At 42.9% G+C, this 57,671-nt stretch carries 51 protein-coding genes, 5 pseudogenes and 1 riboswitch (1 of these 57 running past the window's edge); of the genes and pseudogenes, 32 read left to right on the top strand and 24 right to left on the bottom strand.

The genetic code is table 11. The annotated features are described in order from the left end of the window. Nucleotides 1-70, bottom strand: the 5' portion of a protein-coding gene (rluA, locus tag A3CS_RS0107425; RefSeq protein ID WP_019518371.1) for a bifunctional tRNA pseudouridine(32) synthase/23S rRNA pseudouridine(746) synthase RluA. The gene continues 590 nt to the left of window position 1, outside the view; only the first 70 of its 660 coding nucleotides appear in the window; the start codon lies at nt 68-70; its stop codon lies off the left edge, out of view. Between the two features lie 380 nt (nt 71-450). On the opposite strand from rluA, the gene pnuC reads away from it, so the two are divergent. After that, a complete protein-coding gene (gene pnuC / locus A3CS_RS0107420) occupies nt 451-1,140 on the top strand; it encodes a nicotinamide riboside transporter PnuC (RefSeq protein WP_005548127.1) in 690 nt (229 codons plus the stop codon). 74 nt (nt 1,141-1,214) lie between these two features. On the opposite strand, the gene A3CS_RS0107415 is transcribed toward pnuC, so the two are convergent. Next, nucleotides 1,215-1,922: a tRNA1(Val) (adenine(37)-N6)-methyltransferase gene (locus tag A3CS_RS0107415; RefSeq protein ID WP_005572000.1), complete on the bottom strand. Its 708-nt coding sequence runs from the start codon at nt 1,920-1,922 to the stop codon at nt 1,215-1,217. 89 nt (nt 1,923-2,011) lie between these two features. Here A3CS_RS0107415 and srmB point away from each other — a divergent pair, with 89 nt between their 5' ends. The 5 genes and pseudogenes from srmB (at nt 2,012) to A3CS_RS0107390 (ending at nt 7,730) form a co-directional block, all read left to right on the top strand. Continuing rightward, on the top strand, nt 2,012-3,343 hold the full coding sequence (gene srmB, locus A3CS_RS0107410; protein WP_005572001.1) for an ATP-dependent RNA helicase SrmB: 1,332 nt from the start codon (nt 2,012-2,014) through the stop codon (nt 3,341-3,343). Nucleotides 3,344-3,813: 470 nt separating this feature from the next. Then, nucleotides 3,814-5,115 (top strand): ATP-binding protein, encoded by a 1,302-nt coding sequence (locus tag A3CS_RS0107405; protein ID WP_019518370.1) that lies wholly within the window; start codon nt 3,814-3,816, stop codon nt 5,113-5,115. Nucleotides 5,116-5,173: 58 nt separating this feature from the next. Next, a pseudogene (locus A3CS_RS01000000111030) lies at nt 5,174-6,573 on the top strand (SIR2 family protein). A gap of 2 nt (nt 6,574-6,575) precedes the next feature. Next, the gene (locus A3CS_RS0107395) at nt 6,576-7,058 is read left to right on the top strand and encodes a TIR domain-containing protein (RefSeq protein ID WP_005548138.1); all 483 of its coding nucleotides are present in this window, start codon (nt 6,576-6,578) and stop codon (nt 7,056-7,058) included. A gap of 27 nt (nt 7,059-7,085) precedes the next feature. Further along, nucleotides 7,086-7,730 carry a TIR domain-containing protein gene (locus A3CS_RS0107390; RefSeq protein WP_005548140.1) on the top strand — a complete coding sequence of 215 codons (645 nt, stop codon included), beginning with the start codon at nt 7,086-7,088 and terminating at the stop codon, nt 7,728-7,730. 87 nt (nt 7,731-7,817) lie between these two features. Here A3CS_RS0107390 and pdxH read toward each other — a convergent pair whose 3' ends face one another. Next, nucleotides 7,818-8,450, bottom strand: coding sequence for a pyridoxamine 5'-phosphate oxidase (gene pdxH / locus A3CS_RS0107385; RefSeq protein ID WP_005548142.1), 633 nt, complete (start codon nt 8,448-8,450; stop codon nt 7,818-7,820). Between the two features lie 170 nt (nt 8,451-8,620). On the opposite strand from pdxH, the gene uhpC reads away from it, so the two are divergent. Further along, on the top strand, nt 8,621-9,946 hold the full coding sequence (gene uhpC, locus A3CS_RS0107380; protein WP_019518369.1) for an MFS transporter family glucose-6-phosphate receptor UhpC: 1,326 nt from the start codon (nt 8,621-8,623) through the stop codon (nt 9,944-9,946). 117 nt (nt 9,947-10,063) lie between these two features. Here uhpC and A3CS_RS0107375 read toward each other — a convergent pair whose 3' ends face one another. From A3CS_RS0107375 to rsmD, 11 genes are all read right to left on the bottom strand, one after another. Then, nucleotides 10,064-10,357, bottom strand: a complete 294-nt coding sequence (locus A3CS_RS0107375) for a hypothetical protein (RefSeq protein WP_005541810.1) — start codon at nt 10,355-10,357, stop codon at nt 10,064-10,066. A 2-nt stretch (nt 10,358-10,359) separates the two neighbouring features. Continuing rightward, nucleotides 10,360-11,595, bottom strand: coding sequence for a poly-beta-1,6-N-acetyl-D-glucosamine synthase (gene pgaC, locus A3CS_RS0107370; protein WP_005548147.1), 1,236 nt, complete (start codon nt 11,593-11,595; stop codon nt 10,360-10,362). Between the two features lie 8 nt (nt 11,596-11,603). After that, entirely contained in the window at nt 11,604-13,520 is a 1,917-nt protein-coding gene (gene pgaB, locus A3CS_RS0107365) for a poly-beta-1,6-N-acetyl-D-glucosamine N-deacetylase PgaB (protein ID WP_005548149.1), read from the bottom strand. Between the two features lie 15 nt (nt 13,521-13,535). Then, nucleotides 13,536-15,923 carry a poly-beta-1,6 N-acetyl-D-glucosamine export porin PgaA gene (gene pgaA / locus A3CS_RS0107360; RefSeq protein WP_012820813.1) on the bottom strand — a complete coding sequence of 796 codons (2,388 nt, stop codon included), beginning with the start codon at nt 15,921-15,923 and terminating at the stop codon, nt 13,536-13,538. A gap of 302 nt (nt 15,924-16,225) precedes the next feature. Further along, nucleotides 16,226-16,945 (bottom strand): purine-nucleoside phosphorylase, encoded by a 720-nt coding sequence (gene deoD / locus A3CS_RS0107355; protein WP_005548156.1) that lies wholly within the window; start codon nt 16,943-16,945, stop codon nt 16,226-16,228. 125 nt (nt 16,946-17,070) lie between these two features. After that, nucleotides 17,071-18,321, bottom strand: coding sequence for a NupC/NupG family nucleoside CNT transporter (locus A3CS_RS0107350; RefSeq protein ID WP_005548158.1), 1,251 nt, complete (start codon nt 18,319-18,321; stop codon nt 17,071-17,073). 291 nt (nt 18,322-18,612) lie between these two features. Next, nucleotides 18,613-19,788 (bottom strand): Cof-type HAD-IIB family hydrolase, encoded by a 1,176-nt coding sequence (locus tag A3CS_RS0107345; protein WP_005548159.1) that lies wholly within the window; start codon nt 19,786-19,788, stop codon nt 18,613-18,615. Nucleotides 19,789-19,897: 109 nt separating this feature from the next. Continuing rightward, nucleotides 19,898-20,734 carry a PTS mannose transporter subunit IID gene (manZ, locus tag A3CS_RS0107340; RefSeq protein WP_005548161.1) on the bottom strand — a complete coding sequence of 279 codons (837 nt, stop codon included), beginning with the start codon at nt 20,732-20,734 and terminating at the stop codon, nt 19,898-19,900. Between the two features lie 13 nt (nt 20,735-20,747). After that, nucleotides 20,748-21,545 carry a PTS mannose/fructose/sorbose transporter subunit IIC gene (locus tag A3CS_RS0107335; RefSeq protein ID WP_005548163.1) on the bottom strand — a complete coding sequence of 266 codons (798 nt, stop codon included), beginning with the start codon at nt 21,543-21,545 and terminating at the stop codon, nt 20,748-20,750. 17 nt (nt 21,546-21,562) lie between these two features. After that, nucleotides 21,563-22,528 carry a mannose/fructose/sorbose PTS transporter subunit IIB gene (locus A3CS_RS1000000111595; protein WP_005548165.1) on the bottom strand — a complete coding sequence of 322 codons (966 nt, stop codon included), beginning with the start codon at nt 22,526-22,528 and terminating at the stop codon, nt 21,563-21,565. Nucleotides 22,529-22,814: 286 nt separating this feature from the next. After that, the gene (rsmD, locus tag A3CS_RS0107325; RefSeq protein WP_005548167.1) at nt 22,815-23,399 is read right to left on the bottom strand and encodes a 16S rRNA (guanine(966)-N(2))-methyltransferase RsmD; all 585 of its coding nucleotides are present in this window, start codon (nt 23,397-23,399) and stop codon (nt 22,815-22,817) included. A gap of 87 nt (nt 23,400-23,486) precedes the next feature. On the opposite strand from rsmD, the gene ftsY reads away from it, so the two are divergent. Next, nucleotides 23,487-24,848, top strand: a complete 1,362-nt coding sequence (gene ftsY, locus A3CS_RS0107320) for a signal recognition particle-docking protein FtsY (protein ID WP_005548170.1) — start codon at nt 23,487-23,489, stop codon at nt 24,846-24,848. A gap of 174 nt (nt 24,849-25,022) precedes the next feature. After that, on the top strand, nt 25,023-26,027 hold the full coding sequence (gene trpS, locus A3CS_RS0107315) for a tryptophan--tRNA ligase (protein ID WP_019518368.1): 1,005 nt from the start codon (nt 25,023-25,025) through the stop codon (nt 26,025-26,027). A gap of 86 nt (nt 26,028-26,113) precedes the next feature. Here the strand turns inward: trpS and ribB are convergent, their stop codons facing one another. The 3 genes from ribB to ppa all read right to left on the bottom strand — a co-directional run bounded on the left by ribB (nt 26,114) and on the right by ppa (nt 28,814). Next, entirely contained in the window at nt 26,114-26,758 is a 645-nt protein-coding gene (gene ribB / locus A3CS_RS0107310; protein ID WP_005548174.1) for a 3,4-dihydroxy-2-butanone-4-phosphate synthase, read from the bottom strand. A gap of 92 nt (nt 26,759-26,850) precedes the next feature. Beyond that, nucleotides 26,851-27,034: riboswitch (FMN riboswitch) on the bottom strand. Between the two features lie 403 nt (nt 27,035-27,437). Then, complete coding sequence (locus tag A3CS_RS0107305) at nt 27,438-28,211, bottom strand: M48 family metallopeptidase (RefSeq protein WP_005548176.1); 774 nt, start codon at nt 28,209-28,211, stop codon at nt 27,438-27,440. 75 nt (nt 28,212-28,286) lie between these two features. Next, nucleotides 28,287-28,814 (bottom strand): inorganic diphosphatase, encoded by a 528-nt coding sequence (ppa, locus tag A3CS_RS0107300; RefSeq protein ID WP_005548178.1) that lies wholly within the window; start codon nt 28,812-28,814, stop codon nt 28,287-28,289. A 161-nt stretch (nt 28,815-28,975) separates the two neighbouring features. Here ppa and mtr point away from each other — a divergent pair, with 161 nt between their 5' ends. After that, nucleotides 28,976-30,220, top strand: a complete 1,245-nt coding sequence (gene mtr, locus A3CS_RS0107295; protein ID WP_005548180.1) for a tryptophan permease — start codon at nt 28,976-28,978, stop codon at nt 30,218-30,220. Nucleotides 30,221-30,498: 278 nt separating this feature from the next. After that, nucleotides 30,499-30,816, top strand: a pseudogene (locus A3CS_RS01000000111025) (DUF4298 domain-containing protein). A gap of 381 nt (nt 30,817-31,197) precedes the next feature. On the opposite strand, the gene aphA reads toward A3CS_RS01000000111025, so the two are convergent. Next, nucleotides 31,198-31,905, bottom strand: a complete 708-nt coding sequence (gene aphA, locus A3CS_RS0107285) for an acid phosphatase AphA (protein WP_019518367.1) — start codon at nt 31,903-31,905, stop codon at nt 31,198-31,200. A 214-nt stretch (nt 31,906-32,119) separates the two neighbouring features. Here aphA and hslV point away from each other — a divergent pair, with 214 nt between their 5' ends. The 5 genes from hslV to A3CS_RS0107260 all read left to right on the top strand — a co-directional run bounded on the left by hslV (nt 32,120) and on the right by A3CS_RS0107260 (nt 37,002). After that, nucleotides 32,120-32,647 (top strand): ATP-dependent protease subunit HslV, encoded by a 528-nt coding sequence (gene hslV, locus A3CS_RS0107280; protein ID WP_005548189.1) that lies wholly within the window; start codon nt 32,120-32,122, stop codon nt 32,645-32,647. A 20-nt stretch (nt 32,648-32,667) separates the two neighbouring features. Further along, entirely contained in the window at nt 32,668-33,999 is a 1,332-nt protein-coding gene (hslU, locus tag A3CS_RS0107275) for an HslU--HslV peptidase ATPase subunit (RefSeq protein ID WP_005538655.1), read from the top strand. Nucleotides 34,000-34,064: 65 nt separating this feature from the next. Continuing rightward, nucleotides 34,065-35,648 carry a nickel ABC transporter substrate-binding protein gene (gene nikA / locus A3CS_RS0107270; protein ID WP_019518366.1) on the top strand — a complete coding sequence of 528 codons (1,584 nt, stop codon included), beginning with the start codon at nt 34,065-34,067 and terminating at the stop codon, nt 35,646-35,648. Between the two features lie 98 nt (nt 35,649-35,746). Further along, nucleotides 35,747-36,490: an MlaA family lipoprotein gene (locus A3CS_RS0107265; protein WP_032996149.1), complete on the top strand. Its 744-nt coding sequence runs from the start codon at nt 35,747-35,749 to the stop codon at nt 36,488-36,490. A 17-nt stretch (nt 36,491-36,507) separates the two neighbouring features. Beyond that, nucleotides 36,508-37,002, top strand: coding sequence for a YfbU family protein (locus A3CS_RS0107260; RefSeq protein ID WP_005548195.1), 495 nt, complete (start codon nt 36,508-36,510; stop codon nt 37,000-37,002). Between the two features lie 84 nt (nt 37,003-37,086). On the opposite strand, the gene A3CS_RS0107255 is transcribed toward A3CS_RS0107260, so the two are convergent. Next, nucleotides 37,087-37,770 carry a 2,3-diphosphoglycerate-dependent phosphoglycerate mutase gene (locus A3CS_RS0107255; protein ID WP_005567036.1) on the bottom strand — a complete coding sequence of 228 codons (684 nt, stop codon included), beginning with the start codon at nt 37,768-37,770 and terminating at the stop codon, nt 37,087-37,089. A 305-nt stretch (nt 37,771-38,075) separates the two neighbouring features. On the opposite strand from A3CS_RS0107255, the gene A3CS_RS0107250 reads away from it, so the two are divergent. The 3 genes from A3CS_RS0107250 (at nt 38,076) to A3CS_RS0107240 (ending at nt 42,026) form a co-directional block, all read left to right on the top strand. Beyond that, nucleotides 38,076-39,734, top strand: coding sequence for a phospho-sugar mutase (locus tag A3CS_RS0107250; protein WP_019518365.1), 1,659 nt, complete (start codon nt 38,076-38,078; stop codon nt 39,732-39,734). Nucleotides 39,735-39,942: 208 nt separating this feature from the next. Then, nucleotides 39,943-41,202, top strand: coding sequence for a murein hydrolase activator EnvC (envC, locus tag A3CS_RS0107245; protein WP_026161188.1), 1,260 nt, complete (start codon nt 39,943-39,945; stop codon nt 41,200-41,202). Between the two features lie 5 nt (nt 41,203-41,207). Next, nucleotides 41,208-42,026 carry a divergent polysaccharide deacetylase family protein gene (locus A3CS_RS0107240; protein WP_005548203.1) on the top strand — a complete coding sequence of 273 codons (819 nt, stop codon included), beginning with the start codon at nt 41,208-41,210 and terminating at the stop codon, nt 42,024-42,026. Between the two features lie 11 nt (nt 42,027-42,037). On the opposite strand, the pseudogene A3CS_RS01000000111020 reads toward A3CS_RS0107240, so the two are convergent. Then, nucleotides 42,038-42,715, bottom strand: a pseudogene (locus A3CS_RS01000000111020) (ATP-binding protein); the annotation flags it as partial. 162 nt (nt 42,716-42,877) lie between these two features. Here A3CS_RS01000000111020 and A3CS_RS0107230 point away from each other — a divergent pair. The 6 genes from A3CS_RS0107230 to A3CS_RS0107205 all read left to right on the top strand — a co-directional run bounded on the left by A3CS_RS0107230 (nt 42,878) and on the right by A3CS_RS0107205 (nt 49,175). Beyond that, complete coding sequence (locus A3CS_RS0107230) at nt 42,878-43,540, top strand: heteromeric transposase endonuclease subunit TnsA (protein ID WP_005559213.1); 663 nt, start codon at nt 42,878-42,880, stop codon at nt 43,538-43,540. Next, nucleotides 43,533-45,452 carry a Mu transposase C-terminal domain-containing protein gene (locus A3CS_RS0107225; RefSeq protein WP_019518362.1) on the top strand — a complete coding sequence of 640 codons (1,920 nt, stop codon included), beginning with the start codon at nt 43,533-43,535 and terminating at the stop codon, nt 45,450-45,452. The genes A3CS_RS0107230 and A3CS_RS0107225 overlap by 8 nt, the downstream gene beginning before the upstream one ends. Beyond that, entirely contained in the window at nt 45,452-46,345 is an 894-nt protein-coding gene (locus A3CS_RS0107220; protein ID WP_005541478.1) for a TniB family NTP-binding protein, read from the top strand. The genes A3CS_RS0107225 and A3CS_RS0107220 overlap by 1 nt, the downstream gene beginning before the upstream one ends. Next, nucleotides 46,303-47,421 carry a TniQ family protein gene (locus A3CS_RS0107215; RefSeq protein ID WP_005548211.1) on the top strand — a complete coding sequence of 373 codons (1,119 nt, stop codon included), beginning with the start codon at nt 46,303-46,305 and terminating at the stop codon, nt 47,419-47,421. Before A3CS_RS0107220 ends, A3CS_RS0107215 begins: the two co-directional genes overlap by 43 nt. Then, nucleotides 47,382-48,833: a hypothetical protein gene (locus A3CS_RS0107210; protein ID WP_005567030.1), complete on the top strand. Its 1,452-nt coding sequence runs from the start codon at nt 47,382-47,384 to the stop codon at nt 48,831-48,833. Before A3CS_RS0107215 ends, A3CS_RS0107210 begins: the two co-directional genes overlap by 40 nt. 123 nt (nt 48,834-48,956) lie before the next feature. Next, entirely contained in the window at nt 48,957-49,175 is a 219-nt protein-coding gene (locus A3CS_RS0107205; protein WP_019518360.1) for a hypothetical protein, read from the top strand. Between the two features lie 135 nt (nt 49,176-49,310). On the opposite strand, the gene A3CS_RS0107200 is transcribed toward A3CS_RS0107205, so the two are convergent. Beyond that, entirely contained in the window at nt 49,311-49,619 is a 309-nt protein-coding gene (locus A3CS_RS0107200; protein ID WP_019518359.1) for a helix-turn-helix domain-containing protein, read from the bottom strand. 41 nt (nt 49,620-49,660) lie between these two features. Between A3CS_RS0107200 and A3CS_RS0107195 the strand changes: the two genes are divergently transcribed. The 3 genes and pseudogenes from A3CS_RS0107195 to A3CS_RS01000000111015 all read left to right on the top strand — a co-directional run bounded on the left by A3CS_RS0107195 (nt 49,661) and on the right by A3CS_RS01000000111015 (nt 52,878). Beyond that, entirely contained in the window at nt 49,661-51,241 is a 1,581-nt protein-coding gene (locus A3CS_RS0107195) for a recombinase family protein (RefSeq protein ID WP_005559219.1), read from the top strand. Next, nucleotides 51,183-52,031: a plasmid partitioning protein RepB C-terminal domain-containing protein gene (locus tag A3CS_RS0107190; protein ID WP_005571821.1), complete on the top strand. Its 849-nt coding sequence runs from the start codon at nt 51,183-51,185 to the stop codon at nt 52,029-52,031. The genes A3CS_RS0107195 and A3CS_RS0107190 overlap by 59 nt, the downstream gene beginning before the upstream one ends. Continuing rightward, a pseudogene (locus A3CS_RS01000000111015) lies at nt 52,024-52,878 on the top strand (ParB/RepB/Spo0J family partition protein). Before A3CS_RS0107190 ends, A3CS_RS01000000111015 begins: the two are co-directional and overlap by 8 nt. A gap of 118 nt (nt 52,879-52,996) precedes the next feature. Here the strand turns inward: A3CS_RS01000000111015 and A3CS_RS01000000111010 are convergent. From A3CS_RS01000000111010 to A3CS_RS01000000111005, 3 genes and pseudogenes are all read right to left on the bottom strand, one after another. Next, complete coding sequence (locus A3CS_RS01000000111010) at nt 52,997-53,281, bottom strand: hypothetical protein (protein WP_019518356.1); 285 nt, start codon at nt 53,279-53,281, stop codon at nt 52,997-52,999. A gap of 418 nt (nt 53,282-53,699) precedes the next feature. Continuing rightward, on the bottom strand, nt 53,700-54,215 hold the full coding sequence (locus A3CS_RS0107170; RefSeq protein ID WP_005559226.1) for an Imm15 family immunity protein: 516 nt from the start codon (nt 54,213-54,215) through the stop codon (nt 53,700-53,702). 3 nt (nt 54,216-54,218) lie between these two features. Beyond that, nucleotides 54,219-54,752, bottom strand: a pseudogene (locus A3CS_RS01000000111005) (type VI secretion system tip protein TssI/VgrG); the annotation flags it as partial. A gap of 23 nt (nt 54,753-54,775) precedes the next feature. Between A3CS_RS01000000111005 and A3CS_RS0107160 the strand changes: the two are divergent. From A3CS_RS0107160 to A3CS_RS1000000111885, 4 genes are all read left to right on the top strand, one after another. After that, nucleotides 54,776-55,009 carry a TrbC/VirB2 family protein gene (locus A3CS_RS0107160; RefSeq protein ID WP_019518353.1) on the top strand — a complete coding sequence of 78 codons (234 nt, stop codon included), beginning with the start codon at nt 54,776-54,778 and terminating at the stop codon, nt 55,007-55,009. A 12-nt stretch (nt 55,010-55,021) separates the two neighbouring features. Continuing rightward, nucleotides 55,022-56,743, top strand: coding sequence for a VirB4 family type IV secretion/conjugal transfer ATPase (locus A3CS_RS0107155; RefSeq protein ID WP_019518352.1), 1,722 nt, complete (start codon nt 55,022-55,024; stop codon nt 56,741-56,743). Between the two features lie 10 nt (nt 56,744-56,753). Further along, nucleotides 56,754-57,482: a type IV secretion system protein gene (locus A3CS_RS0107150; protein ID WP_019518190.1), complete on the top strand. Its 729-nt coding sequence runs from the start codon at nt 56,754-56,756 to the stop codon at nt 57,480-57,482. Between the two features lie 13 nt (nt 57,483-57,495). Then, nucleotides 57,496-57,671, top strand: a 176-nt coding sequence (locus A3CS_RS1000000111885; RefSeq protein ID WP_019518191.1) for an EexN family lipoprotein, incomplete at its 3' end; no start/stop codon positions are given.

Raw genomic sequence — 57,671 nt, 5'->3', positions numbered from 1 at the left:
CGATGTAATCATCTCGATACACCAAATCCAGCCAAGGTTCCTGCGGTGGGTTATATTCAATCAGAGCCATATTTATTCCTTATTGGTGACGATCACGCACAGGCAATCGAATTGCCTAGCCTATTGTAACAGCGATAAGGCCTACTCACGTTACGCTTGCAGGGTGCTGATTTCTTCGGCGCGAATGTTGTTTTATGCCGCCGGAAAATCAGTTGTCGATTTTCAATCAGGATAATCCTAGGCGCAAAAGTCGTGATGTTCTCTCTGTTCGTCAAAAATGCGCTATTTTAGCGGTGTTATCAAGAAAAATAAACTTTTCACGGATATTTTGTGACTACACGAATTGATCTGAATTTTGTGATCCGCCCCACAAAAACGTAGCACATCCTTTACATTCTAAAAAATACTTTCTAAGATGACCGCACTTTATACGTCATAAGCGAGGTTATTATGAACCCAGAGCAACTCCTACAAAAAGCCAAACAGGAACTCTTTTCCGGCTGGAAACCCTTTGAGGTTTTCTGGTTATTACTTTTCATCGCGGCGCAAATTATTGCATTTGTGTTGGATCCGCAATCGCCTCTCGCCATGATTTCCGGCATTGCCGGCGTAATTTGCGTGGTGTTCGTCAGTAAAGGAAAAATCAGTAACTATTTGTTCGGCCTTATCTTTGCTTACACTTATTTCTATGTCGCGTGGAAGGCGAATTTCATCGGCGAAATGAACACCGTGCTATACGTTTACCTTCCGGCGCAATTTATCGGCTATTTCACGTGGAAAGCCCATATGCAACAAGAAAAAAGCGGTAGCGAAAGTGTGATTGCTAAATCGCTGACTTTGCAGGGCTGGATTGTGCTCGCTGCTACTGTTAGTGTCGGCACGCTATTATTCGTGCAGGCACTAAAAGCCGCAGGCGGGAGTTCTACCGGCTTAGACGGCTTAACCACCATCATCACCGTCGCTGCACAGTTATTGATGATTTTGCGTTACCGCGAACAATGGCTGTTGTGGATTTTGCTGAACATTATCTCCATTTTGTTATGGGCAGAAACACCGGCAATATACCTCATGTACAGCGCCTATTTGCTTAACTCTTTGTATGGTTATTATAACTGGACGAAGTTGGCAAAACAGGGCTGATAAGATAAATTCATCGAAAAAAATGACCGCACTTTGGCTACTCCATAAAAGTGCGGTCGTCTTTTTCAGCGTTTTCAAAACTTCAAATAAAATTCCCGCGTCAACGCCACAAAATCATCATGGTAGCGATGATGCGCATCATAAATAATCAGTCGGCTATGTTGCAGAGGTTGTGGTTGCATGGCGAAGGTTAATAACATCCGCTGCGGCATTTTTCCCTGTTTGGTCGTCACATCACAACGCTCAACGCAATAAAGTGCGGTGGTTTTTAACAGCGTTTCGCCCGCCTCCAAAGGCAATACAAAACTGATCTTACCTTTCGACGCCAAGCAAGACGCGGCGGTTTCCAACCAATGCAAATGGCTTTGGGAAGCCAAATAACGGGCGGTATTGCGCGCCTCATTACGGCAATCCACGCCTGTTTGAAAATAGGGTGGGTTGGCGACAATCAAGTCAAAAGCGTGCTTACTTTGCGCACAGAAAGTTTCTATATTCTGTTGATACACCTGAATTTTATCTTTCCAAGGCGATGCCGATACGTTTTCCTGCGCCTGTTGTGCGGCGGCAGGATCGATTTCCACGGCGCAAATTCGACTTTCCGCCGAACTCCGCTGCGCCAACATCAAGGCGATCAGCCCACTACCGCAGCCCAAATCCAAAATCTGTTTTGCCTGCGTCACATTCGCCCAAGCGCCTAATAAAATGCCGTCCGTGCCCACTTTCATGGCGCAACGATCATGATTTACGCGAAATTGCTTAAATTGAAATCCCATATTGTTCATCAAAAAACATCACTAAAAACAACCGTACTTTAATAGCAAAGTGCGGTATAATTCGGCGCAATTTTAATGCTAATGAACGAAAAATACCAATGACAAACCTCATCCAATTTGCAGATTTTGATCTCGCGCCCGAATTACTCAACGCCCTTCAGAAAAAAGGTTATCAGCGCCCCACCGCGATCCAGCAGGAAACCATTCCGGCGGCGATGGAAGGCGGTGACGTATTGGGTTCCGCGCCCACCGGCACCGGTAAAACGGCGGCGTTTCTGTTGCCGGCGATTCAGCATTTGCTGGATTACCCACGTCGTAAACCGGGTGCGCCGCGCGTGTTGGTGTTAACGCCGACCCGTGAACTTGCCATGCAGGTAGCGGAACAGGCGAAGGAGCTTGCCTGCTTCACCAAACTCAGTATCGCGACTATTACGGGCGGTGTGGCGTATCAAAATCACGGGGAAATTTTCAATAAAAATCAAGATATTGTAGTTGCCACGCCGGGACGGTTGTTGCAATACATTAAAGAAGAAAATTTTGATTGCCGCACGGTGGAGATTCTTATTTTCGATGAAGCGGACAGAATGTTGCAAATGGGGTTCGGGCAGGATGCGGAAAAAATTGCGGCGGAAACCCGCTGGCGCAAGCAAACCTTGTTGTTCTCCGCAACTCTTGAAGGCGATTTGCTGGAGGATTTTGCCGCACGTACTTTAAACGAACCGGTGAAAATTGAGGCGGAACCGAGCCGCCGTGAACGCAAGAAAATTCAGCAATGGTATTACCACGCCGACAGCCATGAGCATAAATTCAAATTGCTGGCACGCTTCATTGAACAGGAGCAGGTGAGCAAAGGCATTGTGTTCGTGCGTCGCCGCGAAGAAGTGCGCGAACTGGCGGAAAATTTGCGTAAGCGTGGTATTCGCAGCGCCTATCTGGAAGGCGAAATGGCACAAACCCAGCGCAATAATGCCATCGACAAGCTGAAAAACGGCGTGGTAAAAGTGCTGGTTTCCACGGATGTCTCCGCACGTGGCATTGATATTGATGATGTCAGCCACATTATGAATTTCGATTTACCATACAGCGCCGACACGTATTTGCACCGCATCGGGCGCACCGCACGCGCCGGCAAAAAAGGCACCGCGGTGTCTTTTGTGGAAGCTCACGATTACCGCCTGCTCGGCAAAATCAAACGTTATACCGGCGAAATCTTAAAAGCACGCGTCATTGAGGGCTTGGAACCACGCACCAAAGCACCGAAAGACGGCGAAATCAAAACCGTCAGCAAGAAACAAAAAGCGAAGAAACTCGAAAAACGTGAAGCGCGGAAAAAAGCGGATAAGAAAGTCAAACAGCGCCATCAAGATCGTAAAAACATTGGTAAGCGCCGCAAACCGAGCGCTTCAACCACGGCAGCAGCCGTTAAATAATCATGTCAGCCGAGTGGCATTAAGTTGCAGGAACGCTCGTCCTATTATCAAGATGCGCAACACTACAACCTCGCAGGCAACTTCGCCGCTGTTCTGGCAGAGGTCACCGATACGTGGTAGAACGCTAATTGGCACATTTTGAGCAAGTCAACATAGAATTGGCAAACGCCATTCGCGCAAAACTCGCCTAATTCAAATTTAACTCAAGGACCGGCCGCACTTTTGTCTCAAAAGTGCGGTCACAAAAAATTCCGTTTTTTGAACGTTGGCTATGCCAACGGCCCCGAAGGGGTGAATAAATCACTTCAGTGATTTATGAATATTTTTTTAGATGAATTTCACTTTCCTTAGAAAAAATGTGTAAAATTACATTTTTTCGTTGGAAAAAGTGTATCTAATTGACATTTTTTCCTTAGAAAAAATGTAAAGTCTGCGTTAGAATAGCGAGAAATCCAATAAGAGGATCAACGATGAAACGCTATATTTTAGACTTATTACAAAAGTGGAAAACCAAGCCCAATCGTAAGCCATTAATTATTCAAGGTGCTCGACAAGTGGGCAAAACCTGGGCAATAAAACATTTTGGCGAACAGGCTTTTGAACAAGTCGCCTACATTAACTTCGATAATAATCCGCGCATGAAAACCCTCTTCGCAGGCGATTACAATATCGATCGTTTAATCCTCGGGTTAAAAATCGAAAGTGGCGTGGATATTCAAGCGGACAACTCGCTAATCATTTTTGATGAAATCCAAGAAGTGCCACAAGCCCTCTCCTCCCTCAAATATTTTTATGAAAACGCACCGCACTTTTACATTGTCACCGCCGGCTCGTTGCTTGGCGTTTCGCTCCACCATCAAGCCTCTTTTCCTGTGGGGAAAGTGGACTTTCAGCCTATTTACCCCATGGGTTTTCGTGAATTTCTACTTGCCATGAGCAAGCCGGATCTCGTGCAATTACTGGAAATGCAGGATTGGGCATTAATTAGCGCAATGAAATCCACATACATTGACTTACTGCGCCAATATTATTTTGTGGGCGGTATGCCGGAAGCGGTCAAAACCTTTGTGGAAACGCAGAATTTGAATGAGGTTCGGCAAATCCAACGCAATTTGTTGATGGCATACGAACAGGATTTTTCCAAACACATTAGCGACGGGCAAACGGTGCAGCGGGTACGTGCATTATGGAACAGCATTCCGGAACAGCTGGCAAAAGAAAACAAAAAATTCGTCTATTCCCAACTGCAAAAAGGAGCGCGCAGTAAAGATTATGAAATCGCCCTGCAATGGTTAAAAGACAGCGGCTTAGTCCATGTCGTGCCACGTATTAAAAAGCCGCATTTACCGCTGAGCGCCTATCAAGACAACGCCTTTAAATTATTCAGCCTTGATGTGGGCTTGCTCGGCGCACAAAGCTATTTAGACTCGACAGTGCTTTTGGAAGGCAACCGCCTATTCACCGAATTCAAAGGCGCACTGACGGAACAATATGTCCTGCAACAACTTTTGGTGCTGCAAGACAATCCCGTTTTCTACTGGGCAACGGAAAAAGGCACGGCAGAAGTGGATTTTGTGCTACAACAAGGACAAAACATCACCCCAATTGAAGTGAAAGCGGAAGAAAATTTAAAGGCAAAGAGTTTAAAAGTCTACGTAGATCAATTCCAACCCAAACGCGCTTTACGGTTTTCAATGGCAGATTATAAGGAACAGGATTGGGTGGTGAATGTGCCGTTGTATGGGGTGACGAGTTTATTTAAAAGCACTTGAAATAATCTCTATTTCACTATACTTTTAGAATTCTAAAAAATAACTTTTGAGTAAAAACATGAATAAAAAACAATTGATAAAAGAATTAGTTAACGAGTTATCTGCAAATAACCTAGCCATCTTCGCTGGTGCAGGGTTATCTGTTTCAGCTGGTTTTGTAGATTGGAAGATATTGCTTCGTGATTTAGCAGATGAGATGAATTTAGATATAGACAAAGAAGAAAGCAATCTAGTCTCTTTGGCTCAGTATTATGTCAATAGTAAATGTGGTAAACGTTCAAAAATCAACCAACTCATTTTAGATGAGTTTTCCCAGAGTGCTACATTGACAGAAAATCATAAAATATTAGCTAGACTTCCCATAGATACTTTCTGGACAACCAATATGACTCTATGATAGAAACAGCATGAAAAGAAGCTGGGAAAGTTGTGGATGTAAAGCACTGCGTAGAACAACTTCCAATATCAATTCATAAAAGAGATGTTGTTGTATATAAAATGCATGGCGATGCTTCTCTGCCAAATCAAACTGTTCTTATCAAGGACGATTATGAGAAATTTCATTTAACAAGAAATGACTTTTTTAATGCTTTGCGTGGAGATCTATTAACAAAAAGATTTTTATTTTTAGGGTTTAGCTTTTCTGATCCTAATATTGATTATATTCTGAGTCGGATTAGAGCGTCATATAGTGAAAATCAAAAAGAGCATTTTTGTATTTTAAGAAAAGTCCAAAAGAATGAGAATGAACCACAAGATGAATTTGAATACAGACAACGGAAGCAACAATTTTTTATTTCAGATTTAGAGCGAGTAGGAATTAGTGCGTTATTAATTGATGATTATTCAGAAATTACAGAAATATTGATGGAAATAGAACAAGCTCAAAAACGTAAAACTATTTTTATCTCAGGGGCAGCAGAAAATTATTCTCCTTATTCTCAGCAAGAAGTTGAACAATTTGTTTCTTCTCTTTCTCAAGAGATTTTAAAACTAGGGTATCGTATTGTTACAGGTTTTGGATTAGGAATAGGTAGCTCAGTTATTTCAGGCGCAATAAAACATCTTACGGAACAAAATTTAAAAATAGATGAGGACTATTTGATACTTCGCCAATTCCCTCAGAATAAAGAAGGGAAAGAATTGTGGTCTGCTTGGCGTGAAGATATGATTTCTTATGCTGGTATCTCTATATTTCTATTCGGAAATAAATTACAGAATGGAAATTTGATTTTATCAAATGGTATGCAGGAGGAATTTGATATTTCCAAAAGGAATGGAAATGTTTTAATCCCTGTTGCTGCTACTGGATATATGGCAAAACAACTCTGGGATAATGAGATGAATAAAGAGTCTGCTAAGGAGGTTGAAAATGAAATGCAAGCACTATCTAAAGAAAATATTTCGCTAGATGAATTAAGATCTAATATTTTGTCAATTTTAAAAAAGGTTAAATAATTATGAAGAGAAATGTATTTTATAGTTTTCATTATGAAAAAGATGTTTTCCGTGTTCAACAAGTAAGAAACATTGGAAAGCTAGAAGGCAATCCACCAGCGACACCTAATACCTGGGAAGAAATAAAAAGGAAAGGAGATAAAGAAATACAAAAATGGATTGATGAAAATTTATCTGGTAAAAGCTGTCTGGTTGTTCTGATTGGAGAAGATACATCTAAACGAAAATGGGTTAAGTATGAAATTCAAAAAGCTTGGAATGATGGAAAAGGCGTATTGGGTATCTATATTCATAACCTGAAAGATCCAAAAAGTGGTGAATGTAGAAAAGGCGACAATCCATTTGAACAATTTACGTTCGAAAATGGCTCTAAATTATCTAGCATAGTCAAATGTTATAATCCTAAATCTTCGGATGCCTATAATGATATTGCAGATAATATAGAAAAATGGATTGAAGAGGCTATTTCCATTCGTAAAAAATAATAATCAAATACTCTAAGGAAACCTATCATGGGAAATAAAATTTTTATTTCGTATAAATATTCTGACAATGCTGTTAAACAACTTAAAGAACCCAATAATTTGTTTTCATTCTATAGTCAATATAAAACAACTGCTCGTGATTATGTTGATATTATTCAAAATAAATTTGAGCGTGATGATATTCATATCAATAAAGGGGAAAATGATAATGAAAGTCTTGCCGGCTTTAAAACGGAGACTATTCGTTCAAAATTAGCAGAAAAGATTTTTGATAGTTCCGTTACCATTGTTCTTATCTCCCCCAATATAAAAAATTCTTGGAAATCAGAGAAAGATCAATGGATACCTTGGGAAATTGCTTATTCACTAAGAAGTAAGCGACGTCCAGATAACCGAAGCAAGCGTAATGCAATTTTATTGGTCGTTCTACCTGATAGATATGGTTATTATGATTACGTAAATTCATATGGCTTTTATTTTGATATTATTCAAAGAAACTTGAATAACCTGCATACACCATATACTACATATAAACTAAGGAATGGTTGTTCTAATTCATATATGCTTCAATGTAACTGGGATAAGTTTATCTCTAATCCGAATGCTTGGATTGAAGCTGCAATAGAAATTAGAGATAAAGGAAATAATTATAATATTGTAATAAGACCATAAACTTCCCTCTCTAGTCGACACTATCAAAAAACAATTTAAAATCCCACCGCACTTTCCCCAAAAGTGCGGTGTTTTTTTCCAACGTTTTTACGGCGATAATCTCACATTTTTCCATTCCCCGTTTTCCAGCAAATAACAAATGCGGTCGTGCAGGCGGCTGGGTCTGCCTTGCCAGAATTCGATGCGGTCGGGGGTGACGAGGTAGCCGCCCCAGGATTCCGGGCGAGGGACGTTGAGGGGGTGTTGGGCGGCGATGAGGGCGGCTTTGGCGAGTAAAGATTTGTAGCCGGAAATGACCGCACTTTGTTCGCTTGCCCAGGCGCCGATGCGGCTGGTGTATGGGCGGCTGGCGAAATAAGCGTCCGATTGCTCGGCAGAGATTTTTTCCGCTTTGCCTTCGATGCGTACGGAGCGTTCCAGTTCCGGCCAGAAGAAGGTTAAGGCGACGTAGGGCTGTTGTTCAATGGCGCGTCCTTTGCGGCTGTGGTAGTTGGTGAAAAACACAAACCCCTGCACATTTACTTCTTTTAATAGCACCATGCGGCTGCTCGGTCGTCCGTTTTCATTGACGGTGGCGAGGTTCATGGCAGTGGGTTCATTCACTTGTGCGTTGATGGCGTCGTCCAGCCAGTGTTCAAATTGCGTGATGGGATTGGCGTGGCATTCCAGTTGCGACAGCACTTTTTTGCGGTATTCTGCGCGAATGTTGTGTAAATCCATTGTCTCTCCTTTTTATTTGCTGTTAGCGTGTTCTCACTATAACAAAATCCGTCGCTTCGGGAGTAAAGGATTTTGCTATCTGTGACAAATGTCACTTTTTGAACATTTGTTTTGTACTATACTGGTCAATATGGGTTTTGTTACTTAAATCACAAAATAAGGAGAAAGCAATGGGTATTTTTAGTGTCCAGCCGGATTTGCCGGTGACCAAAAGCAAGGAAGAAATTGACAAAACGTACCGTTATTGGCGTATGCACCTGATGATTACCAGCTACATCGGCTATGCTGTATTTTATTTTACGCGGAAAAGTTTTAATTTTGTGATGCCGGCGATGTTAACAGATTTGGGCTTGCAAAAAACGGATATTGGGATCATGGGCACTGCGTTTTACTTGACCTACGGCGTATCAAAATTTTTGTCCGGTGTGTTAGGTGACCGTTCAAACCCGCGCTATTTTATGGGCATCGGGTTGATGATGACCGGGGTGGTGAACATTTTCTTCGGCTTGAGCTCTTCAGTGTTTATGTTTATTACCCTTTGGATGATTAATGCGTTTTTCCAAGGCTGGGGCTGGCCGCCTTGTTCTAAGATTTTGAACACTTGGTATTCGCGCAATGAACGCGGTTTGTGGTGGGCAATTTGGAATACCTCGCACAACCTCGGCGGTGCGCTGATTCCGTTGCTCGCCGGTGCGGTAACGCTCTATTGGGGCTGGCGTTACGGCATGATTGTACCGGGGATTATTGCCTGTGTCGTCGGTTTTGCCATATGCTTCTTGTTGCGTGATCGCCCGACCTCCATGGGTTTGCCGACCGTGGGGGAATGGCGCAATGATGCGGCGGAAAAAGAACATGAAAGCGAAGGTGTGGGTTTATCCGACTGGGAAATTTTAAAAACCTATGTGTTCAAAAACACGATTATTTGGGCGCTCGCATTCTCTTGGTGTTTCATTTATATGGTTCGCACCGGGATTAACGACTGGGGCAATTTGTATTTAACGGAAACCCATGGCTACGACTTGTTAAAAGCCAATTCGGCGGTGTCCTTCTTTGAAATCGGCGGTTTCTTGGGTGCGTTATTTGCCGGTTGGGGATCTGATAAATTCTTCCACGGCAACCGCACTCAAATGAATATTATTTATGTGTTGGGCATTATTGCTGTGTCCCTCGCGCTATGGTTTATTCCGAGCGATAATTATTTCGTAATGAGCACCTTGTTCTTCTTAATGGGCTTCTTTATTTTCGGGCCACAATTCCTTATCGCCATGGCGGCAGCGGAAAACTCCCACAAATACGCCTCCGGTTCCGCCACCGGCTTTGTGAGCTTATTCGCATATATCGGTGCCGCTGCTGCCGGTGTACCGTTGGCGTGGATTATTAAATCCTTACACTGGAATGGCTTCTTCGGCAGCCTGTTTATTGTATCCTTGGGCTGTGCGTTATTACTGGTGTTGGTGTATTTCTTACAACGCCGTAAAAATGAAATGAAAGCATAGGCAAAAAAAGTGCGGTGGAAAATCCAAATGTTTTTTCAACCGCACTTTTTTATGTTGCTTTACAAGTTAAATGTGTTGATAGCGTTAAACCATTTCATCAAAATGAGAAATCTTTTCTTATTTTCTCTTTTTTCTCCTTCTTCCTGCTGAAATAATCGACCAAAAGAATGTAATGATAACAAGGATAATCGCCGCACTAAACATGATTACAATCACGTCGTGAAAGAAAAATTGTTCCAGCACGGGCTGAGTAAAGATCCCTTTGGCGTATTTGATGATAAACGCAATACTGTAAATCCATAATCCCCAAGTGAGGAGATCCAAAATAAAGTTTTTCACTAACATTTTGAAAGATAAACGATCACTTTTATCAATCACCATGAGTTTTTGCAGTTCATCTGACGACGACATCGTTATACTCCTCTATCCGGGCTGGTCCATACGGCAAATTTTGATTTGTTTCGGAAAATCGCCTTAGGAATACCAACCAATAACGTCACGGTATTTAATAGCCAATAGACATAAGGATACCAAATACAAGATAAACCATAACGTAGTAAGTTGCGTTCATATCGTGAATCAATATACAAACTTAACAGACATTGTAAAAAGAAAGCGAAGAACATAATGGAAATGTTAGTTTCAAACAGCCCCATATTTTCAATACTGATGTCAAATATATATTTTTGAATTAAGGCAATAACAGCAAGTAACACCCAAAGAAATGCCCAAATAACGGTAGCAAAATACTCAATATACATTGGCCACAAGCGACGATTCCTCCAATGCCATATTTTCGAAAAATACTTCATGATAGTTTCCGCACCGCCTTGTGCCCAACGCAAACGCTGTTTATAAAGCCCTTTTATGCTTTCCGGCATAAGCACCCAGCAGAGTGCGCGTGGTTCGTACATGATGTTGTAACCGGCAATTTGAATTTTCCAGCTAATATCAATGTCTTCGGTGATCATGTTAGTACTCCATCCACCGATTTCTTCCATGACATCTTTACGGAATAAACAACACACGCCGGAAACGGTAAAGATTGTGCCCATTAGACCTTGTGCCCGCTTAATTAGACCGATGATGGAGCTGAACTCGGATACCTGTAAACGCCCCAAAATAGTACTACGGTTACGTACACGCGGATTACCTGTGGTAGCAGCATATTTCGGATCTTGCTCTAAGGCTTGAACCATGTAGTCCAGCGCGTAGTAATCCAATACCGCATCACCGTCGATACAGGCAACGTATTTTCCCTTGGCAACCGTTAAACCATGATTCAATGCACTGGCTTTGCCTTGATTTTCTTGGTGCAATGCAGTGATTCGAGGTTCTTTCGCCGCCCAGCGATCAATGACTTCAGCAGTGTTATCCTTACTGCCGTCATTAATAAAAATGAGTTCGTAATTCGGGTATCTCAGCTGAAGCAAGTGCGGTATGGATTCATCAAGATTATTGCCCTCGTTATAACAAGGCACCATGAGGCTAATCATAGGCACCTGCTCACCCGGTAAATAACGGGAAATCGGCTCGTTTAGCTTGCCTTCCTTAAATAAATAGTAACAGGCACCTGCCATGAACCAGTAAATCGCCATACCGGCAGGATAGACAAAGACGAAAATACTTAATATTTCGAATACACTCATACCAATCCCTATGGTTTACCTGCTTGAGTATTCAGAGACATATAACGTCTCATTTTTTGCATATTCGGCTGATCGGCAACAAAATTATCCGGATAGTAGCCGTAACTATAGATACCGTTGCGTTGCAACAATTCAATCCAGCTAATCAATTCTGTTTCAGGAATTGGCTGTTTGGTTTTCAAATTCACCGACTGGAATTCAAATAACACTTTATTTAACGGTGCCTGTGCTTTGACCCGCTGAATCAGGGCAGCAAACCATTTTTCCGCTTGTTTGGCGGAAATTGTCTGATGATGTTCCATGTAAGGCATCGCCATAATTGCCGTAGTATCATAGTGTTTAGTTAAGGTAGTCAGATTTTGTGCAAACCATTCTTCCGCTTTCGGATTGGTAATCACCGACGCATGCAAGCTACGCACGGTTTTTAGGGCGGGCGTACTACTTAGGAAATAAGGTTTCAGCGCGTTCGTCAGCTCATCAGTCACACCAATTAAATCTAACGTTTTTTGTTTTGCAGCGGCAGTCACGCCATCACCTTCACTATGGCTTTCTACGCCTTCAAAATCCGTTAAAAACGCATCATCATGGAATAAAATTCCGTCAAATTTTGCATAGAATGATAAATCATTATAAATAGACTTAATCATCTCCACATTCTTTCGGTCATACGGCGAAAGGCGTAAGTATTTATCTTTTGCCGGTTGGTTTGTGCGGTGATCTACCACATAGGTTGCCTCTTTAACATGATTGCGCAAGTCAAACGCCAAAACCGGCATCCACGCATATACCTTCACGTTGGCACGGGTTCTGAGCTGCCAGGCAATTTGACTGAAAATATCATCCCGCACCGGTAAATAACGATTCGGGAAATACAACGCATCGGCAACGCCATCGCCGTCCGGATCGGAAAACGCTTTCAGATAAACCGTAGTAATACCATAACGATACATACGCTCAATTAATTTATCAAAATTCTTTGCCTGTTGTTTTTTATCGGCGTCATAAAGAGAGTCGAGATCAATATGGACTATGCGCATCAATTTACTTTCATCATCCACACCATCAAGGAAATTTTTAATGGTGGAGAAACCGGTTTCCGTGTCAATTAATAAACGACCGACGTATCTATCACCAATTTTATTAATAATTTTCTGCCCTAAAGCAAAGTGATGCGTCATTCCCGATTGCTTTGCCGCGTCTATGGCAACGTCATTAAATTGCCCGTAAGGCCATACCATAATACGCGGTTTCTTACCGATTTGACGTTGAATGCTTTTTGATGAGCGGGAAAAATCCTGAACTAAACGATTTTTATACTCCGTTTTGCTCTCGTATCGATTATTTTTATATTCCGGTGCTACCACCGCCGGAAGTTGGCTGCCCGCCGGATTGGCACGCACACCATGGTGTAAATTATCCGTGTGGGAGGCGATTTCCACCAAGCCACTTTGTTCCATTTCACGCACCTGCTCCCAAGTAACAAAAACGTTACGTGGAAGTTTGATGTTGGCATAAGGAATTAATTGGTTTACCGGCGTATCCAACCAACTGCTTACCGGGGCAAACACGGCGGGATAATTATAGGCCTTTAGAATCGGATAAATCACGTTATACATGGTGGCATAGCCATCATCAAAAGAAAGCACCACCGCTTTTTCCGGCAAAGTACTTTTGCCGTTTTCCGCATCAATAATCTGCTGCCAGCTCACCACGTTATAACCGTTATCTTTTAACCAGTTAAAATGGCTAATTAACAAATTGGCGGAAATGGTTTGCGGGAAATACTGTTTTTCTTCTTTTGCGGCCGTATCATCCACTACTGAGTGATACGCCAGCACGCCGTATCTATCCTGAGCAGATGCTACACCGGTGATAAACACAAATGAAACGACAATAATTTGTAATAATTTTTGTAAAATTTTCATAATAGCTACCGAGTACTAATAATAAAGTGAGAAAGAGAGGTTACCAAAGTTATTAAATTCGGGATTACCGTCATAAATATTCTTTTTACGTCCGATTTCATATAAAAAGCCATATTGTTTACCAATACGCCATTCATGCCCGTAACTCACTGACCAGGTTTTACTACGCTGTTGTGCCTGCTGTTTATAAGCACCAAAGTTGCCTTTCAAGTGATGGGTCAGAATCAGCGCATAATCAAACGGCTGGTAATAACTCAAATCACCGCCCACTTCGTAACTGACTGCTTTTATCGGGTTGTAATAATCCGCGGATTGAACGGTTTTATTTCGCGTATAATCCACACGGAAATTGTTGGTTAGCGCCCAGCGATCATGCTTAAAGGTTTTTGTATTCAGCCATAAATTAGCATCATGTCTTAAATTACTGTCACTAAAGCGGGAAAAATAAACACCACCGCCTAATTGGAACAGATCAGAATAAGTGTAAACTACAGACGCGCCGCCACCTTTGGTATAAACATTTTGCGCAGCTGCTCTTGACGGAACATCGGTGCCGTTAATATGTCCGCGCAAATTAAATGCCCAACGCTGATTTAACTCATAACTTAAATCGGATGTCACATAACCGCGTTTGCTGAGTTTAATGCCTTTACCGGCTTCTATACGCACATTAAGCGGATAGAAATTCAGTTCGGTACCCGCACCAATAAATTGTGCATTGAGTGAATTGCCATCCACCGGTACGCGGCTTTCCGTATAACGCACATAAAGATCGTGCCCCTCTGCGGTTTTTAGTGTGTAAATCGCGTAATCTTGAGTGGATTCATTATGTTGTTTTGTCGGTGCAGAAGTGCGGTGCTGTAGATTAACACTTCCTACAATACGCCCTTTATGCGCCAATTCATAACGCTCCATCAAGGGTTTGACTGAATCCATTTCTTCAGGGCTCATTTCCTGAATCAAACGTTTCGCCGTCGGTAAATCATTTTGACGTAATGCGATTTCAATTAAAGCATGACGAACATATTTTTGGTCGGATTCAATAAAGAAAACGCCCGCTTTATGCGCCCATTCTTTAGCCTCATCAAAATTATAACGATTACGCTCCAACTCGGCTTTTTGCAATAGTACCCAACCATCTCCAGGGGTTTTATCCAATGCACGTTCATCAATCATTTTCTGCGCTAAACCTGCATTGCCACGCCATAATGCCAAGCGTGCCAAACCGAAATAACGCTCATCATATGACGGATTCGGAACGCGTGATGTATGAGTGTAATCATTTACATAAGGTGAGCTGTTAATCTGTTCTAAATAGTGCTGTGCCAAAGCGAATTCACCTGCGTCACTGGCGGCAGAAAACATTTTTAACAAAAGCTCATCACTTACCGGTGCTTTCTTATCTAAAGCGGACTGTGCAAGAGATTGATATGTTGCCAAGGCTTTATGTGGTGACGCATGTGCCAGTTCATAATCAGCAAAAGCTTCACGTAAATAAGCCGACGGGGTCGGTAACGCTTTTAAAGTGGCATAATCATCACGAACGGCATCAAATTCATGTAATTGCACACCTAATATAAATCGATCCATTAATGTTTGTTGATAAAGCGGATGTGCCGGATCAATTTTCCGTAAAAGTGCGGTCAATCCTGCGAATGAATTTTTTAAATGCTTTCGATTATTTTTGGCATTTTTTGCTGATGCGATGATTTTATCATGCTCGTACCAAAGCAAATCTTTTTCACTAAACAAATCCGGATATTCCGATTGTAATTTTTTCTGCAACGGATGAATGTTGTATTTTGAGGCAAGCCGATAAAGATTACCGGCAAGATGAGTATTTTTCGGATTTCTTGACAATTCACGTTGCCAACGACCCAATTTTGCCATATCGGATTGGGTAAAATCCAATAAATAACTGTTGGCATCCCAATAAGCTGTATTTTCACCAAAACGTTTTTTGTAGTTAATGAGAGCGTCTTTTGCCACCGTATAATTTTTTAATTCGGTTGCCACTAAGACTTTGCCTAATAACCCATTGGGATTTTGCGGATATTTTTTTGCTAACTGTGAATACAGTTCAAAAGAACGTTGGAATTGTTTTTCATTACGGGCAGCTTTTCCCAGATTTTCCAACTCACTTTCGGAAAATTGCGTTGGTGTGCAGGATTCGCATACCTTTAAGGCGTGTATAGATTGATTATTACGCAAATAAAGGGCGATTAAGTCATCACGGACTTTGAGATCTTTAGTGCGTTCAAAGAGTTTTTCTAATTGGGGAATAGCTTGTTTTAATTCGCTATCTCCCTGTCTGGAAAAGATAATAATTTTTTCCCGTTCAAGATCAATTGGAGATTGATTGGCGTGTGCAAATGGTATTGTTGAGAGCGAAATTCCACTCATAAATACCATCTTAAATAGATAAGACGGTCGCTTCATTTTTTAGTTTATTCCATGGATTTATTATAAATTGTAGAATATTGTTTAAAAATTCTACTGATTAGTCAGGAAGACAATAACTTTATAAATTAGTTCAGTCACAATTTATATAAATGATAAAAAAATGGTAGAAAATATAACATTTTTATTACCAATAATTAACATTTTCATAAATAAAATCGTAGCAAATACAAAAATTAAGTCTTTGCTACGAAACATCGAAATTTTTGACCGCACTTTCACGTTCAAAAAATAATTAAATAAAATTATGCTTCTTTGTCGTCAATTAATATGGCTTCTAATGCGATTTTAATCATTTCATTAAAGGTTAATTGACGTTCTTCCGCACTGGTTTGTTCGTGTGTACGAATATGGTCGGAAACGGTGCAGATAGTTAATGCACGGGCGCCGTATTCTGCCGCTACGCCATAAATACCCGCCGCTTCCATTTCCACGCCGAGAATACCGTATTTTTCCATCACGTCGAACATTGCCACATCCGGGGTATAGAATAAATCGGCGGAGAATAAATTGCCGACACGTGCTTTTACGCCCAACGTTTTTACCGCTTGCACAGCCGCCTGAGTTAAACCGAAATCGGCGATAGCAGCGAAATCATTGTCTTTAAAACGGATACGATTCACTTTGGAATCGGTACAGGCGCCGACGCCGATAACCACGTCACGCACTTTAACATCCATACGTACGGCACCACAGGAACCCACACGGATGAGTTTTTTTACGCCGTACTCAGTGATCAGCTCTTTCGCATAAATGGAGCAAGACGGAATTCCCATACCGTGCGCCATGACGGAAATGCGACGGCCTTTATAAGTGCCTGTGAATCCCAACATATTGCGTACATTAGTCACTTCTTTCACATCGTCTAAAAAGGTTTCAGCGATATATTTTGCACGGAGCGGGTCGCCCGGCATTAATACGGCATCGGCAAATGCACCGGCAGGTGCGTTAATATGTGGAGTCATAGTGTTTTCCTTTTATTACATTACGTTGAACAAAATTCTAAGCAAACGTTTTCGCTACCTATAAACGACAACACCACGAACGCGTCGTGGTGTCGTCAAAAAACATCGTTAAATCATACCGCACTTTATAGCACGGCACCACTTAAACCAATAAATAAACCGGCAATGGTTGCGCTCATTAAGTTGGATAATGAACCGGCAACCACTGCTTTTAAACCTAAGCGGGCAACATCACTACGGCGATTTGGTGCCATTCCGCCCAAGCCACCGATTAAAATCGCGATGGAGCTGAAGTTGGCGAAACCACAAAGGGCGAAGGTGATAATCGCTTTGGTTTTATCGCTTAATACTATTGCCGCATCAGGTTGCAAATATTTAGTGAATTCCAGGTAGCCGACGAATTCATTGACCGCTAATTTCAGACCGATCATTTGACCTGCTACAGCTGATTCATTCCAAGGAATCCCGATTAAATAGGCCAGAGGTTTAAAGATCCATCCTAAAATCACTTGTAAGGTTAAATCCGGTTCGCCAAAGAATCCACCAAAACTGCTTAAAATCCAGTTAATTAAGGCGATAACAGAAACGAAAGCAATCAGCATTGCGCCCACATTCATTGCTAAATGCATGCCATCACGTGCACCGTTTGCCAAGGCCTCAATGGCGTTGGACGGTTTTTCCACATTTGCATCTTCTTTTAATGCGTCGTCGCTTTTTTCCGTTTGTGGAAACATGATTTTGGCAAACAATAAACCACCCGGTGCTGCCATGAAGGATGCTGCGATCAAGTAAGTCAGCGGCACGCCCATACCTGCATAGCCTGCCATAACGGAACCTGCAATAGACGCCACACCGCCGACCATAACTGTGAATAATTCGGATTGCGTCATGCGACCAATGAATGGCTTGACGATTAATGGTGCTTCTGTTTGACCGACGAAAATATTTGCTGCGGCAGACATGGACTCAGCTTTTGAGGTACCTAATAATTTTTGTAATCCACCACCGATAAGCTTAATAATCCATTGCATGATGCCGATATAGTAAAGGAGTGAAATTAATGCGGAGAAGAAGATAATGACAGGTAGCACTTTCACGGCGAAGATAAAGCCAAAACTTTGGCTCGGATCGGTCAGACCACCGAACACAAAACTAATCCCCTCATTCCCGAATCCAATGATTTTCCCGATAAAATCGGAAGCAGCTTTTAACGCTTCACGTCCTTTATCCACATAAAGCACGAAAGCACCAATAGCAATTTGGATTGCCAGTGCACCGAAAACAGTACGCAAATTTATCGCCTTACGGTTATTAGAGAATAAAACAGCAATCCCTAACAGCACAAAAATACCGATAATGCTAATTAAAATGTCCATAAGAACCTCAAAGTAGATTAAAATTCTGCCTATTCTATTGTTTCCCATAAAAAAATGGGAACGAATTTTATTGGTAGGTTAAAGCATCTAACTTCATCGTGGTTAAAATATCCCAGAACCGGCGTGATGTGAAAATTCTCACACTGAATGAAGTAAATGGGTGAATCATTTTACGAAATGAAACAGGCAAACGCAATTTACGCATGTCTAAGATACGTGATCTCCGTCACAGTTTTTGCTTCAAGTTTTATCATCGGAACGAAAAGTGCGGTCATTTCTCACGTTAAATTTTTACTTACCAAACACCCGATTGAGTACCAAAGCAATGCCGCCTTCGTTATTATTGGCGGTGACTTCTTTTGCTGCTTGTTTGACGGCGTCGGGGGCGTTGCCCATGGCGACGCTTAAACCGGCGTATTGCAACATATCCAAATCGTTGAAATTATCGCCGAACGCGATGACCTGATCCGCCGTGATGCCGAGATACTGTTCCATAAATTGAATTGCTTTGGCTTTGGTAGCGGCGGCGTTCATGATTTCCAAATATTCGTTTTTGGAACGGTGAATACTTAAATTTGGCAGTGCCTGTTTCAGCACGGGTTCCACCGCTTGGATTTCGTCGGCGTCGCCCATGATTAAGAGTTTATGCACTTCCGTAAGGTTGTCCGGCATCGCTGCCGCGGTTAAGCCGGTGATGGCGCTTTCCTGTTTAATCCAATCATTGTTGACATCATTACAGAACCAATCCAACCCGGCGTAGTAACTGATGGAAAGGTGGGCGAAATCCGCCAGCAGTTCGTTCAGTTTTTGCAGATCCTGCGGTTCGAGAATCACGCTATAAAGTGCGGTCAGATTTTTATCTAAAATTAACGCGCCGCTGTAACAAATCATGCCGTGTTGTGCGCCAAGCTGTTCCGTATAAGGCGTAATGGCGTAAGGCGGGCGTGCGGAAACGGGAATAAACGGAATGCCCCGTTTGAGCATGTTTTTGATAGCATCTTCCGTTTTCAGGGTGATTTGGTGTTGGTTGTTGAGTAGCGTACCGTCGATGTCGCTGAATACGGCTTTGTATTGCGGTGTGGTCTGTTCGGCATTTTCCGCCAAGGTAGTGTCAGCAAACTTGAGCAGACGATGGAGTTCCTTTTTGCCTTTTTCCGATAACACTTTGTTATCTTTTAAAATTTGTGTGGCGCGGGCGTGAATGAAACGCACATAATCCAAATTCTTCGTTTGCGGAAATTGTTTTTCGGCAAATTGCATTTCGGCGAAATCTTTATTGGCTTGCCCGATAAGCATTTTCTGGCCGATGAGGACGATAAGCGCCACCGCAAGGGCAATCACCGCGCCGTAGCCGTTGGTGGGGTAGTAAAGCACGCCCGCCAGAATAAAAAGTGCGGTCACTAAATTCGATGAATTTTTGATGTAGCCCTCGGCGGGCGGCGCTTTGATGAGGTCTTTGAGTTTCATTCGGAATCCATTGATTGGTAGGGTTGTTTATAGATAGTGCGCGTCTTTCGAACACTTGTGGTCGGGAGACGCGCGCCATCATTATTGCCATTGTAATGCTTATGTTGAATTACGCTAACACACCGAAATGGTAGCCGATGATACCCACGCCAAACAGCGCGAAGATGATATACATGGCGTTGATTTTTTTGCGTAGCAAATACATACACAAGAAAGTGAGCAACAATGCCGCCAAGCCCGGGAGCAAGTCGTTTAATACGCTTTGTACGGTAGTGACCACTTCATCGCCCATTTGGTTTCTATAGCGTGACAGTTCCAGCGGAATGTTAATGCTGGTCCATTTCGACACCAACGAGCCCATGACAAAGAGACCTAGGATCGACGCCCCCTGCGTCAGTTTTTGTAAGCGACCGCCGCCCATATCGTTCACGATTTCCGTTCCTTTTTCGTAACCGTATTTGAAGCCGTACCAACGGGTTAACGCACGACACAGGTTAATGCCGATGAAGAACAATAGCGGTCCTAACCGGCTGCCGGTAATCGCCAACCCTGCGCCGAGGGCGGCAAGCACAGGACGTAATGTCCCCCAGAAAATCGGATCGCCCACACCAGCGAGCGGACCCATAAGACCTACTTTCACCCCGCTGATTGCCGCATCGTCAATGTCTTTTGCCCCATTGGCGCGTTCTTGTTCCATGGCGGCGGTAACCCCGATGATGGAAGAGGCAACCCAAGGTTGGGTGTTGAAGAATTCTAAGTGGCGTTTTAACGCCGCCGCTTGATCTTCTTTTTTGCTGTACAGGCGTTTGATCGCAGGAATCATGGAAACACAGAAGCCCATCGCCTGCATCCGTTCAAAGTTAAAGGAACCCAATAAGAAGGTTGAGCGCCAGTAAGTGCTACGAATATCTTTTTTCGTTAAAGCGAGTTTATTTTGTTCAGTCATGATCTGTTCCTTCTTAAAGTCCTTCAAGTTCATCATCTGCTAATTCGCGTTTTGCGCTGCTTGGTAGCAATGCCGCCTGATTGAAACGCGGATTTAATTGAATGTAGAGAATTGCCAAACAGGTACCTAAAATACCCAAGCCCACCAGGTTGTAACCGGAGAAGGAGGCAATGACGAAGCCAAGGAAGAAGAACGGCATTAACGCACCGGCGCGCATCATGTTGATCACCATGGCGTAACCGACCACCACAATGAAGCCCCCGGCGATTTGTAACCCGCGGGTGACCACTTCCGGAATGGAGTTCAACGCGTGAGTAACGGTGTCGGTGCCGGCAACTAAGGCAACGAAGAAGGTCGGAATGGCAACGCGCAAGGCTTGTAAGGAAAGCCCGGCGAAGTGACAGAATTCAATGCCGCGGAAGTTAGCTTGTGTCGCGTAATCGTCCGCTTTGTGTTGCAGGAATATGGTGAGCGTACGCACGAAAATGGTTAACACCTGACCGGCTGCCGCCACAGGAATGGCGATAGCTAATGCGCTGCCTTTGTCCTGACCGCCTTTGATCACCAAAATCGCTGCGATCACACTGGCAAGCGCCGCATCAGGCGCCATTGCCGCGCCCACGTTCATCCAGCCGAGGGCGACCAATTCTAACGTACCACCCACGATAATACCGGTTTGTAAATCACCGAGCACCAGTCCGATCAGGGTACAGGCGACTAACGGACGGTGGGTTTGACGTTCGTCCAACACACTTCCCATACCGCAAATGGCGGCGACCAGTGTGACTAAAATAATTTCCATTGTTGTCATGGTAAATAATCCTCTAATTAGAATTTAACGGCATCAAGTTCTTTATGGGTCAACATCACTTTCGGATTGGCGGCCACTTGTTGCAGGCTCAGTTCAACGCCTTTATCCAACAATTGTTTGAAGGCTTCCACGTCGGTCGGGTTAACGGCAACCGCTTGGGAAAGCAATTTGTTGCCCTCGCGGTACGTCATACCGCCCACGTTGACTTTCTCCACTTTCACACCGCCGTCAATTAAACGCACGATGTCGGACGGATTGGTCACCAACCAAAGAATATTTTTGCCCGCGTATTTCGGGTTGTGATACACCTTAATGGCTTTTTCCACCGGAATTACATAGGCTTTCAAGTGTGGCGGTGCAACCTGTAGCAGTAAATCACGACGCAGCGGATCGTTCGCCACATCATCATTTACCGCAAAAATCGCTTCGCATTTCACCGCTTTTGCCCAAGAGGTTGCCACTTGACCGTGAATCAAACGGCTGTCGATACGCAGTAAAGAAATGTTCATATTGCCGGAAAGTGCGGTCGGTTTTTCCGCTTCGGCAGGTTTGGCGGCTTGCGCCGGTGGGGTGGCAGGGTTTGCGTCTTCTTTCGGCTGACGGAAGGATTTCACCGCCGCCACGCCCACTTCCTTGGCGGTTTCCACCAATTCCGGCAGGCTTGCGCCGTTTTTCGCATCCAACACTTCCAGTAACATCGGCAAGCTAATACCGGTCACAATATCCGTATTTTCCCGTCCGGTCGCTACCCGCGCCGCCGCGTTATACGGGCTGCCGCCGAATAAATCCACCAAAAACAGCACCGGCTCGTTTTCCGGCAAGGTGGCGATAATGGCATTATATTTTTCAACCAAATGCTCACCGCCTTCACCCGGCAGGAAAGTAACAACATGGCAGTTTTCATCTTCGCCAAACACCATCGCGGCGGAATTGACGATTTCTTCCGAAAACTTACCGTGCGTTGCAACGATAATGTGGGTCATTCAAAACCTCCTTTAAGTTATTAAAAATTAGACGTTTGAATCGTTTCAGCGAAAAATTCAAAACGGTCGCAAACGTTTGCATGATGGCTAAGTGTATTCATTTGATGGAAGTCGTCAAATAGAGAGTTCAAAAATCGTGATCACGATCAACAAGTACGATGAGTTGATAGCATTAAAAACAACATCTTGGCGCTGAAATGTTATTTTATGTGGGGGAAATTTAAGAATTTGTTATGAAAATCTTGGTGAAAGAGGTTGCGTTTACAGCGTCGCCTATTAAACCCGTTTATGCCGCCTGATACAACCGATAGCTCACCCGCCCACTGTCTTTTTCTTTCAATAACGCCCAAGTTGCGGGTACTTGAAGATCTTTGCCTTTTTCCGTTTCCACATAAACCAAGGCTTGCGGACGCAGCCAATGATGTTGCGCCAACAGCGCAATGGCTTGTTCCGCCAAATCAAAATGGAAGGGCGGATCGAGAAAAACCACATCAAAGTGCGGTTGATTTTGCGGGTGATTTAAAAACTGCAAACTGTTTTGATTTACCACTTGCGCGCGGTCGGCACATTTCAGGGTTTGAATATTTTTCGTTAACTGGTGCGCCACCGCTTTTTCCAATTCGAGAAAGGTCACTTTCGACGCTTGGCGGGAAAGGGCTTCAAAGCCGAGGGAACCGCTGCCCGCGAAACAATCCAAACATTCACTGCCGGCAATGTAAGGCATCAGCCAGTTAAACAAGGTTTCTTTCACGCGATCGCCAGTGGGGCGTAGCCCTTGGTAAGACAGCACCGGCAATTTTCGCCCGCGCCATAACCCGGCGATAATGCGCACCTCGCCTTTCGTGCCTTGTGGAATTGTTGGTTTTTTCATATAAATCGGAATTTATGCTTAGTTTATCGGGGCTTGTTTGTTAGAATAGCCGGCATTTTATCAAGTTTAAGCGAGAGTGGGCAATTTATGCCGGATGAAAAGAAAAAAGGCGGTTTTTGGTCTTGGTTCGGATTAGGTAAAAATAAACAGGAAGAATCCGAAGAACCGAAGGAACAAGCATCACAAGAAAAAACGAGTCATTACGTTCAAGAATCACAACCTGAAGCGCAAGAAACAGCGGAAAAAAACACCGCACTTCCGGAGGAAGCAGAGACCGAAAATACATTAACGGAAGATACATCGATGGTGCACGCTTCACAGCCTGTGCCATCAGATGAAACGCCAGTTGACGTTGGTGTTGAATCTAATCCGGTCATTGAAGAAACGATTGCAAATTCGACCGCACTTTTAGACGACGAAACGGAAGCACAAGCCGAAAGTGCGGTGGAAATTTCCAATGAATCTCACGAAGAAGACAGCGCCGTTGCCGACATGGTGGAAACGCAGGAAAAACCAAGTGAAGGCGGCTTTTTCAGTCGCTTATTAAAAGGCTTGGTGAAAACCAAACAAAATATCGGTGCGGGCTTCCGTAGCTTTTTCTTAGGCAAAAAAATCGACGACGACTTGTTCGAGGAATTGGAAGAACAGTTACTTATCGCCGACATCGGCGTGCCGACCACCACCAAAATTATCAATAATCTGACCCAACACGCTACCCGCCAACAGTTGCAAAATGCGGATTCACTGTATCAACAGCTAAAATTGGAAATGGGCGAAATCCTGAAACCGGTGGCGCAACCGTTGCACATCGACGGCAGCAAAAAGCCTTATGTGATTTTGATGGTGGGCGTAAACGGCGTGGGCAAAACCACCACCATCGGCAAGTTGGCGCGCAAATTCCAAATGGAAGGCAAATCCGTCATGTTGGCGGCGGGCGATACCTTCCGCGCGGCGGCAGTGGAGCAGTTGCAGGTGTGGGGCGAACGCAATCACATTCCGGTGGTGGCGCAAAGCACCGGCTCCGATTCCGCCTCGGTGATTTTTGATGCCATGCAATCGGCGGCGGCGCGTAATATCGACATTCTGATCGCCGACACCGCAGGGCGTCTGCAAAATAAAAATAACCTGATGGACGAGTTGAAAAAAATTGTCCGCGTCATGAAAAAATACGACGAAAGCGCCCCGCACGAAATTATGCTCACATTGGATGCAGGCACCGGTCAAAACGCCATCAGCCAAGCCAAATTGTTCAATGAAGCGGTGGGCTTAACCGGCATCAGCCTGACCAAACTGGACGGTACCGCCAAAGGCGGCGTGATTTTCGCCATCGCCGACCAATTCAACCTGCCGATCCGCTACATTGGCGTCGGCGAAAAAATTGAAGATTTACGCGAATTCAACGCAGAAGAATTTATTGAGGCTTTATTTGCTCATGAGGAGGAAGATTAGGCTTGTCACTTTTTTTATCTGCCTAATCAACCACTTTCTTTCCCCTGTGAATGGAAAAAAGCAAAATATTTTTGAAATATCAATGTATTAAAATGTTTCGAACAACTGAGGTTGAGAAACGCGCGCCATCGCGAGTTATCAATAACAAGATTTAAAAAAATTAAGGATGTAAAAATGAGCAAACCTATCGTGTTCAGCGGTGTACAGCCATCGGGTGAATTGACTATCGGTAACTACCTCGGTGCGTTACGTCAGTGGGTAAAAATGCAGGATGATTACGAATGCCTGTTTTGTATCGTGGATCAGCACGCCATCACCGTGCGCCAGGATCCGGCGGCATTACGCAAAGCGACCTTAGACGTGTTGGCGCTCTATTTAGCCTGCGGCATCGACCCGGCGAAATCCACCATTTTCATTCAATCCCATGTGCCGGAACACGCGCAACTGGCTTGGGTGTTAAATTGCTACACCTATTTCGGCGAAATGAGCCGCATGACCCAATTTAAAGATAAATCCACCCGTTATGCGGAAAATGTCAACGTGGGTTTGTTCACTTATCCGGTGTTAATGGCGGCGGATATTTTGCTTTACCAAGCCAATCAAGTGCCGGTGGGCGAAGACCAAAAACAACATTTGGAAATCACCCGCGACATCGCCCAACGTTTTAACGCCTTATACGGACCGCACTTTGCCGTGCCGGAAGTGTTTATCCCGAAAGCGGGCGCGCGCGTGATGTCATTGTTGGAACCGGAAAAGAAAATGTCCAAATCCGACGAAAACCGCAACAACGTCATCGGCTTATTGGAAGACCCGAAAGCGGTCGCCAAGAAAATCAAACGCGCAGTGACCGACTCCGACGAGCCGCCGGTGATTCGTTATGATGTGAAAAACAAAGCAGGCGTGTCAAATTTGCTGGATATTCTGTCCGGTGTCAGCGGCAAAACTATCGCAGAACTTGAACAGGAATTTGAAGGCAAAATGTATGGTCACTTAAAAGGCGCGGTGGCAGAAGAAGTCTCCGCCATGTTGACCACCCTGCAGGAACGCTACCACCATTTCCGCAACAATGAGGTATTACTGCACCAAATCGCCAAAGAAGGCGCAAAAAAAGCTCAAGCCCGCGCGCGAGCAACACTGGTGAAAGTGTATGAAGCCGTCGGGTTTATTGCGGCGAAGTGATTAATCTTAAACAGAAGTAAAAAAGTGCGGTTAAAATCCATCGTGAATTTTAACCGCACTTTAGTTTAGATTTTTAGCAAAGCCGTTTAGCAGTGATATTTCTGACGGTATGTAATCAAGTCTTCAATAGTCACAATCGCATAACCCTGTTGTTTCACGAATTCCACCAGTTCCGGCGCTCTTGCCATGGTGCCGTCGTCGTTGGTGATTTCGCAGATCACGCCCGCTTCTTTATAGCCTGCTAAACGTGCCAAATCCACCGCCGCTTCTGTGTGACCGTTGCGTTGTAGTACACCGTTCGGGGCGGCACGTAATGGGAAAACGTGTCCCGGGCGGTGTAAATCGCTCGGTTTGGCGCCGTCGGCAATGGCGGCTTTAATGGTGGTCACGCGGTCGGCGGCAGACACCCCGGTGGAAACCCCTTCGGCAGCTTCAATGGTGACGGTAAAGGCAGTTTTATTCACGCTGGTGTTGTGGTTTACCATCGGAGGTAAATCCAGTTGTTTGCACAATTCGTCGGTGATACATAAACACACGATGCCGCTGCCGTAGCGGATAAGTTTTGCCATTTGGGCGGCGGTAATGGTTTCGGCGGGGAAGATTAAATCGCCTTCGTTTTCGCGATTCTCATCGTCTAACACAAGGACGCCGTCGCCTTGTTTGAAGGCGTCGATGGCGGCTTTGACACGTTCTTCAGCGGTGCCGAACGGGGATAATAATGACTGATTCATAGTAAATGCCTTTTTAATAAGATGAATTTATACCAGAATCAGGGCGGACGATAAAAAGGACGAACACAGGTTTGAACAAACCTGTGCTGCTTTTTTATTCTCTTTCATCCAGACTGTCACTGTCGGCTTTGGATTCGCACCAAATCTGCTGACTTTATCGAAAAAACGCCGTCAAAAACGACCGCACTTTTGTCGATAAACGCTCGTGGGCTTGCATTGAAACATTCCTTCATGCTTACCACCGGTAGGGACTTTCACCCTGCCCTGAGAATGCGCGCCTAGTATAGCGCAAAGGGACTGGTGTTAAAATCGGTTTTTGGCACACAAGGACAATTTAACGCGTCTAATACGAGTTAATCGGCATAACTCTACTCAGCCCTAAAAAAATTTCCAAAAGCTATTTCAAATAGCCCAATGAGAGAATGAAGTACGAACAAGAGTTGTTGGTAGCCTAACGTTAATTCGCAAAAGTTAATTCAAATTTTCAATCATGGAAAATTTTAGGGAAAATCCACCAAAATGAACCAAAAGAAATACCTTTAACCCTATATTACCAGGCTAGGCATGTTATTTTACTGCAAGTTAAAATTCAGTTTCAGGTTTTGTGCAACTGCTACAGAATATTGGGTGAATTTAAAAAACGCCGAAGAAAGTGACCGCACTTTTTTGCTAATTAGGATTAGCGTTTTCTGCTTTGTTTGTATAAGGCAACCGCTTCAGGCATTAAGCGTACTAAGTTCTCTTGGCGATCTTTGTCGCTTGGGTGAGTTGAACTTAATTTGTCTAAGATACCTTGAGAGCCGGTTGAGGCTTTTTGCATTTTGTCCCACAATTTCGGTGCCGCTTCAGGGTTGTAACCGGATTTTGCCATTAATATTAAACCGACTTCATCGGCTTCGGTTTCCGCGCTACGGGAATACGGTTTGTCCAAGCCCCAGTCTTTGGCTAAGCCCACTACCATTGAACTGCTGTCAGCGCCGATTTTCGTGGCTAACGCTTCTTGTGCAACACTGGCGACAACATCGGTGAATTGACCGATATTGGCTTTTTTCTTACCATGTTCTTTTAAGGCATGTGCCATTTCATGTCCCATTACGGTGGCGATTTCATCATCGGTTAAACGTAAGTTATCTACTAAACCGGTGTAAAACGCCATTTTCCCGCCGGGCATCGCCCAAGCGTTAAGTTCTTTGGACTTGATGACAGAAATTTGCCAGTCAAAGGCTTGTCCTGTTTTGTTTTCGGCATTGGCATACGGCACCATCTTGTTAAAGATTTTGCGTACACGCTGTGCAGTTTTTGATTTGTTATCCACTTGCCCGTGTGCTTGCGCCTGGCTGATCATTTGTGCGTAGCCCGTAGCCGCTTCTTGGTTAATGGAAGCAGAATCCGCACAAGCGGTTAAGATGCCGATAGTTGAAACTAATACGAGCATTTTGCCTAATCTAGACATAGATTTTCCTCAATAAGGTTGATTGTGTGTAAAAAACCGCCCTTCTGAAAAAGGGCGGTGGTAAAAAGATTTCAATTATTTTTTTGCACGTTCAAATGAATCAAGGATTTCATGACGGGCGGCTTCAACGCCTTCCCAGCCTTCCACTTTCACCCATTTACCTGTTTCTAAAGCTTTATAGCTTTCGAAGAAGTGCTGGATTTGTGCTTTTAACAATGCAGGTAAATCGCCTACATCTTGAATGTGATCATATTCTTTGCTCAATTTGGTGTGCGGTACGGCAACCACTTTCGCATCGCCGCCGGCTTCATCGGTCATCTTTAACACACCTACAGGACGGCAACGAATGACCGAACCCGGTTGTAACGGATACGGAGTCGGCACTAAAACGTCAACCGGGTCGCCGTCGGAAGAAAGGGTGTTGTTCACATAACCATAGTTGGCAGGATAGAACATTGCCGTTGCCATGAAACGGTCCACAAATAATGTGCCGGTTTCTTTGTCAACTTCGTATTTAATCGGATCTGAGTTTGCAGGGATTTCGATGACAACATAAATATCATCAGGTAATGCTTTACCTGCCGGTACTCTTTCTAAGCCCATTTGCTATTCCTTCTGTTGAGTGTCAATAAAGCTGACCAATTATAGCGGGAATCGGCTTCCTTTGTCGAGTTACACGACATGAATCGACAAATTAAAATCTATTGTCTTTTCTATTTGCACTATTATAATAGTTCAAATTTTCTTATAAAAGGAACAGCATTATGACGACTGCAAAACGCCCTTCGTTACTTGGCGGCGCGATGATTATCACCGGTACGGCGATCGGTGCGGGAATGCTCGCCAATCCCACCTCCACCGCCGGCATTTGGTTTGCCGGTTCCATCGTCATCTTAATTTACACCTGGTTCTGCATGACCACATCAGGCTTGATGATTTTAGAAGCTAACTTACATTATCCCACCGGCGCCAGTTTCGACACTATCGTCACCGATTTGTTGGGTAGAGGCTGGAATGTCATTAACGGTTTGTCCGTGGCATTCGTACTGTATATTTTAACGTATGCCTATATCACCTCAGGTGGCAGCATTACAGAAAGTTTCCTCAATCAACTGGGTGAAAACGTAGAAGTCGGGCGCAGCGCAGGTTCGCTGATTTTCTGCATTGTTTTGGCAGCGTTTGTATGGCTCTCCACAAAAGCCGTTGATCGCTTCAGTACCGTGCTTATCGCCGGCATGGTGATTTCCTTTTTTCTGTCCACCGCCGGATTATTAAGCTCTGTGAAAATCGACGTTTTATTTAACACCGTCGCACAAGGCGAACAGCAATATTTACCTTATATTTTGACCGCACTTCCCGTGTGTTTGGTGTCTTTCGGCTTCCACGGCAACGTGCCGAGCCTGGTGAAATATTACGATCGTGACGGCAACCGCGTGATGAAATCCATTTTCCTCGGCACCGGTTTGGGGCTTGTCGTTTACATTTTGTGGCAACTTGCCATTCAAGGTAACTTACCGCGCGCCGAGTTCGCCCCGGTCATCGCCAAGGGCGGTGACGTCGCGGCGTTACTGGAAGCGTTGAGCAAATACATTCAAACGGATTACATCGGTATTATTCTGAATTTCTTCGCCTATATGGCAATCGCCAGTTCCTTCCTCGGCGTCACCTTAGGCTTGTTCGATTACATCGCCGATCTATGTAAATTCGATGACAGCCGTTTAGGACGCACCAAAACCACATTGGTTACCTTCCTGCCACCTCTATTGCTGAGCTTGCAATTTCCTTTCGGTTTCGTGCTTGCCATCGGTTACGCTGGTTTGGCAGCCACCATTTGGGCGGCAATTGTGCCCGCGTTATTGGCAAAAGCCAGCCGCAAAAAATTCCCGAACGCGACATATCGCGTGCATGGCGGCAACTTCATGATTTATTTCGTGATCCTGTTCGGGTTATTGAATATCTTCGTGCAAGTGGCATTGCAATTCGGCTGGCTCTCGGATTTCAAAGGATAATATGCCGGAAAAGCAAAACGTGTATGATAAAGTGGTTTTTTTGTGCTTTATCAAAAACTGTGCGGTAACTCCTGCAGTCTGAATGAAACCGTAGTTACAGGGCAAGTCTTAGATTTAGGCTGTGGTTGTGGTGAGCGTCTTAAACTGTATTTGGAACCGAGGGAACTAAACAATTTGAGTCTGTGCAGTACAGAGCCCAATATTTTCTCTGTCCAAGTTGTAGGAGGGCACTTTTGAGATGAAAGTGCGGTTATTTTTGCAGGCGTTTTGGAGGTTAAATGTTATCGAAAGCACGTTTAGAGCAAATCACCGAAATGGAAGCCATTTTGAGCGAATCCAATGATTTTCTTGCTGAAGCGGAAACGTTTTTTGAAAAATGGCAGGCGTTTTTACCAAAAATGGAAGCCTTATAACGTTATTATTTTGACGGCGATTGGCGCGAGGATTATGAAGCCTATGGGCGTGGCGATATTCCGAAAGAGTTGCCTTGTGGCGTATTGGGTGAAGATCCGATTTTTAATGCGAGTGTGACACAACGGGATTTAGCGGTACGGTGGCTGAAATTAATCAGCCGGATTTTAGACAACAATAAGTAATTTGTTAAAAAACACTGTGTTCATTTTCAATTTACCATAAATGAGTACATTTGTTTTGTCCCCAAAATTTATGTTTTTTTAGAGAAATTAACCTTTTATGCAATAGGTAATACGTCTGGACCGCGCTATGGTACATTATTGTTCGTGTGGTTGACCTTATGAGCGTTGTTTTAGCAGTTGACATTTGGAATTCTCCGTTTTGCTGAAAACAACATTGATAGAGACGGATTAGGCGTTGAACGCTTCTACGTCCCGGGTCGCAACTCTGCCGCTTCTATCGAAATCTGCTTCTAACCGAGGCTGAAATTCATCGTAAAAAAACGACCGCACTTTGAGGGGGCTCCTTCAAAGTGCGGCTATCTTTTTATGTGTTTTTAAAAACTAGTAGCTTGAGTTAATTAACACTTCTTCGCCGTAGCCACCGAGGGTTGGCATCGGTTGATATGTGGAGTTGGCGGCGCGCATGAGGCGGATGCCACGAACGCCGGCTTCTTTGGCGGCAAGAATGTCATCGTCACTGTCGCCGTAGTGAATGGTGACTTTGTGTTCGATAATGCCCGGGGTTTTGTTGTATTTGGTGGTGCGATCACGTCCGCCCATGAATTCTACCGGGTGCATATTTTTGATGTTAAAGGCTTTTTGTAACACCGGGGTCACGCCGTCTTTGTCCCCGGCGGTACGACCGGTGATGAAATAAATTTGGTCGCCGCGCTCTTGGTGCATATTGATTAAATCCACCGCAATTTGTTTTGGAATGGAATATTGGTCACAACCGGCGTTTACTTCGTTCCAGAAATCCTGATTTTTCAAATAATCCTGTTTACCCGGTGAGTATTTTTGTTGTCCGTGATAAAAACACGGGCTGCTGAATAATACGGTGTCGTCAATATCAAAGCTTATATTCATCGGTGCTTTGCCTTCCAATTCTTTTTTCAATTGGTCAACGGAAATCCAGTGAATCGGTTGTTCTACCAACATTTCTCGGGCGTTGGTGCCTTGGTGGGTGTAAGGTTCGCTTTTTACCGCCATTGCCGGAAGGGTTGCGGCTGTTAGCATGGCGATGAGGGATAATTTAACGAGGTTTTTCATGGTAACTCCTGAGTGCGTTGTTAATTGACGGTAGTTATCGTACCTGTTCTATTCCATTGTGCAATTTAAGCAATCGTTTGCTATGTAAAATTCTGATCATGGTCACACTTTGTCGGGATAATTGGCGGAGAAATAATCAGTGATCTTTTCTCTTGAATTCTGCGAATTCACCACAATATAGCCCACATCTTTTCTTAGTAAAAAAGGACAAATGATGACAACGATTGTAAGTGTACGTCGCAACGGTAAAGTGGTTGTCGGCGGGGATGGACAGGTTTCTCTGGGCAATACAGTGATGAAGGGTAACGCGCGCAAGGTGCGTCGTTTGTATAACGGTAAAGTGTTGGCGGGATTTGCTGGCGGCACGGCGGATGCCTTTACGCTATTTGAATTATTTGAACGTAAACTGGAAATGCACCAAGGGCACTTGCTGAAAAGTGCGGTGGAATTGGCGAAAGATTGGCGCACCGACCGCGCATTGCGGAAGTTGGAAGCCATGCTGATTGTGGCAGATGAAAAAGAAAGTCTGATTATCACCGGTATCGGCGATGTGGTGCAGCCAGAAACAGATCAAATCCTTGCCATCGGTTCCGGCGGTAACTACGCTTTATCCGCCGCTCGTGCGTTGGTGGAAAACACCGATTTATCTGCCCGTGAAATTGTGGAGAAATCATTGAAAATTGCCGGTGAGATTTGCGTGTTCACCAACACTAATTTCACCATTGAAGAATTACCGAATTAAGAAATCATAAGGAATAAACTATGTCTGAGATGACTCCGCGTGAAATAGTCTCTGAATTAGATCAACATATTATCGGGCAAAGTGAAGCGAAAAGAGCGGTGGCAATTGCATTGCGCAATCGCTGGCGCAGAATGCAGTTGCAGGAGCCGATGCGTTATGAAGTGACACCGAAAAATATTTTAATGATTGGTCCGACCGGGGTGGGAAAAACCGAAATCGCCCGTCGCTTGGCAAAGTTAGCCAATGCACCGTTCATTAAAGTGGAAGCCACCAAATTTACCGAAGTAGGCTATGTGGGGAAAGAAGTGGATTCCATTATCCGCGACTTAACCGACAGCGCTATGAAACTGGTGCGTCAGACGGAAATTGAAAAAAATCGCGTGAAAGCGGAAGAAGCGGCGGAAGAACGTATTTTAGACGCCTTATTGCCGGCGGCGAAAAACCAATGGGGCGAAATGGAAAACCGCGATGTACAAAACAATACCCGTCAGATTTTCCGTAAGAAATTACGTGAAGGTGAGCTTGATGATAAAGAAGTGGAGATTGATGTCGCCGGTGTGCCGATGGGCGTGGAAATTATGGCACCTCCGGGCATGGAAGACATGACCAGCCAGCTGCAATCCATGTTCCAGAATCTGTCCAGCGGGCAAACCAAAAAACGCAAAATGAAAATTAAGGATGCGTTAAAAACTTTAGTTGATGACGAGGCGGCGAAATTGGTGAATCCGGAAGAGCTGAAACAAAAAGCTATTGATGCGGTGGAACAAAACGGTATCGTGTTTATTGATGAAATTGATAAAATCTGTAAAAAAGGCGAATATAGCGGGGCGGATGTGTCCCGTGAAGGCGTGCAGCGCGACTTGCTACCACTGGTGGAAGGTTCTACCGTTAACACCAAGCACGGCATGGTGAAAACCGATCATATTCTGTTTATTGCCTCCGGCGCATTCCAAGTGGCGCGCCCGTCCGATTTGATCCCGGAATTACAGGGGCGTTTGCCGATTCGCGTGGAATTGTCGGCACTCACCGCTGGTGATTTTGAGCGCATTCTAGCCGAACCGAATGCCTCTTTAACGGAGCAATACAAAGCCTTGATGGCGACGGAAGGCGTGAACATTGAATTCACCCAAGATGCCATTAAGAAAATCGCCGAGGCGGCATTCCGCGTGAATGAGAAAACCGAGAACATCGGCGCCCGCCGGTTGCATACGGTGATGGAACGTTTGATGGATAAAATTTCCTTCAACGCCAGCGATATGGACGGACAAACTGTCAGCATTGACGCGGCGTATGTCAGCGAAGCGCTCGGCGATGTCATCGAGAACGAAGATTTAAGCCGCTTTATTCTTTAATCTTTCTCTTTTGATTTTAGGCATGATAGTTGTATCATGCCTTTTGTTTATAGATGGAGAGATTCATGAAAAAAATAACTTTAATTCTGACCGCACTTTTCACCGCCTTGCCAAGCTGGGCGAATATGCAAAACAACGAATTGGATTACGCCAGCACGAAAGATATTCGTGATATTAATCCGCATTTGTATAGCGGTGAAATGGCAGCGCAGAATATGGTGTTTGAACCCTTGGTGCTGAATACGGAATTCGGTCCACAGCCGTATTTGGCGGAAAGTTGGAGTATCTCGCCGGATGGCAAAACCTATATTTTCAAATTACGCAAAGATGTCAAATTCAGCGACGGCGAACCATTCAATGCGCAGGCGGTGAAGCTGAACATCGATGCCGTACTGGATAATTATACCCGTCATGCATGGTTGGAGCTGGTGCAACAAATCGACAGCGTGCGCGTTATTGACGATTACACCATTGAACTGAAACTCAAAAACGCCTATTACCCGACCCTCACCGAACTGAGCTTAACCCGCCCGTTTCGTTTTATTTCACCGAAATCGTTCATTGACGGCAAAACCAAAGATGGCGTGAAAGAATACGCCGGCACCGGTCCTTGGATGTTGGTGGCGCATGAAGAAAATCAATACGCCCGTTTTACCGTAAACCCGCACTATTGGGGCAAAAAGCCACAATTAAATGCCGTAGTGTGGAATGTCATATCTGATCGCCAAGCCATGTTGGCGGCATTGGAAAACGGCGATATTCAGTTAATTTTCGGTTCCGACGGCGACATGGTTAACATGGATGCCTTTGATAAGCTGAAATCCTCTAAAACGCTTTCCACTCTGTTAAGCGAACCCACCGCCACCCGTTTCATCATACTAAACAGCGGACGGGAAATTACCGGCGAATTGCCGGTGCGTGAAGCGTTGGAACACGCCGTCAACAAGCAAGGTATTGCGCAAACGGTGTTTGCCAATTCGGAAAGTGTAGCGCAGACGCTGATGTCAAAAAATGTCCCTTACAGTGATGTGGAAGTGAAAACCTTCGATTACGATATAGCTAAAGCCCGCCAACTATTAGATTTTGCAGGCTGGAAATTGCCGGCAGGGAAATCCGTGCGAGAAAAGCAAGATAAAGTCTTGTCCTTGCTGTTTTCTTATAACGCCGATAATGCGGCGGAAAAAGAAATTGCCGAACTTATCCAGACGGATTTAAAAAACATCGGTGTGGATTTACGCATTGTTGGCGAAGAAAAAACGGCATATCTGGAACGGCAAAAAACCGGCGACTTTGATGTGCAATATTCCCTTTCCTGGGGCAAGCCTTATGAACCCGCGTCTTACATTTCTTCTTTCCGCAGCCCCGCCCATGCCGATTATCAGGCACAAAAAGGGCTGAAAAACAAACCGGAAATAAACCTAATTATCGGCGAATTATTGATCACGCCCGACGAAACGCTACGCAAGAAACTTTATGTGAATTTATGGAGAACGCTGGCGGATCAGGCGGTTTATCTGCCGTTGACTTATGCCCGCACCAAAGCAGTGTTCGCCAATGAATTAAAAGGCGTGGGGTTTAATCAGTCGCAATATGAAATCCCTTTTGAGCGAATGTATTTTTCGTCCGCACAAGCCCCCGTGAACAAATAATCGGGCGGCATAAAGTGCGGTCTGTTTTCCAAAAATTTTTGTAGTTAACAGGCAAGTTGTTTACAATGAAGCCATTTTTAATTAAACAGAGTGTCATTATGAAAACACAGAAACTTTTAGCCGCCTTATTGCTTGGTTCCGTCGTGCTGGCCGGCTGTTCATCCACCATCGATCCGGAAACCGGTGAACGCAAAGATGCGTTAGAAGGGTTTAACCGTAAAATGTGGGATTTCAACTATAATGTTGCCGATCCCTATGTGTTAAAGCCACTTGCCAAAGGCTGGAAAGAATATGTGCCAAGCCCGGTGCGCACCGGTGTGATTAATGTAGCGGATAATCTGGATGAACCGGCAAGTTTCGCCAACCGTTTGGTGCAGGGTGAATTCAAGCAAGCGCTGATTCACTTCAACCGTTTCTGGATTAATACGATTTTCGGTTTGGGCGGTTTAATTGACGTGGCAAGTTATAGCGATCCGCTGAAAAAACAAGGCGATAACCGTTTCGGCGATACCTTGGGCAGCTACGGCGTCGGCACCGGACCTTATGTGATGTTACCGTTATACGGACCGGCAACGCCACGCCAAGACATCGGCAACCTGGCGGATACCACTTACCCGATGCTTTCCCTGCTTGGTCCTTGGGGCTTTTTAAAAGCGGGTCTGCAAAGTATTGATACACGTGCTAAACTGATAGACAAAGAAGCCTTATTGGATCAGGCACAAGATCCGTATGTCGCTTTTCGTGAGGCTTATTTCCAAAATTTAGACCAGCGTATTAATGAGAGCAAAGGAAAACAAGCAGATTCAGAGTTATCACAAGATATACTCAATCAAATCAATTAATAAATGGGAGAATGATTATGGAAATGTCAACTACTCAACGTTTGATTTTAGCTAATCAATATAAGTTAATGAGCCTACTCGATTGTGATAATGCCGCTAAATATCAACGTTTGGAAACCATTGTAAAAGGCGGCTTTGCTTTAGAATTAAACACTTTGGAAAATGATTTCACCAACATTTCGGAACGCGAATGTCAAATAGTGTTAGATACTTTGGAAATGTATAAAGCACTTCAAATTTCTTACAACAATTTAGAGAACAAATCCGAATTAAGCGAACATCGTTTACAGTTCGTCGGTTATTGCGCCATTCGTGAGAAGAAATACCTAAGCTACCTGCGTTTCATCACCGGCGTAGAAGGGAAATATCAGGAATTTATGCGTTGCGAACACGGCTGCGATTCCCAAACCCCTATGTGGGACAAATATTCCCGTATGCTCGAAGTCTGGCGCGCTTGTCCGCATGAATATCATTTAAGCATGGTGGAAATTCAAAATATTCTGAATGCTTAAATCGGGTTTAAAAAACACCGAAAAAAACAACCGCACTTTACCCTCATAAAGTGCGGTTGTTTTCTATGGCGAATTTATATCTGATTACAAATAGAATTTCTCAACCACTTTCAGATTATCATCTAATTTGTAAACCAACGGCTGACCGGTCGGGATTTCTAAATCCATAATGTCTGCGTCGGAAATGCCTTCAATGTGTTTTGCCAATGCACGTAAAGAGTTACCGTGAGCAACCACTAAAACGCGCTTACCGCTTAAGAGGGCAAGGGCGATTTGGTCATCCCAGAACGGAAGCACGCGCGCTAACGTGACTTTCAGGTTCTCGCCGTCCGGAATCACATCATCCGGTAAATGGGCGTAGCGACGGTCGTTGTGAGCGGAATTTGGATCTTTCGGATCAAGTAATGGTGGTAATGTGTCGTAGGAACGGCGCCAGATGTGAACTTGTTCGTCACCATATTTTTCGGCGGTGGCTTTTTTGTCTAAGCCTTGTAATTCGCCGTAGTGACGTTCGTTTAAGCGCCAGTTTTTCACTTGCGGGATCCATAATTGGTGGGATTCTTCCAAGACGATGTTACAGGTTTTAATGGCACGGGTCAGGACGGAAGTGAAGGCGATGTCGAATTCAAAACCGGCGTCTAATAACTTTTTTCCTGCCGCTTTGGCTTCTTCCACACCACGTTCGGTTAAATTCACATCACGCCAACCGGTAAATAAGTTTTTTGCATTCCATTCACTGAAGCCGTGACGAATAAAAACTAATTCCATAATAAGTCTCCTAAGATTAATTGAAAAAACTGCGTCAGTTATAGCAAAAAAACGCTTTTTTTGAAAGGAAAAACGCCGAAAATTTTTACCGCACTTTAGGCGTCAAAAGAGTGATTAATTTGATTTTTTTATCGGATTTTGACGTAATAAAATTTGTATGAAAACCATGTAATCGATTGCCTTACGTCGAATCTGTGAAATAGATCAAAGTGTCGCAAATTAATCGGAAATAATCATTTTACTTTTCGTGGTTTTTCGATAGGCTAGGGGAAGATTTGTACATTGACTTTAGGGAAGGAGAGAGTATGTCAGTACTTTTTGATACCGCACAAAATTGGTTAAACCAAGATCCGGATGTGGAAACACACGCAGAATTGACCGCACTTTTAAGTGCTGCGAAAGGCGGTGATGCTAAGGCACAAGCCGAACTCGCCGAACGCTTTAGCGGGCGCTTACAATTCGGCACCGCAGGTTTACGTGGTCGCCTGCAAGCAGGTTCCATGGGCATGAACCGCGTGTTGGTGGCGCAAGCCGCCGGAGGTTTGGCATTATTCTTAAAAGAATACGACAAGCAACCTTCGATCGTGATTGGTTATGACGGACGTAAAAATTCCTATGTATTTGCGCGTGATACCGCCGAAATCATGGCAGGCGCGGGCATTAAAGCCTATTTATTACCGCGCAAATTGCCAACGCCGGTGTTGGCCTATGCCATTCAATATTTCGACACCACCGCCGGCGTGATGGTCACCGCCAGCCATAACCCGCCGGAAGATAACGGTTATAAAGTGTATTTAGGCAAAGCCAACGGCGGTGGACAAATCGTTTCCCCGGCAGATAAACAAATCGCCGCACTTATTGATAAAGTCGCTGCCGGCAGTATTAAGGATTTACCGCGCAGTCAGGATTATGCGGTGTTAGACGACACCGTGGTGGATGCCTATATCGCCAAAACCGCTTCACTTGCCAAAGAACCGCAAACGGATATTAACTATGTTTATACCGCGATGCACGGTGTGGGTTATGAAGTGTTGAGCAAAACCTTGACAAAAGCGGGTTTGCCTCAACCGCATATTGTCGCCGAACAAGTGTGGCCGGACGGCACATTTCCGACTGTTAATTTCCCGAATCCGGAAGAAAAAGGTGCATTGGATTTGGCAATTAAGGTGGCGAAAGAAAACAACGCCGAATTTATTATCGCCAATGACCCCGACGCCGACCGTTTAGCCGTGGCAATCCCTGACGCCGAAGGCAACTGGAAACCGCTGCACGGCAACGTAGTAGGTTGTTTCCTTGGCTGGTATTTGGCGAAACAATATCAAGCTCAAGGCAAAAAAGGCGTATTGGCGTGTTCTCTCGTGTCTTCGCCGGCGTTGGCGGAAATCGCTAAGCGCTATGGTTTCGGATCGGAAGAAACCCTCACCGGCTTCAAATATATCGGCAAAGTACAGGGCTTATTATTTGGCTTTGAAGAAGCCCTTGGCTACTTGGTTGACCCGGATAAAGTGCGCGACAAAGACGGTATCTCCGCCGCCATTGTGTTCTTGGATTTAGTGCGCCATCTGAAAAAACAAGGCAAGACTTTGGCGGATTATGCGGCAGAATTCACCAGTGAATTCGGTGCGTATGTGAGCGGGCAAATTTCCATTCGCGTCAGTGATCTTTCCGAAATCGGCAAATTAATGACCGCACTTCGCAACAATCCGCCAAGCCAAATCGGTGGTTTCAATGTGGCGCAATTTATCGACCACACCAAAACCGACCGCCAAAGTGACATTCTGGTCTTTGTACTTGAAAACGGCAGCCGTTTAATTGCCCGTCCGTCCGGTACCGAACCGAAAATCAAGTTCTACCTCGACGCCCGCGGCACTGACCCGAAAAATGCCGACCAAGTCCTAGCCGACTTCGACGCCGCCGTCCGCGCTATTTTGCGCCAAGAGGCTTATGGGAAACAGGATTGTTGATTTTCCCCATTAACTAAAAATGAAAAACGGTATTCTTTGAGGAATACCGTTTTCTTTTAAATAAGCAGGCGCGTATTTCGGAGTGCACGGGCAGCTCAGTCAACGGGAATTTGAGGCAAAGTGCGGTCGGTTTTTCAAACGTTTTTGTGGGATAATCTGCCTTATTAATGGTATATTTAGCGCGGTTTATGAAAAGGGAAGGCAGGTTATGTGGCAATTATATGAGATAAAACGTAGGAGGAAATTCCTTGTGGGCAGAGTACGTATAAAAACACTTGGAATTTTCACCGCACTTTTATGTGCCGCGCCTTCCGTTTTTGCCGCGCAGCAGGATTTGTCGAAAATCCACCAGCAGATTAAGCAACAGGAACAAAAAATTGCTTCGCAGAAAGCCGAGCAACAAAAGTTGCAATCCACTCTGAAAACACAAGAAAACCAAATCAATAACGTGATCGGGCAGTTGCGTCAAACGGAATCGGATTTGAAAGCAATCCGTAAAAATATTAGCGATACCGATAAGCAAATCAAGCAATTACAAAAGCAGGAAAAAGAACAAAAAGCGAAACTGGCGAAGCAGTTGGATGCTGCTTATCGTTCCGGCGTCAATCCTTCCGTGGCGGAGCGGATATTGTCCGATAAGGGGCAAAATGCGGAGCGTATGAAAGCGTATTACGCCCATTTGAATCGGGCGCGCATGAAGCTCATTGCAGAGTTACAGGATACCCGGGCGCAGTTGGAGAAACAAAAAGAAGCTATCGCCGAGCAACAGAAAACCCAACAATCGCAGCTTGCGGATCAGAAAAAGCAACAGCAGGCATTGCAGAAAGTTCAGCAGGAGCGCCAATCGACTTTGAGTCAGCTCAATCATAATCTGACCCGTGACGAAAGCAAGCTGGAAGCACTGAAAGCCAATGAAAACGCTTTGCGTCAGGAAATTCAACGGGCGGAACAGGCGGTGAAACAACAAGAGCAACGTGAGCGCGAAGCGTTGGCGCAAAAACAACGGGCGGAGGAGACCAAAACCCATAAACCGTACAAGCCGACGGAGCAGGAAAAACGTTTGTTAAGCAGCACGTCGGGCTTAGGCGCACCGCAGAAACAATATGGTTTTCCGGTGGCGGGCAAAGTTGTCAACCGCTTTGGTTCGACCCAAATGGGCGAACTCCGCTGGAAAGGCATCGTCATTGCCGCCGGCAGCGGCACGCCGGTAAAAGCCATTGCCGACGGGCGGGTGATTTTAGCCAACTGGTTGCAGGGCTATGGCTTGATGGTGATTGTGAAACATGGCGACAGCGATTTAAGTTTGTATGGGTATAATCAATCCCTGGCGGTGAAAGAAGGGCAGTTGGTGAAAGCCGGACAAAAAATCGGCGAAGTGGGGAGCAGTGGCGGGCAGTCAAAAACTGCACTGTATTTTGAAATTCGTCGCAAGGGCGTTGCGGTCAATCCGGTAGGTTGGTTACGATGAAATTGATGAGCGTAAAAACGCTGATTTTTCTTACCGCACTTCTATGGTTGCCGGTTGCTTATTCTGCCAAACTTGCCATTGTGATTGATGATTTGGGCTATCACCCGAAAGAAGATGCACAAATTCTTGCTTTGCCGAAAGCGGTTTCCGTAGCAATTATTCCCGCTGCGCCTTATGCCAAACAGCGCAACCAACAGGCACACCAGCAGGGGCGCGACATTTTGATTCACATGCCTATGGAAACTGTCAGCAAAATGAAAATTGAAGGCGGCGGTTTGCATTTAGGCATGAACCAGGAGGAAGTGAATCATCGTGTACAAACGGCAAAAAAGATTGTATCTCACGCCATTGGTATGAATAACCACATGGGTAGCGCCGCCACGGCGGATGTGCCGTTAATGACCAAATTAATGACCGCACTTCGAGAGCGTCATTTATTTTTTCTGGACAGCCGTACCATCGGGCGCAGTGTGGCGGGTAAAATTGCCAAAGCGCAGGGCGTGCTGGCGTTGGATAGACATATTTTTTTAGATGACAGCAATGATCTCGCCGACGTGCAACGTCAGTTTCGCGCCGCCGTACAATACGCGCAAAAGCACGGCACTGCCATTGCTATCGGGCATCCGCGTAAGAATACCATTGCCGTCTTGCAAGCCGGCATTATAAACCTGCCGTCGGATGTGCAGTTGGTCTCTATGGGCAGTTTATGGCGTAATGAAAAGGTTATTCCGCCGAAACCGTTTATTTTCTTATTTAGTGAAGCCGCTGCACCGACTTCCGTCCCACCTTATGAAAATGTGCCCTTACTGCGTGGTGTGCCTTAAAATTTTGCGCATTACGCCGAGTTTTTCGCCAATTTTTGCAACAACCTGTCCATTGCCCGATAACCCAGAGCTTCGGCCAGATGGCGCTGGTTGATGTGTTGTTCTCCATCTAAATCGGCAATGGTGCGGGACACTTTCAGTATGCGGTGGTACGCTCGTACGGAAAGCCCCAGTTTAGTCAGGGCATTTTCCAGGAACTGTGCGTCTTTGTCGGTTAGTTTGCAGTCCCGTTCGATTTTTTTGCTATTTAAATGGGCATTAATTTTGCCGGCGCGCTGAAGTTGAATGGCACGGGTTTTCAGGACTTTTTCTCGCACCGTTGCGCTGGATTCGCCACGATCGCCGCTATTTTGTAAGCTGCCTTGTGGTAATAAGGGCACTTCAATGGATAAATCGAAGCGATCTAAAAAAGGGCCGGATAACCGATTCAGATAACGCATAACTTGTTGTGGTGAGGTGCGATTATGCGTGCCTTGATAATGCCCTGTCGGGCTGGGATTCATCGCGGCAATCAGTTGAAATTTTGCCGGAAATTGAATCTTGGCGTTGGCGCGGGAAATAATAATTTCGCCACTTTCCAATGGTTGACGCAGCGCGTCCAGCACTTTGCGTTCAAATTCGGGCAAATCATCTAAGAAAAGCACGCCATTGTGAGCGAGGGAAATTTCGCCCGGTTTGGGGATCGTGCCGCTGTCAAAGTTACAAATAAGTGGCATAATCGGCAAAACTTAGAACGATAGAATAAGGCTTTAGCCTATTTTTTTACCCTTAGAAGATACTATTTAATGGCACAAAAGCTACAAATAGCTGTCAAAATATATTAAAAGATACCAATAAAGGTCAAATTATTCATGAAAACAGAACCCATTTTCCAACAGGTTCGTAAGATCAAACCAACACGCCTTAGCGTATCAGGTTTACTCCCTTTTAAAGATGGAGTAAGCATTCCTTACGAATCTACGCTTGAGCGAGATCTCTTGCTTTATTTTACTTATATGCCTGCGGTAGAGGAAATCATTTCTCAACCTGTTCGCATTCTGTTTGTGAAAAATAGAATGACTTATCCTTACACGCCTGATTTCTTTATTCGCTTCAATGATGGACGACCATCGCTTTTGATTGAAGTAAAACCGAAATCAAAATGGCAGGAACATTGGCGTGATTGGAAAGAAAAATGGAAAGCGGCAATGGCATTCAGCAAAAAGAACAAGTGCATCTTCCATATTTATGATGAAGATAGAATTCGTCACCTTGCGTTATTCAACATTAACGCGGTTCAACGTTACAAACGATTACAGTGCGATCCTGAAGATATTGGAGCGATACTTACTCAAGTTAAGTTACACGGTGGTACCACGATAGATTTTCTGCTCTCTCGCCTTTTTACAGGTTCACTTTATCGAACCAAAGGGTTACAGATTATATATCACTTATTAGCAACCAAGCAGCTTACTTGCAACTGGTTTGAACCATTATCTGAATTTACCGAAGTTTGGGGGTATTCAAATGACTAAAGGATTTATTCATCCTCGCTATCACGGTCGATTAGAGCGTGGTCGTCTCATTTTGCAAAAAGGCAACGTTTATGTAAATCGTGAAGATGGCGAACAATATGAACTGATTGAGTATTTAGATGAAGATGCACAAGTGATGATCCGAAATCTTCATACTCGCCAAAGTAAAATTTCCAGTATTCATCAGCTTGAGAATTTAAAAGTGAATGAACGCGAAGATGTTTCTGTTGATTTAATCGCAATCAGCGATGAATACTGGGAAAAAGCGTTAGAAAAATACGAAATGATTAAGCCGTTGCTTAATTATGAACAACATTGCCCTGCTTCTGTAAAAGAACGAGCAAAAGAAGTTGGAGTGAGTGATCGAAGTTTATATCGTTGGATTCAAGCTTACAACTCTCTCGGCTCTATCGCTGGTTTAGTCAGTCGTAAGCGTGGCTGGGCGGAAGGTAATTCGCGTTTAAGCAAAGAACAAGATGAGTTGGTGACAGCGGTTATCAATGAGTTTTATCTACATAAACAACGCCCAACGATTGAGCAGACGATCCGTGAAGTGCAGCGTGTCGCCAGTCAAAAAGGGCTTGATAGCCCAAGCCGTCGCACAATCCGACAACGTATTTTGCGTATTTCAGAAGAAGAAAGATTGCGTAAACGCGGGCAGAAAGAGAAAGCGAAAAATAAATTTACGCCGAAGCCAAACAGTTTCCCTAACGTAGATTTTCCTTTAAGTGTTATTCAAATCGACCATACGCCTGTTGATTTAATTATTGTAGATAACCAGTATCGTAAGCCGATTGGCAGACCTTACCTAACGTTGGCAATGGATGTATATAGCCGAATGATTACTGGGTACTATCTATCACTTGATGCACCGTCGGTAACATCGGTTGCAATGTGTATTGCTCGCAGCATTTTGCCGAAAGAACGCCTATTACTAGATCATAATGTAAAAGGTGAATGGGCGGTATTCGGTTATCCGAATAAAATCCACGTGGATAATGGAGCAGACTTCCGTTCATTGGATTTATCCAAATCTTGTGAGGCACACGGTATTGCCCTTGAGTTCCGCCCTGTTGGTCGTCCTGAATTTGGCGGACACATTGAGCGTGTAATCGGTACGTTTATGAAAGAAGTTCACGGTTTGAGTGGTACAACATTCTCAAATACGAAAGAGAAAGATACCTATCAATCGGAAGCAGAAGCGGTAATGACCTTAGATGAATTTGAAACGTGGCTGATTAACTATATTGTAAACGTGTATCACAAACGCACCCACTCTGCGCTAGGTATGTCGCCTGTTCAAAAATGGCGATTGGGGATTTTTGGTGATAAAGATCATGTCGGTTGTGGTTATCCGCAAATGCCTGTTGATGAACAAACGTTATTACTCGATTTCTTACCAAGCGAAAAACGAACTATTCAGCATAATGGCGTAACGATTGATGGTTTACGTTACTACGATGTGGCACTCAATATGTACATCAATGATTCCGATGAAAACGGTAAGAGCAAGGAATTTTTATTCCGTCGAGATCCTCGTAATATCGGCAAGATTTGGTTCTATGATCCGAAGTTGAAACATTATTTCCCGATTCCGTTTGCCGACCAGTCTTTACCTGATATGAGCATTTGGGAATACAAACAAGTTCGTCATTTCTTGAAAGATAAAGATGAAAAACTCATTCACTCGCAGCAGATCCACGATGCATTAACTGAAATGCGTGAATTGGTTGAACAGTCTGCACAGCGGACGAAGAAAGCTCGGAGACAGGCTCAACGGCAGAAAGTCCACGCGAAAAGTAAGGTAGTGATCCCAACAAGTTTACCCGAAAGCAAACCAACAGAAACAGTCAAAACACCTGCTTCTAACTTGCTTTTAGATAATGATTTCACGTTTGGAGATATTGAATAATGGAAAAACAATATGAGTATGTTCACGAAAAATTCCGTCATTTAGTGATTGCAAGCAATCAGGAACGGATTGAGTTTTTAGATGAACCACGTTGGGTAGGTTATGCCGTTGCAAATAAGATCATTGATAATTTGGTTTCCTTAATGAATAAGCCGAAACGCCCTCGCATGTTCAATTTGTTGGTAGTCGGTGATTCTAACAATGGTAAAACGACGCTTATTCGACACTTTTATGATTTGTACGGCATACCTTTCGTGGACAGCCAGTCGGACGGTATACGCCCCATTATTTTGGCAGAAGCACCGCCGAGTGCAAATGAAAAAGAGCTTTATATCTCGTTACTGGAGCGTTTTTATGTTCCATATCGACCAACGGATAGCGTAGCTAAATTGCGTTATCAGACGATTCACTTATTCCGTGAGTACAAGGTGAAAATGCTGATTATTGACGAATTCCATTCGTTGCTTGTGGGGACGCCGCGTTTGCAACGCCAAGTGATGAATGCGATTAAGATGCTATGTAATGAGTTGCAGATTCCGATTGTAGGCGTAGGCACAAAAGATGCAATTCGTGTTTTACACACCGATCCGCAACACGCCAGTCGTTTTGATGTAGCAGAGTTGCCAACATGGAAATTAGATAAGGATTTTCAAAAATTACTCTTCCAATTTCAAGGTATTTTGCCATTGAAAAAATGCTCTAATCTACAATCGCCAGAGTTAGCGACAAAAATTCATACGATTTCAGGGGGTAATTTAGGGAATGTACATCGTTTATTAACCGCGTGCGCCATTGAAGCGATTACAACAGGAACAGAGCAAATTACATTAGATATTATCGAGCATAATTCATGGGTACAACCAACGCAGGGCTTACGAAAAATTATCGGATAAAATCAAGGATTATTCGAACACCGCTTTACCTCAATGAAAGCATCAGTTCGTGGCTCATTCGTGCCGCCTTAGATTGTGGTACAGAGCCGATTACATTTACTGGATTTTATTGGGATAAGTGGCGACTATGGATATATGATTTAGATAGAGGGTTTGAACCGATTGCACCGCAGATTTATGAAGATATTAGGGCGTTATCGTTTAATCAACAGGTAAACTTAGTCAACCATTCGCTTTATTCCGTATTGAGACCGATTAATGGCGAAAGCACCCTTATTAAAGGTCAAGCGAAGTGGGTGATTTCAAGAGGTTCGCGTAATCGCACTTTTCGTGTCGGTCAATCTTATTGTCCTTGTTGTTTAGGGGAAACACCTTATTTGCGTAATGAATGGCGTTTTGCGTGGCATTTTGGTTGTTCGAAACATCAAGTTTTACTTGAATCTAAATGCCCTTGTTGTGGCGAACTGTATCAACCTCATTTGCTTTCCGCAGAAAAACGACACTTAAATTACTGTCATCAATGTGGTGAGAAATTACAGGTTGTTACAACACCGCTTAATGAAGTAGAAATTGCAACAATGGAAACACTTAATAACGTATTTATGACTAACTCAGGTGAATGTTTCAGGAAACGTGTGAATGCACAAGTGTACTTTGCTATATTGCGTTACTTCATCAATCTTATTCGGCGTGCTACGGTCGTAAAATCTACTCACGCTTTTGCAAAATTTGTGGAAGAATGTGGTATTTCTCAAGCGGAAATATGCCAAACCAAAACCGCCCTTGCATTTGAGCAGCTTCCTGTTGAAGAGCGCAAGAATCTATTGGTAAACGCGATTAAAATTCTAAAATTACCAAGTAAGGATTTTATTCAAGCTATTCAACAAAGCGGTATAACACAAAAGGCGTTCGACTTTGAAAAGTATCCTATGGAGCTTGATATACTCTTTAAATATGCACCTGAAGGCAAAACTGTAAGCCGTAAAACAGTAACCAATAAACCTAAGACCGATTCTGTTTTAAGTCTAAACCGTCAATGGGAGCGCTTAAAACGACGGCTAAAAATCACAGCATGAAAATCACCAAGATCCGTTCTCAAAAGAGAAATAGTTGCTCTATTTGTGGCAAAGCTCAAGTAACACGCAAGTTCCAAAAAGAATATTATTGCGCGAATTGCTACGCACAATGGTTTAAACAAAAAACTTGTAAGCGATGCGGACAACTCAAACGTATTCACCGTGATGGCAAACTTTGTCTTGAATGCGAAAAATTAACGGATTGTGTACGCTGTGGTAAAGAAGCTGGTACATTTGAAATCGGTATGATAAGTCGTTACGGTGCGGTATGTTGTTCTTGCACTCGTTATTTTCGAGAGGAAATAGAATGCTCAGAATGTGGTAAAATGACACGCGATAGATACCGTTCACCCGTGACGAATGAATCGGTCTGTTTGCAGTGCTATCGTCGATATACTTTTGCAACTTGTAAGAATTGTCGTCGTTATCGTAAGGTTCATAACCAAGAGAAACAGTTGTGCAAGAAATGTGACGAACAGTTACTTTCAACTTGCCCGAAATGCAAAGGTGAAATGCCATCAGGCTATGGCAATGTTTGCCCCGATTGTGCAAGACGAACCCTGTTATTCAAAATGATTCGGTTGAATATTCATATCTTTCGCAATAAAGCAATAAAAACCGCCTATAAGAAATTCATTTTCTGGTATATGCGAAAGTGTGGTATCGGCGTTGCTTTGCGTAAAGGCTCAGATTTTATGCGCTTCTTCATTGATTGTGATGATATTTGGCAGAAAATTCCTGATTATGCGGAATTGGTAACACACTTTAAACCAAATGGGTTACGTGCCAATTTAACTGTATTACGCTGGTTGCTTGATACGAATCAAGTTGCCGTTGATAAAACGCTAAAAGATGATTTAGCGGAATTAGAACGCATACAGGCTCTTTTTAACAAACTTAAAGAATCTATACCTTGTATCGCAAGCTATTATCAGAAATTACAACGGCGATGTGATGAGGGTAAAACCTCACTTAAATCAGTACGATTAGCCTTGCAGCCTGCGATAGACTTAATCAGTACTAACGAGATTACGGACTACCCAACACAAGACCAACTAAACCAGTATCTTGTGGAAAAATCAGGTCAAACGGCAGCTATAACAGGCTTTATCAATCATTTAAAATCGGAGTACCACCGAGAGCTTGAAATCGACCGTAAACTGATTCAGCAAATTAGAGCTAAACAGCTTAAAAAACATTGTTCTCAGCGATTAATTGAACTCTATAAACAAGCTTATTTAACTGAAAAAGAACAAATGGAGCTAGTTTCCGTTGTGTTATATAGTTTACACAACATTACAATTAAAACGCCAAAACGAAAGAACATCATCAAAATTGATCAAGTTGCCTATTATCGTTACGAAAATAGGGATTATTTTTTACCACAGGACATTTATAAGCATATAACCTAGAGTTTTTGACTTGAAAAATATCATTTTTGCGATCTGAATCACAAAATTACTTCCTAAACCTATATAGAGAGAAAATTACCGATAAGCTAATCTCTATTATTAGCACATAAATAGAGGTTTATTATGCAAAAATTACAGTTATCGCTTAAAGAACAGTTCAGATTATGGCTTGAAACAGAGCAGGAAATAGATGAAATACTAGCTATAGTAAAGATACCTTGTATTTTATCTAAGTTAGATAGTAACTTGGCTGTTGTGTGTGGGAATAGGCTAGAAAAACGTTACTTATATAAATGGATTAAGTATTTTCGTATAGACCGTGTAATTGGAAACGTTTTTTAAGATCTGCTAAATTATTATATTATTATTTTTAATTTCTAATTGAAAAGGCTTTTTCAAGGTTGTTTAAATTTTTAGTTTCTGTTTTAGAATGAAATAAGTGACTTTATTTTGATAGGGAACTCTCGTTCCCTACTTCTATAGCTTATTTAATAAATTCGAAATAATTAGTTTCATCATATCTATATCAATATATTGCTTTCCTGAACCAGATATTTGCCAAACATATTTTCGAATATGTGCAGAGAGATACATTAATTTTATAAGGTAAATACCGTTGGGGAACCTTTCATTTCTTAACCACGCTTTTACTGTTCTTTCGCATACACCTAATTTCTTCGATAACTCAAGTGTTGACCAGAACTGTTCATGCATTTCTTGCCGAAGTTCGATGATAAAATCTTCTCTGAAATTTTTGGGTAAAATCTTACCCGTTGTGTGCAACATAAGGTTCTCCTTTTCCGTTATAGTGACTGTGGAGGTGAAATATGGAATATAAAAATCTTGCTGTTGCTTATATCCGTATGTCTACGGAGCATCAGGAATTTTCACCGGATATACAACGTCGCTTCATTCAAAAATATGCTAAGGAACAAGGGCTTATACTCACTAGGGAATACCTAGATGAGGGAAGGAGTGGATTAAGCGCAGAAAAACGTCCTCAGTTTTTATCACTCATTAATTTTGTACAATCCGGTAATGCTGATTTTTCACATATTCTTGTTTATGACATTAGCCGATGGGGGCGCTTTCTAAATATTGATGAATCTGCACATTATGAACAAATTTGTTCAAAAATGGGGATTAAAGTGCATTACTGTGCAGAACCTTTTAAGGGAAACGACATTGGTTCTCAAATTTTTAAAGCGGTAAAACGTTGGTCTGCCGGAGAATACTGTCGTGAGCTAGGTGAAAAAGTTTTTAATGGGCAGAAGAATTTGATTGAGCGCGGATTTCGTCAAGGTGGACCAGCTGGATTTGGGTTAAGACGCCTATTATTAAGTGCTGATGGTTCGCCAAAATTTGAACTAAAAACGGGTGACAGGAAGAGTTTGCAGTCGGATCGTGTCATTCTTATTGCGGGTCCTGAATTTGAACAGAAAATTATTTTACAAATCTATCACGATTTTATTTACAGACATAAAACGGAACGACAAATTGCAGATAGTTTAAATGCCCAAGGTATTTTAACAGATAGAAATACACGGTGGACTAAAGGTGTAGTCCATCAGATTCTAATTAATGAAAAATATGTAGGGCACAATGTTTGGAATAAATCTTGTACATCAAAGACGGGGAAGTTACGTGGTAAAAATCCAGAGTCTCAATGGGTAAGAGTTGAAAATGCTTTTGAAGCAATTATCCCACAACCCTTATTTAATGCAGCACAAGCCATTATTCACCAACGCTCAATAAAACTGACTGATGAGGAGATGTTGGACAAACTTCGAACATTGCTGAAAGTAAAGGGAAAGTTATCTGGTTTAATTATTGATGAAGCAGAAGATTGTCCATCAAGTAGCGCATATAGTAGTCGATTCGGTAGTCTGATCCGAACTTACGCAATGATTCACTATGAACCGGAGCGTGATTACCACTATGTTGAAATTAATCGATTAATGCGTCAACAATATAAGAAAATAGTTCAACAGGTACTTAATGAAATTATTGCATTAGGTGGACGTGTATCTATCGCTCCTAATGATCTTCTAAAAATCAATGAAGAATTTACCGCCTCTCTGGTTGTAAGCCCTTGCCGACCAACTACAAGGGGTAATAAACGCTGGATGATTCGTTTTGATACCGGGCTTGAACCTGATTTAACTATTGCAGTTCGTCTTGACGAAGATGCAGAAAACATTATTGATTATTATTTATTTCCAATGAAGGGGAGAGAAAGTAATAAATTGAGATTGGCGGAAAGCAACCCGGCTGAACTTGATATTTATCGATTTTCTAACTTGGATCGTTTCTTCATTATGGTAGAACGTATCTTATTAGGAGTTCATTATGGATATTCAAACTATTCCGATAGAAGATATTCGGATTATCAATCCAAGAACGCGTAATCGAAAAATCTTCGCAGATCTTGTAGAAAATATTGCGTCTGTTGGTTTAAAACGACCAATTACAGTCTCAAAGACGTCTGATGGTTATAACTTACTATGTGGTCAGGGGCGTTTAGAAGCCTGCAAACATCTGGGCGAAAAAGTTATTCCCTGTCGAGTTATTGAAGTGAGTCAAGAAGAAAGTTATCTCATTAGTCTGGCAGAAAATATTGCAAGGCGCAAACATACTAATATGGAATTACTTTCTGGAATTCGTATTTTAAGTGAACGTGGGTATCGAACATCTGACATAGCAAGGAAAGTTGGCTTTGATACGACTTATATAAGCGGAATTATTCATCTTCTTAAGGTAGGTGAAGAAAGATTGATTAATGGCGTAGAAAAAGGTTACTTGCCTATTACTGTGGCTATCTCTATTGCACGAGCGGATGATAAGGAGACTCAGAAACAACTTACGGAATTATATGAAAACGGTACATTAAAGCAGTCAGATATTACGAAAATTCGTAATATTATGCATCGTCGGAAATTAATAGGTAAAAGAGCAAATACTGCTATAAAAAACTCAGTTTATAGCCAGAAAAGTATCATAAATATTTATAAAGAGGAGACTGACCGACAACAGAGAATGATTAAGCAAGCTGAGTTCGATGAAAGCCAATTATTTGTCTTAATTTCCTGTCTTAAAAAGTTATTTAATGATAAGGTTTTTCTGCTTCTCCTGAAATCTGAAAAACTTAATGATATACCAAAAGATTTGAGTGAGCGTTTAAGGGGGAACTATGCCTAAAAATATTACTTACGCTTTTCATAATGAATTAGTGATGTTACCACTCGATGTTATTATTTCTTCTCACCCTATAGATAATAAACTTGAGAAAAGTGTTAAGTTTCAGAGTATTTTTTCTTCTATTCAGGAAATTGGCATTATTGAGCCACTTGTTGTTTATCCTGACAACGGACAGTACCTATTACTTGATGGACATTCTCGACTTCATGCATTAAAAATGTTAGGTATGACGGAAACATTATGTATGCTTGCTACTGATGATGAAGGTTTCACCTATAACAAGCAAATTAATCGACTTACCGCGATTCAAGAACATAATATGATAATGAAAGCTATTGAGCGTGGTGTATCTGATGAAGCAATTTCAAGAACACTTAATATAGATATAAAAATTCTTCGTCAGAAAATGGCAATGTTGAAAGGGATTACTCAAGAAGTCTCCGAGAAGCTTGCTAATAAACCCGTTGGTAAAGAAATTTTCCGAATTTTACGAAAAATGAAACCAGAACGGCAAATTTAGGTAGCTGATATGATGTTAGCTAGTAATAAATTTACTGTAACGTATGCTAATATGATGTTACTCAGCTCTCGTAAAGAAGAATTGGTTGAATCACACAAGCCTAAAGCTACATCAGAACTTGCTGACATAGCCATTATGCAGAAGGAAATGGAGCGCCTAAAGGAAAACTATAAAATTTCTGAGGAAAAATTAGCTGATCTAAAACTTAGTCTAATTGTAGCCAAAGGCTATGTAAACAGACTTCTTAACAATGTCGTTATCTCAGAATTTCTTGAGAATGATAAGAATGATATTTATCTTGCTCTGAAAGAAGTTTGTGAGAAATAAGGCAGCCATGGTAAAAGAGTCTGTTTTTTACTAGGCCTTTTACTATGGCTGGGATGTACTTTAAAATAGTGATTTATCAACTAGTTGGTGTCTATTGACGTTAACTTATGTTTCTTTTCTAAGAAAAAATACTCTTCAAAAAATTATTAATCTCTGAAGTCGTTAAGTGAGAAATAAATTCAATATCTATATTTTTATCATCCCCCATGATTTGAACAAGTCCTGTAGAATCAAACAACATCATTATCCCACCTCCTGAGTCTTTTAAGCAAGAAAAGTCGTATCCATCTAAAAATACGCCTTCATCGATCAAACAAACCACGATACCTTTATCTAAAGGAGACGAGTTTTTCCAATAAACAAGATCACTAAGAATTATATTTTTATGGGTAGCATGTTTCATGAGAATACCTTTTTAGTTTACAAATGGCTCAACGGGCACCATTGCAGGAGTTCATTGATGTGGTTTTTAATACATACTTTTGTTTAATCCAAAAACATTTACAATTTGGATAAAGCGCTTGATTTGACTCAATTTAAATATATTATGGTGAGAACCATATACTCCATGCTTTGTTTTATCATCAGGAATAACATCAAGAGGACGATATCCTATTGTTTTAGGAGGAACTATTTGTACACTCCATATATTGTAGAAATCTACCATCTATGATCCCTACACAGAATTTGCAGTAATCTGCAAATCAACTTCTTAGCTTAACGGTTTTGAAGATTTTGTTTATCCTGAAGATAAGTGAGTTGATTAACTTAGTAGGAACCTTCGACAACCTAGTTATTAACTTAATTAATAGGAAATAATATTATTCTTTATTTAATAAAAATACTCTAAAGAATTCACCACCAAAACCATCATCAGATTTAGAATAAACAATCTTAAATGTATCGATATATCCAAGTTGTTCTAAGGAATTTTTTAGCCATAACATCTGATCTAAATTTACTTGCGGTTTTTCCTCAAATTTTTCTTTATATTTTGTTTTTGAAATACATATATTTGGTATGTTAAAACCATATAAGTCAGATAATTCTAAATCAGGATATGTTATACAGAAAAAAAGATCTTTCCTTTCTTCCTCACTTAACACCTTTCTCGCCATCAGCTTGATATTATTAAGATAAAACAAAGCCACATTTAAAAAGAAAACATCAAAATCCTTTTTAGAGAAAGTCTCTAGAAAAATATCTTCTCTTCCCTTTTGGGTAATAATTGGTATTTCCTCAAATTCAACAGGATATTTTAAAAAATCTATAATATTCTTTTCTTGATAAGATTTTTCAAGTTTTGCTAATTTATTTAATAATGTTAAGCTCTGCATCTTTTATACTCCTTTCCAGCCGTAACAAAATAGAAAATCTTTATCATCTTTAGAGAATGGTGGCATTCCACGATGTTTATCATGTACCGTTCCATCTACATTAAGTGCTGCATCATTGTAAGCATGGGCATGATATTGGGAGCCAGGAACTGATTCTTCAGGTCTATCAATTCTTTTTATCCCCTTAGGTCCTCTACGATTAATATTAACTATATTTCTAGCCTGAGCTGGTGTTCCAGTCCCCCACTTCTTACAACGTCTTTTGCGTTCTTTTTCACATTTAGACGCTTCAATTTCTGCGGCAGATTGAGCCTGAGCCTTATCATACTCTTCCTTAGCATCCATTATACCTACGCCAATAAGAATGCCCGCCATAGCTGTACCGGCATAGGCTAATCCTTCCAAAATCCAAGGTGCCGCAAGTACTGGTGCAAATAATCCCAGTGGATCGGTTTGATTCTGTACCGCGCCCTCAAACCTATATAGGTTATTCCCTCCGGCAAGCCCAATCGGATCCTGCTGTGTAAAACGCCCAATACACACTTATTCCAGCACTTTTCATGATGGCAACCAATCCCGCTTTTGCCGGTGGTTTACAAAAAACAAAACAGTATTTAAGTCAATTTTCGACTGAAATTCATAGTTTTGCGGGTATTGTCTTTGTATTAGCCGGTTTCTTTGCGGCTTATCAAATGATGTGGAGAGGGCAACCTTTCGAAAGTATAGCAAAAGTGATTTATGGTGCAATTACATTAATTGTTGTTCCCGAAATCGGACTATGGTTATTCCCTTAAAGAAGGTAAAACATGCAAGCCGATTCAGAAAATACAATCAGTGGTGAACCGCTTTTTAAAGGCATGATAACACAGGCCACAATCAGCGGTATTACACAATCTTTTCAGGCTATGCCAAGCAATGTTGCAAAAGAGAAGTTAGACAGACAGCAAAAACGCTTAAATTCCTCAAATGAGGCTGCCATTTCGCAAGTTGATAATTTAACTGTTGCATTGGATGATTTAGCAAGTGGTCGTTTATCCTTTGGTTATTATCATTTTGGCATGATGGTGTACGGTGATTCTATAAAAGATGTTACTGATAAAACCAATGAAATTATTGCGGTATTAAGTAGTTTAGGTTTGATTATTACATTGGCAAATACGGCGTTAAGCGCGTCTTATTTCGGTCAATTCCCGGCAAATTTTGCCTACCGTCCACGCCTGGCAATGTTAAGTTCAAGAAATTATGCGTCGCTAACTTCTTTACATAATTTTGCCTCCGGTAAACGCAACGGGAACCCTTGGGGAGACGCGGTAACGTTACTGAAAACGCCAAACGGTCAACCGTACTATTTTAATTTTCATCAAAGTGCACCCGGTGTTGATGACAGAGGCGAAAAACGGTTGGGGAATACCGCAGTATTCGGGCAAGCAGGTTCCGGTAAAACTATGTTGATGACGTTTCTCATGACACAACTGGATAAATTCAGACATACCTCTACTTTTTTACCAACCTCGGTAAAACGTGAATTGACAATGGTATATCTGGATAAAGATTACGGTGCGGAAGCCTGTATTCGTGCCATGGGCGGAAAATACATGCTGATCCGTAAAGGTGCGCCGACCGGTTTTAATCCGTTTATGTGTGAAAACACGCCGGAAAATCTGTCTTTCCTTTCCACGTTGATGAAAATGTTAGTTACGCGTAAAGGCAGAACGTTGTCATCCCTCGATGAAGAAGAATTATTCAAGGCGGTTAAATCGGTGATGGAATTTGATATGGAATACCGCAGTTATCCGATTTCACGCGTGATTGAACATTTGCCGGAAGGCTCAACTAAAGCCGAAAAAGAAAACTCCCTTGCCCGTCGTTTGAAAAACTGGGCGCAAGGTGGGGAATTCGGTTGGGTATTTGATAATCCTGCCGATACGTTAGATTTTACCGGGCATGCCGTATTTGGCATTGATGGTACGGAGTTTTTAGATGACCAGGATACTTGTAGTCCGCTTTCTTTCTACTTATTACACCGTATCGGAAAATTATTAGATGGTCGTCGTTTGATCATTTTTATGGATGAATTCTGGAAATGGTTAAAAGATGAAGCGTTTTCCGACTTTGCCTATAACAAATTAAAAGTTATTCGGAAAGAAGATGGAATTGTCATACCGATGACCCAAAGTATGGATGAAGTGTTGAAAAGCCCAATTTCCCGCGCGGTAGTTGAGCAATGTGAAACAACCATTTGTTTACCTAACCCGATTGCCCGCAAAGTGGATTATGTGGATGGTTTTGGAATCAGCGAAAAACAATTTGAAATTATCCGTGAATTACAACCGGATTCCCGTACTTTCTTAGTGCGTAAAGGGCTCGAAACTGCTTTAGCTAAGTTAGATTTAAGCGGTTTAGGTCGTGAAAACTTAAAAATTCTGTCAACCAGTAAGGATAACGCAGAAATCCTACATCAAATTATCGATGAAGTTGGCGAAGCCGCTAATGACTGGATTCCTATTTATAAACAACGTTGTGTATAAGGAGAACGTGATGAAAATGTTTAAAAAACTCACTTTAGTTGCCGTTTTGTCTCTGCCGGTATTGGTGCAAGCCGGAATTCCGGTTGTTGATGCCGCAGCTGCCGGTCAACGTCAAATGAGCATGCTTCAAACGGTGCAACAATGGGCAAAAGAGGCTAAACAGTGGACGGATACAGTTTCGCATTATAAAAATGAGCTGAAAGCGTATGCCGACCAATTAGCCTCACAAACCGGTATTCGTGATGTACAAGCCTTTATTGGTGAAGCGCATAGTTTATATGGTGAAATAAATGGCTTAAAATCTGAGTTTACCCCGGTTATTAATTTGGTTTCCGGTGGAAAAGACGCATTAAGCGCGAATGCTAAAAGCCTGTTTGAAAAATACAACCTTTTTGACCGTTGTAAGAATTTACGTCAAGGTGAAATTACTTCCTGTGAAGCAAATATTGTTTCCACTGTGGAAAGCATGAGCTTCTTAGATTCGTTTGAAAGTAACGTCAATAGTAAATTGAAAACTATTGATAAACTCGCTAAACGGATGACAAAATCTCAAGACGTCAAAGAAAGCCAGGACTTAAAAAATGCAATGGACGTGCAGTTGGCCGCATTGCAATCACAAAAAGTCCAGTTGGATTTATTCAACGCACGGCAAACGGAATACCGACGCTTAATGAATGAGCAACAAAAACAGTTAGCGTCTCAACGTCGCTCAAACGTTAAGGGCGTTATATTCAATTAATACGGAGTAAAAGATGAAAAAACTTTTTATCGCATTATTTATATTAACTTTAAGTGCTTGTTCAGAAGAAGTTAAAAGTGTGGAGTATTACAAAGAACATACGACTGAACGTCAAAAAATGTTAGAAGAATGTGAGAAAAAGGCGGAGCCATTAATGGCAAACTCCAATTGTAGTAATGCAAATAAAGC

It is taken from the genome of Aggregatibacter actinomycetemcomitans DSM 8324 (assembly GCF_000372365.1).
GTDB lineage: Bacteria > Pseudomonadota > Gammaproteobacteria > Enterobacterales > Pasteurellaceae > Aggregatibacter > Aggregatibacter actinomycetemcomitans.
Note: the sequence above shows the minus strand (reverse complement) of the source record. Positions and strands in the feature narration are given on the sequence as shown.

What these genes read in the sequence shown, in the direction of transcription:
- pnuC (WP_005548127.1), top strand. Translation starts at nt 451, where the DNA reads ATGAACCCAGAGCAACTCCTACAAAAAGCCAAACAGGAACTCTTTTCC.
- A3CS_RS0107415 (WP_005572000.1), bottom strand. Translation starts at nt 1,922, where the DNA reads ATGAACAATATGGGATTTCAATTTAAGCAATTTCGCGTAAATCATGAT.
- srmB (WP_005572001.1), top strand. Translation starts at nt 2,012, where the DNA reads ATGACAAACCTCATCCAATTTGCAGATTTTGATCTCGCGCCCGAATTA.
- A3CS_RS0107405 (WP_019518370.1), top strand. Translation starts at nt 3,814, where the DNA reads ATGAAACGCTATATTTTAGACTTATTACAAAAGTGGAAAACCAAGCCC.
- A3CS_RS0107395 (WP_005548138.1), top strand. Translation starts at nt 6,576, where the DNA reads ATGAAGAGAAATGTATTTTATAGTTTTCATTATGAAAAAGATGTTTTC.
- A3CS_RS0107390 (WP_005548140.1), top strand. Translation starts at nt 7,086, where the DNA reads ATGGGAAATAAAATTTTTATTTCGTATAAATATTCTGACAATGCTGTT.
- pdxH (WP_005548142.1), bottom strand. Translation starts at nt 8,450, where the DNA reads ATGGATTTACACAACATTCGCGCAGAATACCGCAAAAAAGTGCTGTCG.
- uhpC (WP_019518369.1), top strand. Translation starts at nt 8,621, where the DNA reads ATGGGTATTTTTAGTGTCCAGCCGGATTTGCCGGTGACCAAAAGCAAG.
- A3CS_RS0107375 (WP_005541810.1), bottom strand. Translation starts at nt 10,357, where the DNA reads ATGTCGTCGTCAGATGAACTGCAAAAACTCATGGTGATTGATAAAAGT.
- pgaC (WP_005548147.1), bottom strand. Translation starts at nt 11,595, where the DNA reads ATGAGTGTATTCGAAATATTAAGTATTTTCGTCTTTGTCTATCCTGCC.
- pgaB (WP_005548149.1), bottom strand. Translation starts at nt 13,520, where the DNA reads ATGAAAATTTTACAAAAATTATTACAAATTATTGTCGTTTCATTTGTG.
- pgaA (WP_012820813.1), bottom strand. Translation starts at nt 15,923, where the DNA reads ATGAGTGGAATTTCGCTCTCAACAATACCATTTGCACACGCCAATCAA.
- deoD (WP_005548156.1), bottom strand. Translation starts at nt 16,945, where the DNA reads ATGACTCCACATATTAACGCACCTGCCGGTGCATTTGCCGATGCCGTA.
- A3CS_RS0107350 (WP_005548158.1), bottom strand. Translation starts at nt 18,321, where the DNA reads ATGGACATTTTAATTAGCATTATCGGTATTTTTGTGCTGTTAGGGATT.
- A3CS_RS0107345 (WP_005548159.1), bottom strand. Translation starts at nt 19,788, where the DNA reads ATGAAACTCAAAGACCTCATCAAAGCGCCGCCCGCCGAGGGCTACATC.
- manZ (WP_005548161.1), bottom strand. Translation starts at nt 20,734, where the DNA reads ATGACTGAACAAAATAAACTCGCTTTAACGAAAAAAGATATTCGTAGC.
- A3CS_RS0107335 (WP_005548163.1), bottom strand. Translation starts at nt 21,545, where the DNA reads ATGACAACAATGGAAATTATTTTAGTCACACTGGTCGCCGCCATTTGC.
- A3CS_RS1000000111595 (WP_005548165.1), bottom strand. Translation starts at nt 22,528, where the DNA reads ATGACCCACATTATCGTTGCAACGCACGGTAAGTTTTCGGAAGAAATC.
- rsmD (WP_005548167.1), bottom strand. Translation starts at nt 23,399, where the DNA reads ATGAAAAAACCAACAATTCCACAAGGCACGAAAGGCGAGGTGCGCATT.
- ftsY (WP_005548170.1), top strand. Translation starts at nt 23,487, where the DNA reads ATGCCGGATGAAAAGAAAAAAGGCGGTTTTTGGTCTTGGTTCGGATTA.
- trpS (WP_019518368.1), top strand. Translation starts at nt 25,023, where the DNA reads ATGAGCAAACCTATCGTGTTCAGCGGTGTACAGCCATCGGGTGAATTG.
- ribB (WP_005548174.1), bottom strand. Translation starts at nt 26,758, where the DNA reads ATGAATCAGTCATTATTATCCCCGTTCGGCACCGCTGAAGAACGTGTC.
- A3CS_RS0107305 (WP_005548176.1), bottom strand. Translation starts at nt 28,211, where the DNA reads ATGTCTAGATTAGGCAAAATGCTCGTATTAGTTTCAACTATCGGCATC.
- ppa (WP_005548178.1), bottom strand. Translation starts at nt 28,814, where the DNA reads ATGGGCTTAGAAAGAGTACCGGCAGGTAAAGCATTACCTGATGATATT.
- mtr (WP_005548180.1), top strand. Translation starts at nt 28,976, where the DNA reads ATGACGACTGCAAAACGCCCTTCGTTACTTGGCGGCGCGATGATTATC.
- aphA (WP_019518367.1), bottom strand. Translation starts at nt 31,905, where the DNA reads ATGAAAAACCTCGTTAAATTATCCCTCATCGCCATGCTAACAGCCGCA.
- hslV (WP_005548189.1), top strand. Translation starts at nt 32,120, where the DNA reads ATGACAACGATTGTAAGTGTACGTCGCAACGGTAAAGTGGTTGTCGGC.
- hslU (WP_005538655.1), top strand. Translation starts at nt 32,668, where the DNA reads ATGTCTGAGATGACTCCGCGTGAAATAGTCTCTGAATTAGATCAACAT.
- nikA (WP_019518366.1), top strand. Translation starts at nt 34,065, where the DNA reads ATGAAAAAAATAACTTTAATTCTGACCGCACTTTTCACCGCCTTGCCA.
- A3CS_RS0107265 (WP_032996149.1), top strand. Translation starts at nt 35,747, where the DNA reads ATGAAAACACAGAAACTTTTAGCCGCCTTATTGCTTGGTTCCGTCGTG.
- A3CS_RS0107260 (WP_005548195.1), top strand. Translation starts at nt 36,508, where the DNA reads ATGGAAATGTCAACTACTCAACGTTTGATTTTAGCTAATCAATATAAG.
- A3CS_RS0107255 (WP_005567036.1), bottom strand. Translation starts at nt 37,770, where the DNA reads ATGGAATTAGTTTTTATTCGTCACGGCTTCAGTGAATGGAATGCAAAA.
- A3CS_RS0107250 (WP_019518365.1), top strand. Translation starts at nt 38,076, where the DNA reads ATGTCAGTACTTTTTGATACCGCACAAAATTGGTTAAACCAAGATCCG.
- envC (WP_026161188.1), top strand. Translation starts at nt 39,943, where the DNA reads ATGTGGCAATTATATGAGATAAAACGTAGGAGGAAATTCCTTGTGGGC.
- A3CS_RS0107240 (WP_005548203.1), top strand. Translation starts at nt 41,208, where the DNA reads ATGAGCGTAAAAACGCTGATTTTTCTTACCGCACTTCTATGGTTGCCG.
- A3CS_RS0107230 (WP_005559213.1), top strand. Translation starts at nt 42,878, where the DNA reads ATGAAAACAGAACCCATTTTCCAACAGGTTCGTAAGATCAAACCAACA.
- A3CS_RS0107225 (WP_019518362.1), top strand. Translation starts at nt 43,533, where the DNA reads ATGACTAAAGGATTTATTCATCCTCGCTATCACGGTCGATTAGAGCGT.
- A3CS_RS0107220 (WP_005541478.1), top strand. Translation starts at nt 45,452, where the DNA reads ATGGAAAAACAATATGAGTATGTTCACGAAAAATTCCGTCATTTAGTG.
- A3CS_RS0107215 (WP_005548211.1), top strand. Translation starts at nt 46,303, where the DNA reads ATGGGTACAACCAACGCAGGGCTTACGAAAAATTATCGGATAAAATCA.
- A3CS_RS0107210 (WP_005567030.1), top strand. Translation starts at nt 47,382, where the DNA reads ATGGGAGCGCTTAAAACGACGGCTAAAAATCACAGCATGAAAATCACC.
- A3CS_RS0107205 (WP_019518360.1), top strand. Translation starts at nt 48,957, where the DNA reads ATGCAAAAATTACAGTTATCGCTTAAAGAACAGTTCAGATTATGGCTT.
- A3CS_RS0107200 (WP_019518359.1), bottom strand. Translation starts at nt 49,619, where the DNA reads ATGTTGCACACAACGGGTAAGATTTTACCCAAAAATTTCAGAGAAGAT.
- A3CS_RS0107195 (WP_005559219.1), top strand. Translation starts at nt 49,661, where the DNA reads ATGGAATATAAAAATCTTGCTGTTGCTTATATCCGTATGTCTACGGAG.
- A3CS_RS0107190 (WP_005571821.1), top strand. Translation starts at nt 51,183, where the DNA reads ATGGATATTCAAACTATTCCGATAGAAGATATTCGGATTATCAATCCA.
- A3CS_RS01000000111010 (WP_019518356.1), bottom strand. Translation starts at nt 53,281, where the DNA reads ATGAAACATGCTACCCATAAAAATATAATTCTTAGTGATCTTGTTTAT.
- A3CS_RS0107170 (WP_005559226.1), bottom strand. Translation starts at nt 54,215, where the DNA reads ATGCAGAGCTTAACATTATTAAATAAATTAGCAAAACTTGAAAAATCT.
- A3CS_RS0107160 (WP_019518353.1), top strand. Translation starts at nt 54,776, where the DNA reads ATGATGGCAACCAATCCCGCTTTTGCCGGTGGTTTACAAAAAACAAAA.
- A3CS_RS0107155 (WP_019518352.1), top strand. Translation starts at nt 55,022, where the DNA reads ATGCAAGCCGATTCAGAAAATACAATCAGTGGTGAACCGCTTTTTAAA.
- A3CS_RS0107150 (WP_019518190.1), top strand. Translation starts at nt 56,754, where the DNA reads ATGAAAATGTTTAAAAAACTCACTTTAGTTGCCGTTTTGTCTCTGCCG.